50 protein-coding genes, 1 pseudogene and 1 riboswitch are annotated in these 43,181 nt (G+C 70.4%); of the genes and pseudogenes, 47 read left to right on the top strand and 4 right to left on the bottom strand.

What is annotated here, in order from left to right; all coding sequences use genetic code 11:
• Positions 1-665 precede the first annotated feature (665 nt).
• From rpsL to truA, 37 genes are all read left to right on the top strand, one after another.
• On the top strand, positions 666-1,040 hold the full coding sequence (rpsL, locus tag EAD98_RS06410) for a 30S ribosomal protein S12 (RefSeq protein WP_014440718.1): 375 nt from the start codon (positions 666-668) through the stop codon (positions 1,038-1,040).
• A gap of 1 nt (position 1,041) precedes the next feature.
• On the top strand, positions 1,042-1,512 hold the full coding sequence (gene rpsG / locus EAD98_RS06405; RefSeq protein ID WP_007465317.1) for a 30S ribosomal protein S7: 471 nt from the start codon (positions 1,042-1,044) through the stop codon (positions 1,510-1,512).
• Between the two features lie 74 nt (positions 1,513-1,586).
• Positions 1,587-3,683: an elongation factor G gene (fusA, locus tag EAD98_RS06400; protein ID WP_121653129.1), complete on the top strand. Its 2,097-nt coding sequence runs from the start codon at positions 1,587-1,589 to the stop codon at positions 3,681-3,683.
• A 213-nt stretch (positions 3,684-3,896) separates the two neighbouring features.
• The gene (tuf, locus tag EAD98_RS06395; RefSeq protein WP_121653128.1) at positions 3,897-5,090 is read left to right on the top strand and encodes an elongation factor Tu; all 1,194 of its coding nucleotides are present in this window, start codon (positions 3,897-3,899) and stop codon (positions 5,088-5,090) included.
• Between the two features lie 351 nt (positions 5,091-5,441).
• The gene (gene rpsJ, locus EAD98_RS06390; RefSeq protein ID WP_007073037.1) at positions 5,442-5,750 is read left to right on the top strand and encodes a 30S ribosomal protein S10; all 309 of its coding nucleotides are present in this window, start codon (positions 5,442-5,444) and stop codon (positions 5,748-5,750) included.
• 11 nt (positions 5,751-5,761) lie between these two features.
• Positions 5,762-6,427, top strand: a complete 666-nt coding sequence (rplC, locus tag EAD98_RS06385; protein WP_121653127.1) for a 50S ribosomal protein L3 — start codon at positions 5,762-5,764, stop codon at positions 6,425-6,427.
• Positions 6,424-7,074 carry a 50S ribosomal protein L4 gene (gene rplD, locus EAD98_RS06380; protein WP_053653946.1) on the top strand — a complete coding sequence of 217 codons (651 nt, stop codon included), beginning with the start codon at positions 6,424-6,426 and terminating at the stop codon, positions 7,072-7,074. Before rplC ends, rplD begins: the two co-directional genes overlap by 4 nt.
• Positions 7,071-7,373, top strand: coding sequence for a 50S ribosomal protein L23 (gene rplW / locus EAD98_RS06375; protein ID WP_007465304.1), 303 nt, complete (start codon positions 7,071-7,073; stop codon positions 7,371-7,373). Before rplD ends, rplW begins: the two co-directional genes overlap by 4 nt.
• 12 nt (positions 7,374-7,385) lie before the next feature.
• Positions 7,386-8,225 (top strand): 50S ribosomal protein L2, encoded by an 840-nt coding sequence (gene rplB, locus EAD98_RS06370; RefSeq protein WP_053653944.1) that lies wholly within the window; start codon positions 7,386-7,388, stop codon positions 8,223-8,225.
• Between the two features lie 12 nt (positions 8,226-8,237).
• Positions 8,238-8,519: a 30S ribosomal protein S19 gene (rpsS, locus tag EAD98_RS06365; RefSeq protein ID WP_007465299.1), complete on the top strand. Its 282-nt coding sequence runs from the start codon at positions 8,238-8,240 to the stop codon at positions 8,517-8,519.
• A gap of 41 nt (positions 8,520-8,560) precedes the next feature.
• Positions 8,561-9,019 carry a 50S ribosomal protein L22 gene (gene rplV / locus EAD98_RS06360; protein ID WP_089018943.1) on the top strand — a complete coding sequence of 153 codons (459 nt, stop codon included), beginning with the start codon at positions 8,561-8,563 and terminating at the stop codon, positions 9,017-9,019.
• Positions 9,019-9,888 (top strand): 30S ribosomal protein S3, encoded by an 870-nt coding sequence (rpsC, locus tag EAD98_RS06355; RefSeq protein ID WP_007465294.1) that lies wholly within the window; start codon positions 9,019-9,021, stop codon positions 9,886-9,888. The genes rplV and rpsC overlap by 1 nt, the downstream gene beginning before the upstream one ends.
• Before the next feature lie 3 nt (positions 9,889-9,891).
• On the top strand, positions 9,892-10,317 hold the full coding sequence (gene rplP, locus EAD98_RS06350; protein WP_121653126.1) for a 50S ribosomal protein L16: 426 nt from the start codon (positions 9,892-9,894) through the stop codon (positions 10,315-10,317).
• Complete coding sequence (gene rpmC, locus EAD98_RS06345; protein WP_007465283.1) at positions 10,317-10,553, top strand: 50S ribosomal protein L29; 237 nt, start codon at positions 10,317-10,319, stop codon at positions 10,551-10,553. The genes rplP and rpmC overlap by 1 nt, the downstream gene beginning before the upstream one ends.
• Positions 10,550-10,828, top strand: a complete 279-nt coding sequence (rpsQ, locus tag EAD98_RS06340; protein WP_089018945.1) for a 30S ribosomal protein S17 — start codon at positions 10,550-10,552, stop codon at positions 10,826-10,828. The genes rpmC and rpsQ overlap by 4 nt, the downstream gene beginning before the upstream one ends.
• A 98-nt stretch (positions 10,829-10,926) precedes the next feature.
• Positions 10,927-11,295, top strand: coding sequence for a 50S ribosomal protein L14 (gene rplN, locus EAD98_RS06335; protein WP_015619002.1), 369 nt, complete (start codon positions 10,927-10,929; stop codon positions 11,293-11,295).
• A complete protein-coding gene (gene rplX, locus EAD98_RS06330; RefSeq protein ID WP_007465276.1) occupies positions 11,292-11,612 on the top strand; it encodes a 50S ribosomal protein L24 in 321 nt (106 codons plus the stop codon). Before rplN ends, rplX begins: the two co-directional genes overlap by 4 nt.
• A complete protein-coding gene (rplE, locus tag EAD98_RS06325) occupies positions 11,612-12,178 on the top strand; it encodes a 50S ribosomal protein L5 (protein ID WP_074314595.1) in 567 nt (188 codons plus the stop codon). The genes rplX and rplE overlap by 1 nt, the downstream gene beginning before the upstream one ends.
• Before the next feature lies 1 nt (position 12,179).
• Entirely contained in the window at positions 12,180-12,365 is a 186-nt protein-coding gene (locus tag EAD98_RS06320) for a type Z 30S ribosomal protein S14 (RefSeq protein ID WP_007465272.1), read from the top strand.
• 116 nt (positions 12,366-12,481) lie between these two features.
• Complete coding sequence (rpsH, locus tag EAD98_RS06315) at positions 12,482-12,889, top strand: 30S ribosomal protein S8 (protein WP_007465270.1); 408 nt, start codon at positions 12,482-12,484, stop codon at positions 12,887-12,889.
• A gap of 16 nt (positions 12,890-12,905) precedes the next feature.
• Positions 12,906-13,448: a 50S ribosomal protein L6 gene (gene rplF / locus EAD98_RS06310; protein ID WP_074314591.1), complete on the top strand. Its 543-nt coding sequence runs from the start codon at positions 12,906-12,908 to the stop codon at positions 13,446-13,448.
• Complete coding sequence (gene rplR / locus EAD98_RS06305; protein WP_030329901.1) at positions 13,445-13,834, top strand: 50S ribosomal protein L18; 390 nt, start codon at positions 13,445-13,447, stop codon at positions 13,832-13,834. Before rplF ends, rplR begins: the two co-directional genes overlap by 4 nt.
• A gap of 33 nt (positions 13,835-13,867) precedes the next feature.
• Complete coding sequence (gene rpsE / locus EAD98_RS06300; protein ID WP_074314587.1) at positions 13,868-14,482, top strand: 30S ribosomal protein S5; 615 nt, start codon at positions 13,868-13,870, stop codon at positions 14,480-14,482.
• Positions 14,482-14,664: a 50S ribosomal protein L30 gene (gene rpmD / locus EAD98_RS06295; protein WP_074314584.1), complete on the top strand. Its 183-nt coding sequence runs from the start codon at positions 14,482-14,484 to the stop codon at positions 14,662-14,664. The genes rpsE and rpmD overlap by 1 nt, the downstream gene beginning before the upstream one ends.
• Positions 14,664-15,107, top strand: a complete 444-nt coding sequence (gene rplO / locus EAD98_RS06290; RefSeq protein WP_030329906.1) for a 50S ribosomal protein L15 — start codon at positions 14,664-14,666, stop codon at positions 15,105-15,107. Before rpmD ends, rplO begins: the two co-directional genes overlap by 1 nt.
• Before the next feature lie 233 nt (positions 15,108-15,340).
• The gene (gene secY / locus EAD98_RS06285) at positions 15,341-16,669 is read left to right on the top strand and encodes a preprotein translocase subunit SecY (protein WP_121653125.1); all 1,329 of its coding nucleotides are present in this window, start codon (positions 15,341-15,343) and stop codon (positions 16,667-16,669) included.
• Positions 16,670-17,323, top strand: coding sequence for an adenylate kinase (locus EAD98_RS06280; RefSeq protein ID WP_007465256.1), 654 nt, complete (start codon positions 16,670-16,672; stop codon positions 17,321-17,323).
• An 87-nt stretch (positions 17,324-17,410) separates the two neighbouring features.
• Positions 17,411-18,262, top strand: a complete 852-nt coding sequence (map, locus tag EAD98_RS06275) for a type I methionyl aminopeptidase (protein WP_121653124.1) — start codon at positions 17,411-17,413, stop codon at positions 18,260-18,262.
• 341 nt (positions 18,263-18,603) lie between these two features.
• A complete protein-coding gene (locus EAD98_RS06270) occupies positions 18,604-19,194 on the top strand; it encodes a DUF1707 domain-containing protein (RefSeq protein ID WP_121653123.1) in 591 nt (196 codons plus the stop codon).
• A gap of 276 nt (positions 19,195-19,470) precedes the next feature.
• On the top strand, positions 19,471-19,692 hold the full coding sequence (gene infA, locus EAD98_RS06265) for a translation initiation factor IF-1 (RefSeq protein ID WP_007073013.1): 222 nt from the start codon (positions 19,471-19,473) through the stop codon (positions 19,690-19,692).
• Between the two features lie 91 nt (positions 19,693-19,783).
• Entirely contained in the window at positions 19,784-19,897 is a 114-nt protein-coding gene (gene rpmJ, locus EAD98_RS06260; protein WP_012184307.1) for a 50S ribosomal protein L36, read from the top strand.
• A 263-nt stretch (positions 19,898-20,160) separates the two neighbouring features.
• Positions 20,161-20,541 carry a 30S ribosomal protein S13 gene (gene rpsM, locus EAD98_RS06255; protein WP_007465236.1) on the top strand — a complete coding sequence of 127 codons (381 nt, stop codon included), beginning with the start codon at positions 20,161-20,163 and terminating at the stop codon, positions 20,539-20,541.
• Positions 20,542-20,658: 117 nt separating this feature from the next.
• Entirely contained in the window at positions 20,659-21,066 is a 408-nt protein-coding gene (gene rpsK / locus EAD98_RS06250) for a 30S ribosomal protein S11 (RefSeq protein WP_007073011.1), read from the top strand.
• 13 nt (positions 21,067-21,079) lie between these two features.
• Positions 21,080-21,706 (top strand): 30S ribosomal protein S4, encoded by a 627-nt coding sequence (gene rpsD / locus EAD98_RS06245; protein WP_121653122.1) that lies wholly within the window; start codon positions 21,080-21,082, stop codon positions 21,704-21,706.
• 99 nt (positions 21,707-21,805) lie between these two features.
• Positions 21,806-22,828, top strand: coding sequence for a DNA-directed RNA polymerase subunit alpha (locus EAD98_RS06240; RefSeq protein ID WP_074314574.1), 1,023 nt, complete (start codon positions 21,806-21,808; stop codon positions 22,826-22,828).
• A 34-nt stretch (positions 22,829-22,862) separates the two neighbouring features.
• Positions 22,863-23,423: a 50S ribosomal protein L17 gene (gene rplQ / locus EAD98_RS06235; protein WP_121653121.1), complete on the top strand. Its 561-nt coding sequence runs from the start codon at positions 22,863-22,865 to the stop codon at positions 23,421-23,423.
• Between the two features lie 68 nt (positions 23,424-23,491).
• On the top strand, positions 23,492-24,322 hold the full coding sequence (gene truA, locus EAD98_RS06230; RefSeq protein WP_121653120.1) for a tRNA pseudouridine(38-40) synthase TruA: 831 nt from the start codon (positions 23,492-23,494) through the stop codon (positions 24,320-24,322).
• Positions 24,323-24,374: 52 nt separating this feature from the next.
• Here the strand turns inward: truA and EAD98_RS06225 are convergent, their stop codons facing one another.
• Positions 24,375-25,448, bottom strand: a complete 1,074-nt coding sequence (locus EAD98_RS06225) for a hypothetical protein (RefSeq protein ID WP_233583731.1) — start codon at positions 25,446-25,448, stop codon at positions 24,375-24,377.
• Between the two features lie 102 nt (positions 25,449-25,550).
• Between EAD98_RS06225 and EAD98_RS06220 the strand changes: the two genes are divergently transcribed.
• From EAD98_RS06220 to EAD98_RS06210, 3 genes are read left to right on the top strand one after another with little or no spacing between them, the layout of a single operon-like run.
• Entirely contained in the window at positions 25,551-26,156 is a 606-nt protein-coding gene (locus EAD98_RS06220; protein ID WP_121653118.1) for a class I SAM-dependent methyltransferase, read from the top strand.
• Between the two features lie 41 nt (positions 26,157-26,197).
• Positions 26,198-27,877, top strand: a complete 1,680-nt coding sequence (locus tag EAD98_RS06215) for an ABC-F family ATP-binding cassette domain-containing protein (protein WP_121653117.1) — start codon at positions 26,198-26,200, stop codon at positions 27,875-27,877.
• A 38-nt stretch (positions 27,878-27,915) separates the two neighbouring features.
• Positions 27,916-28,878, top strand: coding sequence for an aldo/keto reductase (locus tag EAD98_RS06210; RefSeq protein ID WP_199723309.1), 963 nt, complete (start codon positions 27,916-27,918; stop codon positions 28,876-28,878).
• Positions 28,879-29,443: 565 nt separating this feature from the next.
• Here EAD98_RS06210 and EAD98_RS06205 read toward each other — a convergent pair.
• Positions 29,444-29,974, bottom strand: a complete 531-nt coding sequence (locus tag EAD98_RS06205; RefSeq protein ID WP_121653130.1) for a hypothetical protein — start codon at positions 29,972-29,974, stop codon at positions 29,444-29,446.
• A 71-nt stretch (positions 29,975-30,045) separates the two neighbouring features.
• On the bottom strand, positions 30,046-35,886 hold the full coding sequence (locus tag EAD98_RS06200) for a ThuA domain-containing protein (RefSeq protein WP_121653115.1): 5,841 nt from the start codon (positions 35,884-35,886) through the stop codon (positions 30,046-30,048).
• A 291-nt stretch (positions 35,887-36,177) separates the two neighbouring features.
• Positions 36,178-36,287, top strand: a riboswitch (TPP riboswitch).
• Between EAD98_RS06200 and thiE the strand changes: the two genes are divergently transcribed.
• From thiE to thiC, 7 genes are all read left to right on the top strand, one after another.
• Entirely contained in the window at positions 36,282-36,908 is a 627-nt protein-coding gene (gene thiE, locus EAD98_RS06195; RefSeq protein ID WP_121653114.1) for a thiamine phosphate synthase, read from the top strand. Its footprint overlaps the riboswitch before it by 6 nt.
• Positions 36,905-38,110: a glycine oxidase ThiO gene (gene thiO / locus EAD98_RS06190; RefSeq protein ID WP_233583732.1), complete on the top strand. Its 1,206-nt coding sequence runs from the start codon at positions 36,905-36,907 to the stop codon at positions 38,108-38,110. The genes thiE and thiO overlap by 4 nt, the downstream gene beginning before the upstream one ends.
• Positions 38,101-38,301: a sulfur carrier protein ThiS gene (gene thiS / locus EAD98_RS06185; RefSeq protein ID WP_121653112.1), complete on the top strand. Its 201-nt coding sequence runs from the start codon at positions 38,101-38,103 to the stop codon at positions 38,299-38,301. Before thiO ends, thiS begins: the two co-directional genes overlap by 10 nt.
• Positions 38,298-39,077: a thiazole synthase gene (locus tag EAD98_RS06180; RefSeq protein WP_121653111.1), complete on the top strand. Its 780-nt coding sequence runs from the start codon at positions 38,298-38,300 to the stop codon at positions 39,075-39,077. Before thiS ends, EAD98_RS06180 begins: the two co-directional genes overlap by 4 nt.
• A complete protein-coding gene (locus tag EAD98_RS06175; RefSeq protein WP_121653110.1) occupies positions 39,074-39,814 on the top strand; it encodes a thiamine phosphate synthase in 741 nt (246 codons plus the stop codon). Before EAD98_RS06180 ends, EAD98_RS06175 begins: the two co-directional genes overlap by 4 nt.
• Positions 39,811-40,596 carry a bifunctional hydroxymethylpyrimidine kinase/phosphomethylpyrimidine kinase gene (gene thiD, locus EAD98_RS06170; RefSeq protein WP_121653109.1) on the top strand — a complete coding sequence of 262 codons (786 nt, stop codon included), beginning with the start codon at positions 39,811-39,813 and terminating at the stop codon, positions 40,594-40,596. The genes EAD98_RS06175 and thiD overlap by 4 nt, the downstream gene beginning before the upstream one ends.
• 17 nt (positions 40,597-40,613) lie before the next feature.
• A complete protein-coding gene (gene thiC / locus EAD98_RS06165; RefSeq protein ID WP_121653108.1) occupies positions 40,614-42,206 on the top strand; it encodes a phosphomethylpyrimidine synthase ThiC in 1,593 nt (530 codons plus the stop codon).
• A gap of 60 nt (positions 42,207-42,266) precedes the next feature.
• On the opposite strand, the pseudogene EAD98_RS30875 reads toward thiC, so the two are convergent.
• Positions 42,267-43,181 (bottom strand): annotated as a pseudogene (locus EAD98_RS30875) (hypothetical protein); the annotation flags it as partial.

The following is a 43,181-nucleotide window of genomic DNA, read 5'->3' as shown; positions in this document are numbered from 1 at the left end:
GTGAAGCGGACCGCGGCCGGCCCAGCCGCCCGCGGTCCGCTTCACCGGCCGGGGCCTGGCGATCGCGGGGATCAGCTGTGGGGCGGCGGGTGCGGTGCTGAGCCTGCTGGGTCTGGGCCTGGCGCTGGTGATCTCCCTGGCGTGAGGCCGGTCACGTCCCGTCGGGCGTCCGCCCCGGTCGACGCGGGGCGCGCGCGGGGCGGTCAGCCCTCGCCCCGGGGGCGACGGGTGGTCTTCCGGAGAAGCCGGTACACTTGTATCCGTAGGTGCCCATCGCGGGCGACGGGGCGGGACGAGATCCGGCCGGCGGGTGTGAGACGTTCGCCGGGCCATTCCGTTTTGACCTGGGCGGCTGTGGTAGGTACTCTTTCCCCTTGTGCCCGGGCATGCCCGGGCAACTCGTGCGTGCGCTGGATCCGGAGTACGGACGGCGGCACGACAAGCCAAAGATCCGGGGCGGGGCGACCCGCGTGCCGGTGACAGAACCCCGGTACGTCCGCGCAAGCGTCCGCACCGGGACCGTGAGTTGGGCGACACGCCCGACCGCGGGTGCCGGGACCTCCGCAAGGTGGCCCTGGTCGGAATGTAGGAGAGCCGGTCATCAGGCCGGCTAACGAGCAGACGGCGCGGCCGCAGGATGCGGCCGAAGGGAGCGGAGAAACCCGGTGCCCACGATCCAGCAGCTGGTCCGAAAGGGCCGTCAGGCTAAGACGAGCAAGACGAAGACCCCGGCGCTGAAGGGTTCCCCTCAGCGGCGCGGCGTGTGCACCCGCGTGTACACCACCACCCCGAAGAAGCCGAACTCGGCGCTGCGCAAGGTCGCTCGTGTGAAGCTCAGCAGCCAGATCGAGGTGACCGCCTACATCCCCGGCGTCGGTCACAACCTGCAGGAGCACTCGATCGTGCTCGTTCGCGGCGGCCGGGTGAAGGACCTCCCCGGCGTGCGTTACAAGATCGTCCGCGGCTCGCTGGACACCCAGGGTGTCCGCAACCGCAAGCAGGCGCGCAGCCGTTACGGCGCGAAGAAGGAGAAGAGCTGACATGCCGCGTAAGGGACCCGCTCCGCGGCGGCCGCTGGTCGCTGACCCGGTGTACAACTCGCCGCTGGTCACCCAGCTGGTGAACAAGATCCTGCTCCGCGGCAAGCGTCAGCTCGCCGAGTCCATCGTGTACGCGGCCCTCGAGGGCTGCCGCGAGAAGTCCGGCACCGACCCGGTCGTCACCCTCAAGCGGGCGATGGACAACGTCAAGCCGACCCTCGAGGTGCGTAGCCGTCGTGTCGGTGGCGCCACCTACCAGGTCCCGGTCGAGGTTCGCCCCACCCGGGCGACCACCCTGGGTCTGCGCTGGCTGGTCACGTACTCCCGCGCCCGGCGCGAGAAGACCATGGTCGAGCGGCTGATGAACGAGCTGCTGGACGCGAGCAACGGCCTCGGTGCCGCCGTCAAGCGGCGCGAGGACACGCACAAGATGGCCGAGTCCAACAAGGCCTTCGCGCACTACCGCTGGTAACACCCTGGTTCCGGCGCCCTCGGGCGCCGGAACCGCCACCAGTTGAGTCGAGACGACGATAAGTAGGGATTGAAGTGGCCGCCGCAGACGCGCTCGCCAACGTACGCAACATCGGCATCATGGCGCACATCGATGCCGGTAAGACCACGACCACCGAGCGGATCCTGTTCTACACCGGCATCACGTACAAGATCGGTGAGGTCCACGAGGGCGCTGCCGTCATGGACTGGATGGAGCAGGAGCAGGAGCGTGGTATCACCATCACCTCCGCTGCCACCAAGTGTGAGTGGAAGGGCCACACGATCCAGATCATCGACACGCCTGGCCACGTCGACTTCACGGTCGAGGTCGAGCGGTCGCTGCGGGTGCTGGATGGTGCGGTCGCGGTCTACGACGGTGTCGCCGGCGTGGAGCCGCAGACGGAGAACGTCTGGCGGCAGGCCGACAAGTACAACGTCCCGCGGATGTGCTTCGTCAACAAGCTCGACCGGACCGGCGCCGACTTCTTCCGCTGCGTGCAGATGATGATCGACCGGCTCAACGCCACCCCGCTGGTGCTCCAGATCCCGATCGGGCTCGAGGGTGACCACATCGGTGTCGTCGACCTGATCGGCATGCGCGCCCTCACCTGGCGCGGGGAAACCCAGAAGGGTGAGGACTACGCGATCGAGGAGATCCCGGCCGAGCTGGCCGACTCCGCGGCCGAGTGGCGCGAGAAGCTGATGGAGACCCTGGCCGACGTCGACGACGCGGTGATGGAGAAGTACCTGGAAGGCGACGAGGTCTCCCAGGAGGAGATCAAGGCCGCCATCCGGCGCGCCACCATCGCGGGCAAGGCGAACCCGGTGCTCTGCGGCTCGGCGTTCAAGAACAAGGGCGTCCAGCCGATGCTCGACGCCGTGGTCGACTTCCTGCCGTCGCCGCTGGACGTTCCGGCGATCGAGGGCACGGCCACCGACGGCGAGACGCCGCTGCTGCGCAAGCCCTCCAAGTCGGAGCCCTTCTCGGGCCTGGCGTTCAAGATCCAGACCGACAAGCACCTTGGCAAGCTGACCTACGTCCGGGTCTACTCCGGCGTGGTCGAGACCGGCACCCAGGTGGTCAACTCCACCAAGGACCGCAAGGAGCGGATCGGCAAGATCTACCAGATGCACGCCAACAAGCGGGAAGAGCGCGGCTCGGCCCAGGCTGGCGACATCATCGCGGTGCAGGGTCTCAAGCAGACCACCACCGGTGACACCCTGTCCGACCCGGCGAACCCGGTCATCCTCGAGTCGATGACCTTCCCCGAGCCGGTCATCGAGGTGGCCATCGAGCCGAAGACCAAGGCCGACCAGGAGAAGCTCAGCACCGCCATCCAGCGGCTGGCCGAGGAGGACCCGACCTTCCGCGTCAAGCTGGACGAGGAGACCGGTCAGACGGTCATCTCCGGCATGGGCGAGCTGCACCTGGACATCCTGGTCGACCGGATGCGCCGCGAGTTCAACGTCGAGGCCAACATCGGCAAGCCGCAGGTGGCGTACCGCGAGACCATCCGTCGCAAGGTGGACAAGGTCGAGTACACCCACAAGAAGCAGACCGGTGGTTCCGGCCAGTACGCCCGCGTCATCGTGAGCGTCGAGCCGCTGCCGCTGGACAACGACTCGCCGACCTACGAGTTCGCCAACGCCGTCAGCGGTGGCCGCATCCCCCGGGAGTTCATCCCGTCGGTGGACGCGGGCGCCCAGGACGCGATGCAGTACGGCATTCTCGCCGGCTTCCCGCTGGTCGGTGTCAAGCTGACCCTGCTGGACGGCCAGTACCACGAGGTCGACTCGTCGGAAATGGCATTCAAGATCGCCGGCTCGATGGTGATGAAGGACGCGGCCCGCAAGGCCGACCCGGCGTTGCTCGAGCCGATGATGGCCGTTGAGGTCACCACTCCTGAGGAGAACATGGGTGACGTCATCGGCGACCTCAACTCCCGCCGCGGCCTGATCCAGGCGATGGAGGAGCGCAGTGGCGCCCGCATCGTCAAGGCTCTGGTGCCGTTGTCGGAGATGTTCGGCTACGTCGGCGACCTGCGGTCGAAGACCCAGGGCCGGGCTAGCTACAGCATGCAGTTCGACTCCTACGCCGAGGTTCCGCAGAGCGTCGCGAAGGAGATCATCGCCAAGGCAACGGGCGAGTAACGTCCCCGAGCAGGTGATTCGTGGTCGGTCGCGGGAGGGTTCACCCGCCCGCGGCCACCACGATCGGGTTGCGTGAGACCGGGCCTGTAGGCTTCATCGCCGCAGAACCCACAAAAGCTCTCCGGCCGTCAGGCCGGAAAGGCTGTCGACAGAGTCCTAAGCGCCGACCGGCGCGCCGGGCGTACGAACCAAGAAGTCCACAGGAGGACACCAGTGGCGAAGGCGAAGTTCGAGCGGACTAAGCCGCACGTCAACATCGGCACCATTGGTCACATCGACCACGGTAAGACGACGCTGACGGCGGCCATCACCAAGGTCCTGCACGACCAGTACCCGGACCTGAACCCTTACACGCCGTTCGACGAGATCGACAAGGCGCCGGAGGAGAAGGCCCGCGGCATCACGATCTCGATCGCGCACGTCGAGTACCAGACCGAGGCGCGGCACTACGCGCACGTCGACTGCCCCGGCCACGCGGACTACATCAAGAACATGATCACCGGTGCCGCGCAGATGGACGGCGCGATCCTGGTGGTCGCGGCGACCGACGGCCCGATGCCGCAGACCCGCGAGCACGTGCTGCTGGCCCGTCAGGTCGGTGTGCCGTACATCGTCGTGGCGCTCAACAAGAGCGACATGGTCGACGACGAGGAGCTCCTGGAGCTCGTCGAGCTCGAGGTCCGCGAGCTGCTCTCCTCGCAGGAGTACCCGGGTGACGACCTGCCGGTCGTGCGGGTTTCGGCGCTGAAGGCCCTCGAGGGTGACCCCGAGTGGACCGGCAAGCTCCTGGACCTGATGACCGCGGTCGACACCGCGATCCCGCAGCCGGAGCGCGAGACCGAGAAGCCGTTCCTCATGCCGATCGAGGACGTCTTCACGATCACCGGTCGTGGCACCGTCGTCACCGGTCGCGCCGAGCGCGGCATCCTCAAGCCGAACGAGGAGGTGGAGATCGTCGGTATCCGCGAGAAGTCGCAGAAGACGGTCTGCACCGGCATCGAGATGTTCCGCAAGCTGCTCGACGAGGCCCGCGCGGGCGAGAACGTCGGTCTGCTGCTGCGTGGCATCAAGCGCGAGGACGTCGAGCGCGGCATGGTGGTCGTCAAGCCGGGCACCACGACCCCGCACACGGAGTTCGAGGCGACGGTCTACATCCTCTCCAAGGAGGAGGGCGGCCGGCACACCCCGTTCTTCCAGAACTACCGTCCGCAGTTCTACTTCCGGACCACGGACGTCACCGGTGTCGTCACCCTCCCCGAGGGCACCGAGATGGTCATGCCGGGTGACAACACCACCATGACGGTGAAGCTGATCCAGCCCATCGCCATGGAGGAGAACCTCAAGTTCGCGATCCGCGAGGGTGGCCGCACCGTCGGCGCCGGGTTCGTCACCAAGATCATCAAGTGAGCTAGGTAACCCCGATTAGACCCGCCGCCGGTCGTGCGGCATACTAGTCAGGTTGCGTAACGACAGTTCGTCGCCTGTGTTCGGCTTTCGCTGAACCTCCGGGTGACGGGACAGTCGAGCGTAGGGTGGTTGGCGGCCTCGCCGCCAACCACCCTCGCACGGCGTTCAGGTCGCGGTAATTGCGATCGGCGCCTTGACCCACCGCGCGGTCAGGACCGTTCTGGAGTCCCAGGGCGGAGCCCGGCCCGAGGGCGCGACACGCCCGACCGCGGGGGTCGGCGAAGTGGGCCTGTGCCAGCCGGTACAGGCGCCCGCAACACAGCGGCATCGAGAGAAGGAACAGAAGCCACCATGGCGGGACAGAAGATCCGCATCCGGCTCAAGGCCTATGACCACGAGGTCGTCGACTCCTCGGCTCGGAAGATCGTCGAGACGGTGACGCGCACCGGGGCGCAGGTCGCGGGCCCGGTGCCGCTGCCCACGGAGATCAACCGTTTCTGCGTTATCCGCTCGCCGCACAAGTACAAGGACTCGCGCGAGCACTTCGAGATGCGCACGCACAAGCGGCTGATCGACATCATCGACCCGACCCCGAAGACGGTCGACTCGCTCATGCGCCTCGACCTGCCGGCTGGCGTCGACATCGAGATCAAGCTGTAGGGACCGGACAAATGGACAGGCAAGTCAAGGGGATCCTGGGCGCCAAGCTCGGCATGACCCAGGTCTGGGACAACAACCGTGTTGTTCCCGTGACCGTGGTCGAGGCCGGCCCGTGCGTCATCAGCCAGGTTCGTAGCGCCGAGAAGGACGGTTACTCCGCGGTCCAGCTGGCGTACGGCACCATCGACCCGCGCAAGGTCAAGAAGCCGATCAGCGGGCACTACGCGAAGGCGGACGTGGCGCCGCGCCGGCACATCGTCGAGCTGCGCACCACGGACGCGGGGGAGTACTCGCTCGGCCAGGAGGTCACGGTCGAGGAGTTCCCGCCCGGCGTCTCGATCGACGTCACTGGCAAGACCAAGGGCAAGGGTTACGCCGGCCCGATGAAGCGGCACGGCTTCCACGGTCTGCGCGCCAGCCACGGTGTCGAGCGCAAGCACCGCTCGCCCGGTTCCATCGGCGCCTGCGCCACTCCGGGTCGTGTCTTCAAGGGCACCCGGATGGCCGGCCGGATGGGTGGCGTGCGGTACACCGTGCAGAACCTCACCGTCCAGGCGGTCGACACCGAGAACAACCTGCTGCTCGTCCGGGGTGCCATTCCTGGTCCCAAGGGCGCGCTCGTTCTGGTCCGTACCGCGGCCAAGAGCAAGGTGAAGAAGGGCGGTGCGGCCAAGTGACCACCGTTGACGTGCGCACCGTCGAAGGCAGCACCAGCGGCTCCGTCGAGCTGCCGGCTGACATCTTCGACGTGCAGGCCAACGTCGCGCTGATGCACCAGGTCGTGGTGGCCCAGCTCGCGGCGGCCCGACAGGGCACGCACAAGACCAAGACCCGCGGCGAGGTCGCCGGCGGCGGCAAGAAGCCGTACAAGCAGAAGGGCACCGGTCGCGCCCGGCAGGGCTCGATCCGCGCGCCGCAGTTCGCCGGCGGTGGCGTGGTGCACGGTCCCGTGCCGCGCGACTACAGCCAGCGGACCCCGAAGAAGATGAAGGCCGCCGCGCTGCGGGGTGCCCTCTCCGACCGGGCCCGCGCCGGGCAGGTGCACGTCGTCGAGGCTTTCGTCTCGGGCGAGAAGCCGTCGACCAAGGCGGCCCTGGCCACGCTGACCAAGCTCACCGAGGCCCGTCGGGTCCTGGTCGTGCTGAGCAGCACCGACGAGCTGAACTGGGTGTCGCTGCGCAACGAGCCGCGGGTGCACCTGATCGAGTCCGGCCAGCTCAACACGTATGACGTGCTGGTGGCCGACGACGTGGTCTTCACCAAGGACGCGCTGGACGAGTTCCTGGGCGTTCCGGCCGAGACCACCGAGGAGGGTGGCAAGTGAGCACGATCGCCGACCCGCGCGACATCATCGTGGCGCCGGTCGTCTCGGAGAAGAGCTACAGCGAGCTGAACCGGAACTGGTACACCTTCCTGGTGCACCCGGACGCGAACAAGACCGAGATCAAGATCGCTATCCAGCAGATCTTCAACGTCCGCGTCCTGACGGTCAACACGCTCAACCGCCAGGGCAAGCGCAAGCGCACCAAGACCGGCTTCGGTCAGCGCAAGGCGACCAAGCGGGCGATCGTGAAGCTGGCTGACGGTGACCGCATCGAGGCCTTCGGCGGCCCGGTCAGCTGAGGGGTGTAGACAATGGCTATCCGTAAGTACAAGCCGACGACGCCGGGCCGACGTGGCTCCAGTGTCGCCGACTTCGCCGAGATCACCCGGTCCACGCCGGAGAAGTCGCTGCTGGCTCCGCTGCCGAAGAAGGGCGGGCGTAACGCCCACGGCCGGATCACCACGCGGCACCACGGTGGCGGTCACAAGCGCCAGTACCGTCTGATCGACTTCAAGCGGGTCGACAAGGACGGCGTGCCGGCGAAGGTCGCTCACATCGAGTACGACCCGAACCGCACGGCGCGCATCGCGCTGCTGCACTACGCCGACGGCGAGAAGCGGTACATCCTCGCGCCGAAGGACATGAAGCAGGGCGACCGCGTCGAGTCCGGCCCGGGCGCCGACATCAAGCCGGGTAACAACCTGCCGCTGCGCAACATCCCGGTCGGTACCACGATCCACAACGTGGAGCTGCGTCCGGGTGGCGGGGCCAAGCTGGCCCGTTCCGCCGGCGTCGGCATCCAGCTGCTCGGCCGTGAGGGCGCGTACGCGACCCTGCGTATGCCGTCCGGCGAGATCCGGCGGGTCGACGTGCGCTGCCGCGCCAGCGTCGGCGAGATCGGCAACGCCGATCAGTCGAACATCAACTGGGGTAAGGCCGGCCGTATGCGGTGGAAGGGCAAGCGCCCGACCGTCCGTGGTGTCGCCATGAACCCGGTCGACCACCCGCACGGTGGTGGTGAGGGTAAGACCTCCGGTGGTCGCCACCCGGTCAACCCGCAGGGTAAGCCCGAGGGCCGCACCCGCCGTAAGGGCCAGCCGAGTGACCGGCTGATCGTCCGCCGTCGCTACGCCACGCGTAAGCGCGGCTGAGGGAGATAAGACATGCCTCGCAGCCTGAAGAAGGGCCCGTTCGTAGACGACCACCTGCTCAAGAAGGTGGAAGTTCAGAACGACAAGGGCTCCAAGAACGTGATCAAGACCTGGTCGCGGCGCTCGACGATCATCCCCGAGATGCTGGGGCACACGATCGCCGTGCACGACGGACGCAAGCACGTCCCGGTGTTCGTGACCGAGGCGATGGTCGGGCACAAGCTCGGCGAGTTCGCGCTGACCCGCACGTTCAAGGGTCACGAGAAGGACGACCGGAAGAGCCGTCGGCGCTGACGCCGCGGGCATACGGATAGAGGGAACAAGGGGTTACAGCGATGCCAGGAAAGGGCGACGCTCCGGTGCTTCCGGGCGCGCGGGCGGTTGCGCGGCACGTGCGCATCTCGCCGATGAAGGCGCGCCGGGTGGTCAACCTCGTCCGCGGCCTGCCCGCGAAGGAGGCTCTCACGGTGCTGCAGTTCGCGCCGCAGGCTGCGAGCGAGCAGGTGTACAAGGTGCTCGCCAGCGCGATCGCCAACGCGGAGAACAACGAGCGGCTGGACCCCGACGCGCTGCTCGTGAGCGAGGCGTTCGTGGATGAGGGCCCGACGATGAAGCGGTTCCAGCCGCGGGCGCAGGGCCGGGCGTACCGGATCCGCAAGCGCACCTGCCACATCACCGTGGCGGTCGAGGCGGTCGCGCCGGCAGCGCCGAGGAAGGCCGCGGCGAAGAAGGCCGCCCCGGCCACGCAGGCCGCACCGGCCGAAGCGCAGAGCAAGACGGAGGACGCCGAGTAATGGGTCAGAAGGTTCACCCCACTGGGTTCCGGCTCGGCATCTCGACCGACTGGAAGTCCCGCTGGTTCGCGGACAAGCTCTACAAGGACTACATCGGCGAGGATGTCAAGATCCGCCGCATGATGTCCAAGGGCCTCGAGCGCGCCGGCATCTCCAAGGTCGACATCGAGCGCACCCGCGACCGGGTCCGCGTCGACATCCACACCGCCCGGCCGGGCATCGTCATCGGCCGTAAGGGTGCGGAGGCCGACCGGATCCGCGGCGAGCTCGAGAAGCTCACCGGCAAGCAGGTGCAGCTGAACATCATCGAGGTGAAGAACCCCGAGTCGGACGCACAGCTCGTCGCGCAGGGCGTGGCCGAGCAGCTGTCCAGCCGGGTCAGCTTCCGTCGGGCGATGCGCAAGGCCATGCAGTCGGCGATGAAGAACCCGGTCTGCAAGGGCATCCGCGTGCAGGTCTCGGGTCGTCTCGGCGGCGCCGAGATGAGCCGTACCGAGTTCTACCGTGAGGGCCGGGTTCCGCTGCACACGCTGCGGGCCAACATCGAGTACGGCTTCTTCGAGGCGCGTACCACGTTCGGTCGGATCGGCGTGAAGGTCTGGATCTACAAGGGCGACGCCGTCCCGGGCCGGGAGGCTCCGGCCGAGGCCGGTCCGTCCCGTCCGCGTCGTGGTGAGCGTGGCGACCGTCCCGAGCGTCCGCGCCGTGGCCGGTCGGGTTCGTCCGGCACGACGGCTGGTGGCACCGAGGCTGGCCGTGCTGCTGCGACCACCATCGCGCAGCAGGCCGAGACGCCGAGCGGCGAGCCGGTGGACAGCGCAGCTGTCGCCGCCGCGGCTGCTCCGGCAGAAACGCAGCAGGAGGGCTGACAGATGCTGATGCCGCGCAAGCCCCCGAAGGGCTTCCGCAAGCCGCACCACCCGGACCGCAGTGGCGCGTCCAAGGGTGGTAACCGGGTGGTGTTCGGCGAGTTCGGGATCCAGGCTCTCGAGCCGGCGTACGTGACCAACCGCCAGATCGAGTCGGCGCGTATCGCGATGACCCGGCACATCAAGCGTGGTGGCAAGGTCTGGATCACGATCTTCCCGGACCAGGCCCTCACCAAGAAGCCGGCCGAAACGCGGATGGGTTCCGGTAAGGGCTCGCCCGAGTGGTGGGTCTCCAACGTCAAGCCGGGGCGGATTCTCTTCGAGATGTCCTTCCCCAACGAGCAGATCGCGCGAGAGGCGATGCGTCGCGCGATCCACAAGCTCCCGATGAAGTGCCGCATTGTTACGCGCGAAGTGGGTGAATCCTGATGGCAGCGGGCGTTAAGGCGACCGAGCTGCGTGAGCTCTCCGAAGAGGAGCTGGTCACGAAGCTGCGGGAGGCCAAGGCGGAGCTGTTCAACCTCCGCGTGCAGGCCGCAACCGGGCAGCTGGACAACAACCGGCGGCTGCAGGTCATCCGTCGGGAGATCGCCCGGATCTACACGATCATGCGTGAGCGTGAGCTGGGGCTCTCGGCCGCGCCGACTGAGGTGACTGCATCATGACCGACGAGAACACGACCGCCACCGTGCGGGCTCGCCGCAAGGTCCGTGAGGGCCTCGTGGTCAGCGACAAGATGGACAAGACCGTCGTGGTCGAGGTCGAGGACCGGGTTCGGCACGCGCTGTACGGCAAGATCATGCGTCGTACGAGCAAGCTGAAGGTGCACGACGAGCAGAACGCCGCTGGCACCGGCGACCGGGTCCTGATCATGGAGACCCGGCCGTTGAGCGCCACCAAGCGTTGGCGGATCGTGGAGATCCTGGAAAAGGCCAAGTAGCGAAGGCTCGAGCTCGCCCGGCGTTGCGTCGGGCGTTGGTTCCGCCAGGCTCCGGCCGTCCTCGGCGGCCGGAGAACCGGCAGACATAGGAGATAGACGTGATTCAGCAGGAGTCGCGACTGCGCGTCGCCGACAACACGGGTGCTCGGGAGATCCTGTGCATCCGGGTTCTCGGTGGCTCCGGTCGGCGCTACGCGAGCATCGGCGACGTCATCGTGGCCACCGTCAAGGACGCGATCCCGGGTGCCGGTGTCAAGAAGGGCGACGTCGTCAAGGCGGTCATCGTCCGCACCGCCAAGGAGAAGCGGCGGCCGGACGGCTCATACATCCGCTTCGACGAGAACGCCGCCGTCATCATCAAGGACGGTGGGGACCCGCGCGGTACCCGCATCTTCGGCCCGGTGGGCCGGGAGCTGCGGGACAAGCGGTTCATGAAGATTATTTCCCTCGCGCCGGAGGTGTTGTGACCGTGAAGGTCAAGAAGGGCGACACGGTCGTCGTCATCGCCGGCAAGGACAAGGGTGCCAAGGGCAAGGTCATCGCGGCCTACCCGCGGCAGGACAAGGTCCTGGTCGAGGGCGTGAACCGGGTCAAGAAGCACACCCGCATCAGCACCACCCAGCGTGGCGCCAAGACCGGCGGCATCGTCACCCAGGAGGCCCCGATCCACGTCTCGAACGTGCAGGTCCTGGACTCCGACGGCAAGCCGACGCGCGTCGGTTACCGGATCGACGACAACGGCCAGAAGGTCCGCATCGCGCGTAGCACCGGTAAGGACCTGTGATGACCACGGCTACCGAAAAGACCATGCCGCGCCTCAAGGAGCGGTACCGCAACGAGATCGTGGCCCAGCTGCGTGAGCAGCACAGCTACGGCAACCCCATGCAGGTGCCGCGGCTGGTCAAGATCGTCGTCAACATGGGTGTCGGCGAGGCTGCTCGCGACGCCAAGCTGATCGACGGCGCGGTCCGCGACCTCGCCACGATCACCGGCCAGAAGCCGCAGGTGCGGCGGGCGACCAAGTCCATCGCGCAGTTCAAGCTCCGCGAGGGCATGCCGATCGGCGCGAAGGTCACCCTTCGCGGCGACCGGATGTGGGAGTTCCTGGACCGGCTGCTGTCCATCGCGCTGCCGCGTATCCGCGACTTCCGCGGTCTCGACGGGCGCAAGCTCGACGGGCACGGCAACTACACGTTCGGTCTGACCGAACAGTCGGTGTTCCACGAGATCGACCAGGACCGGATCGATCGCCAGCGGGGCATGGACATCACGGTGGTCACGACCGCCACGACCGACGACGAGGGCCGGGCGCTGCTCAAGCTCCTGGGCTTCCCGTTCAAGGAGAACTGAGATGGCCAAGAAGGCGCTGATCATCAAGGCGGCCGCGAAGCCGAAGTTCTCGGTTCGCGCGTACACCCGCTGCCAGCGGTGCGGGCGCCCGAAGGCGGTCTACCGCAAGTTCGGGCTCTGCCGGGTGTGCATCCGGGAGATGGCCCACCGCGGTGAGCTGCCGGGTGTGTCCAAGGCTTCCTGGTAAGGGCGACCGCGTCCCGGCTGTCGGCCGGGAACTCCTGCACCGATTAGGTATTGCTCTTCGCCGTAGGCCCGGGGCCGATGCCCCGGGAACCCCGGCGAGAAAGGCTGACGAAATCCATGACGATGACCGACCCGATCGCAGACATGCTCACGCGTCTGCGTAACGCCAACCAGGCGTACCACGATCAGGTGAAGATGCCCTACTCCAAGATCAAGGCGAACATCGCCGAGGTCCTGAAGGCCGAGGGTTACATCGCCACCTGGTCGGTCGAGGAGCCCGAGGAGGGTGCCGTCGGCAAGCGACTGGTCGTCGAGCTGAAGTACGGCCAGAACCGCGAGCGGAGCCTGGCCGGCATCAAGCGCGTGTCCAAGCCCGGTCTCCGGGTGTACGCCAAGTCGGACGGGCTCCCCCGGGTGCTCGGTGGGCTGGGCGTGGCGATCATTTCGACGTCCCAGGGGCTGCTCACCGACCGGCAGGCCCGCAAGCGGAGTGTTGGCGGGGAAGTCCTCGCCTTCGTCTGGTAACGGGAGACAGGTAGAAATGTCGCGAATTGGACGTAAGTCGATCCCGGTACCAGCCGGCGTCGACATCACGATCGACGGGCAGACCGTCAAGGTCAAGGGCCCGAAGGGCCAGCTCCAGCACACCCTCGCCGAGCCGATCACGATCGAGCGGGCCGAGGACGGGCAGCTGAGCGTCAACCGCCCGAACGACGAGCGCAAGGCCAAGGAACTGCACGGCCTGAGCCGTACGCTGGTAGCCAACATGATCGTTGGCGTGACCGAGGGCTACCGCAAGAGCCTGGAGATCGCCGGCACCGGTTACCGGGTCACCGCCAAGGGCACGGACCTCGAGTTCGCGCTCGGGTTCTCGCACCCGGTGCTGGTTCCCGCGCCGGCGGGCATCACCTTCACGGTGGAGCGGCCGACCCTCTTCCACGTGGCTGGCATCGACAAGCAGCAGGTCGGTGAGGTTGCCGCCAACATTCGGAAGATCCGCCCGCCGGAGCCCTACAAGGGCAAGGGTGTCAAGTACCAGGGCGAGGTCATCCGCCGCAAGGCCGGAAAGGCAGGTAAGAAGTGAGCGCCACGCTGCTCAAGCGCCGCCGCGGCGTCGCCGCCAAGCGCGCCGTTGGGCGTGCGCGTCGGCACTTCCGCGTCCGCAAGAACGTCAGCGGTACGGCCGAGCGTCCGCGCCTGGTCGTCACCCGTTCGCTGCGGCACATGGTCGCCCAGATCGTCGACGACACCAAGGGTCACACCCTGGCGTCGGCGTCGACCCTGGACGCCTCGCTGCGCGGTGCGGAGGGCGACAAGAGCGCCCTCGCCGGCAAGGTGGGCGCGCTGCTCGCCGAGCGGGCCAAGGCCGCCGGCGTCTCCAAGGTCGTCTTCGACCGCGGCGGTAACCGGTACGCGGGGCGAGTCGCCGCGCTTGCCGACGCCGCCCGCGAAGCCGGGCTCGAGTTCTAACAACCCCGTCACGAGAGATAAGGAAGGCTGCTGATGCCAGGTCAACAGCGCCGTGGCGGCGGGTCCGGTGGCAACGAGGGTGGTCGCCGCGACAACCGCCGTGAGGGCGGCCGCGGAAACGCGCCCGTCGAGAAGACCCCGCACCTCGAGCGGGTCGTCGCGATCAACCGCGTCGCCAAGGTCGTGAAGGGTGGTCGTCGCTTCAGCTTCACCGCCCTGGTGATCGTTGGTGACGGCGACGGCACGGTCGGCGTGGGCTACGGAAAGGCCAAGGAGGTGCCCGCGGCGATCGCCAAGGGTGTCGAGGAGGCCAAGAAGCACTTCTTCAAGGTCCCGCGGATCGGCCAGTCGATCCCGCACCCGGTGACGGGTGAGGACGCCGCTGGTGTGGTGCTGCTCAAGCCGGCCTCCGCCGGTACGGGTGTCATCGCCGGTGGTCCGGTGCGCGCCGTGCTGGAGTGCGCCGGTATCCACGACGTGCTCTCCAAGAGCCTCGGCTCGTCGAACCCGATCAACATCGTGCACGCCACCGTGGCGGCCCTGAAGGGGCTTGAGTCCCCCGAGCAGGTCGCGGCGCGTCGTGGTCTGCCGGTGGAGGACGTCGCGCCGGCCGCCATGCTGGCGTCGCGTGCGGGGGTGGCGCACTGATGGCACGTCTGAAGGTCACCCAGGTCCGATCCGGCATCGGGACCAAGCAGAACCAGCGTGATTCGCTGCGTTCGCTCGGTCTCAAGCGGATCAACGACGTGGTGGTCAAGGAGGACCGGCCCGAGATCCGCGGCATGATCTTCACTGTGAACCACCTCGTGAAGGTCGAGGAGGTCGAGTAATGACGATCAAGGTGCACCACCTGCGCCCGGCGCCCGGTTCCAAGACCGCGAAGACCCGTGTGGGTCGCGGTGAGGGTTCCAAGGGCAAGACCGCTGGTCGCGGTACCAAGGGTTCCAAGGCCCGCAAGAACATCTCGGCGGCGTTCGAGGGTGGGCAGATGCCCATCCACATGCGCCTGCCGAAGATGAAGGGCTTCAAGAACAAGTTCAAGGTGGTCTTCCAGGTGGTCAACCTGGACCGACTCGCCGAGCTGTTCCCGAACGGCGGCCAGGTCGGCCCGCTGGAGCTGGTCGAGTCCGGCGCGGTCCGCAAGGGTCACCCGGTCAAGGTCCTCGGCACCGGGGATCTCGGCGGGGTGGCGCTCCAGGTGTCGGCGCACGCGTTCAGTGCGTCGGCCAAGGAGAAGATCGCCGCCGCCGGTGGCTCCGTCACCGAGCTGTAAGGCGTACGACCCATGGCGCCCGTCCAGTTGTGACCAACTGGCGGGCGCCATGGTCTGCCTGGGGCGTATGCGCCCGGTAATATCGGAATCGGTTTATGTAGCCGGGCGCATCTGCCCGGACCGGGATGGGGCTGTTAGAGTCCCATCCCAGCCATGGATTCCGGGCGCTCGCCCGGGATCCACCCCGACCCGCCAGGGATCACCGGCGGCCCGCCTCGCGCAGGAGGAAGAAGTTGCTGTCCGCCTTTCTCAGTGCGTTTCGTACGCCTGACCTGCGCAAGAAGCTGCTGTTCACAGTAGGCATCATCGCGGTCTACCGGCTGGGTGCCACGCTCCCCAGCCCGGGCGTCTCGTACGGCAACGTGCAGAAGTGCCTCGACACCATCCAGGGTGACACCACCGGGGTGGTGAACCTTCTCAACCTCTTCTCCGGCGGAGCGCTGCTACAGCTCTCGGTCTTCGCGCTGGGCATCATGCCCTACATCACCGCGTCGATCATCCTGCAGCTGCTGACCGTCGTGATCCCGCGGCTGGAGCAGCTCCGCAAGGAGGGCCAGGCCGGCCAGGCGAAGATCACCCAGTACACCCGCTATCTGACCCTCGGTCTCGGTGTGCTCCAGGCTTCGGCGTTCGTGGCGCTGGCCCGCTCGGGCCAGCTCTTCCAGAACCGCTGCGACCAGTTCCCGATCATCCCCACCGGCACCGGCATCCCGGACTGGCTGACCCTGACCATCCTGGTGATGACCATGACCGCCGGCACCGGCATGGTCATGTGGCTCGGTGAGCTGATCACCGACCGGGGCGTCGGCAACGGCATGTCCGTCCTGATCTTCACCTCGATCGCTGCGCGGCTGCCCAGCGAGGGCTGGCAGATCAAGACCAGCAAGGGCTGGGACATGTTCGCCCTGGTCATCGCGCTGGTCCTGGTGGTCATCACCGCGGTCACCTTCATCGAGCAGGCGCAGCGCCGCATCCCGGTGCAGTACGCCAAGCGGATGATCGGCCGGCGGATGTACGGCGGCACGTCGACCTACATCCCGCTCAAGGTCAACCAGGCCGGTGTGATCCCGGTCATCTTCGGCTCGTCGCTGCTCTACCTGCCGCAGCTGGCGCTGCAGTTCTTCGACCAGACCGACCCGGGCAAGACCCAGGCCTGGATCCAGAACAACCTGGTCAACCCGAGCAGCCCGATCTACATCGCGGTCTACTTCCTGCTGATCATCTTCTTCACGTACTTCTACGTCTCGATCACGTTCAACCCGACCGAGGTCGCGGACAACATGAAGAAGTACGGCGGGTTCGTGCCGGGTATCCGCCCGGGCAAGCCGACGGCCGACTACCTGGACTTCATCCTCAGCCGGATCACCCTGCCGGGCGCGCTCTACCTCGGCGTGATCTCGATCCTGCCGAACTTCTTCTTCATCTGGCTGGACAACCAGCAGTACCAGAACTTCCCGTTCGGCGGCACCGCTGTGCTCATCATGGTCGGCGTCGGTCTGGAGACCGTGAAGCAGATCGAGAGCCAACTCATGCAGCGGAACTACGAAGGGTTCCTGCGGTAGATGAGACTCGTTCTGGTTGGCCCGCCGGGCGCGGGCAAGGGCACGCAGGCCGAGTTCGTCGCCGCGCACCTGTCGGTGCCCAAGATTTCGACCGGGGACATCTTCCGGTCGAACGTCACCCAGGGCACGCCGTTGGGTGTCGAGGCGAAGCGGTACATGGACGCCGGCGAGCTGGTCCCGGACGAGGTCACCATCAACATGGTCCGGGACCGGCTGGCGGAGCCCGACGCCAGCGAGGGGTTCCTGCTCGACGGCTTCCCGCGGACCACTCCGCAGGCCGCCGCACTGGACAAGCTCCTTGCCGACCTGGGCACCGCTCTGGATCTGGTCCTGGAGCTGGTGGTCGACGACGACGAGGTGATCCGGCGGCTCTCCGGCCGGCGCACCTGCCGCGGCTGCGGCAAGATCTGGCACGTCGAGTTCGACGCCACCACCCGGCCCGGCATCTGTGACCGGTGTGGCGCCGAGCTGTTCCAGCGCGACGACGACAAGCCGGAGACCATCGCCACGCGGCTGCGCGAATACAGCGAGAAGACCGCTCCACTGGTCGACTACTACGGCGCCCAGGGCAAGCTGGTCGGGATCGACGCGACCGGCCCGGTGGAGGACGTCACCACCCGGGCCATAGACGCGCTGCGGTCGTACGGCGGCTGAGGTCCGGCCGGGCCACGGCGGATAGAGTGCGGTCAGCGGGGTACGTCCGACGTGCCCCGCTGATCGGCAACGAAAGGTAATCGCTCCATGCGTCGTCCCCAGCTGGACATCCAGCTGAAGACCCCTGACCAGATCGAGAAGATGCGGGCCGCCGGGCTGGTGGTGGCCGAAGCGCTGCGCCGGATGCGCGAAGCGGTGGCGCCCGGTGTGAGCACCGCCGACCTGGATGCCATCGCCGAGTCGACCATCCGCGAGGCGGGTGGCGTCCCGTCGTTCAAGGGTTACCACGGCTTTCCCGCGTCGATCTGCTCCTCGGTGAACGAGCAGATCGTGCACGCCATCCCCTCGCCAAAGCAGGTGCTGCGGGACGGCGATCTGATCTCCATCGACTGCGGTGCGGTGCTGAACGGGTGGCATGGCGACTCCGCGATCACCGTCGGGGTGGGTGACGTCGACCCGGCGCTGCTCAAGATGGCCGAGGTCGCCGAGGACGCGATGTGGGCCGGCATCGCCGCCGCCGCGCGTGGCTCGGCCAGCGGCAAGGGCCGGCTCACCGACATCTCGCACGCCGTGGAGAGCGCGGTCCGCAAGGGCGGCCGGTACGGCATCGTCGACGGCTACGGCGGGCACGGCATCGGCACGGAGATGCACCAGGACCCGCACGTGCTCAACCACGGCCGGCCCGGCAAGGGCCCCCGGCTGGTCCCCGGCATGGCGCTGGCCATCGAGCCGATGATCACGATGGCGTCGCCGCGTACGGTCGAGCTGGCCGACGGCTGGACGGTCGTCACCCGGGACGGGTCGGTGGCGGCGCACGTCGAGCATTCGATGGCGCTGTTGCCGGACGGCGTCTGGGTGCTCACCGCGTTCGACGGCGGCCGGGCCCGACTCGGCGATCTGGTCACCGCGCGGCAGCCGGCCGCCTCGACCGCGTCCTGACCGCCCCGAGCGCATAACCCGGCGGCCTGGTCCTGGCGGTCCGGCCGGGAGCGCGGCGGGCCCGGCGGCCCGGTTCCGGCGGACCGGCCGGGAGCGCGGCGGGCCCGGCGGCCTGGTCTCGGGCGGTCCCGCCGGGGGCGCGGCGGCACCGGTCGACCCATCCCGGATGTGATTCCAGCCACCCGGATGGGAGCGCGCGGGAGGACCGGTCGACCGCGGCGGGCGATGTCCCGGCTCGGACGGGGGAGCGCCGGCGGGCCGCGACCACAGCGGGCCGACCCGGGTGGATCAAGGGGCGATCGGTCCGACGCCACTGGCGTGACGGTGGCATGCTTGCCGGCATGAACGGGCGCGACGGGATGCGAGCCGCGGACTCGGACCGTGAGGCGGTTGCCGATCGGCTGCGGGTGGCCCTCGGCGAGGGCCGACTGGACCTGCACGAGTACGACGAGCGGTTGCAGCGGGCCTACGCCGCGCGCACCTACGCCGAGCTGGACGCCCTGCTGACCGATCTGCCACCGGTAGCGCCCCCGGAGCACTCGACGCTGGCGCCGGTCACCGCGCCGGCCGCCGGGCCGCTGGACGGCGCTGTGGCCGGCCGTCCCGTCGCGGCGGCCGGTGGGGTCACGGCGCGCTGGCTGGCCGAGGTGTGGCTGCCGTACCTGCAGGTGATCGCCATCGTGGTGACCATCTGGGCGGTGACCTCGCTGCTCAGCCGGGACCTGCTCTACTTCTGGCCGGCCTGGGTGGCCGGTCCGTGGGGCGCGGTGCTGGTGGTCCGCACGGTCACCGGGCTGGCCGGGGGAGAGCCCCGGCGCCAGGCGATCGAGCGGCAACGCCGGCGGGAGCGCAAGCGGGCGAAGCGGGAACGGCGGCGGGAGTTGCGCGCCGGTGAACCAGACGAACGGGACGAGCCGCGCCCGGCGGGCTGACCCGCGGGCGGGCGAGCCGGCGTCGACGGAGATCATCGGGAGCCCGGCCCGGGGGAGCGGCACCCGACACAGCGTGCGGTGGGTGGCCGGTTTGGCGACCACGCGCAGGCCGGCGTACACTTTCTGATCGGCGCACAGCGTCCACTCCGGCATGCCCACCCTGCGCTTCGGTGGGAGCTGGAGCCGCGGCTGGCGCGGGCTTTCTGATCTTGGTCAGTTACCCGTGTAAGGCGTTGTGGGCCGCCCGGAGCAATCGACGTCAGGACAGCGGAGGACATGCCGAAAAAAGACGGAGCCATTGAGATCGAGGGTCGGGTCATCGAGCCCCTGCCGAACGCCATGTTCCGGGTGGAGCTCGCGAACGGCCACAAGGTGCTGGCTCACATCAGCGGCAAGATGCGGCAGCACTACATCCGCATCCTGCCGGAGGACCGGGTCGTCGTCGAACTCTCGCCGTACGACCTGACCCGCGGGCGCATCGTCTACCGCTACAAGTAGTCCTGACGACGGCCGGGAAGTCCCGTGTCCGTCTTCGACGTCCGGTCTCGCGCTTCGCGCGTCCCCGGGCCAGATGGGAAGTAAGGCAACCGTGAAGGTCAAGCCGAGCGTCAAGAGGATCTGCAACAAGTGCCGGGTGATCCGCCGGCACGGCCGGGTCATGGTCATCTGCACCGACCCGCGCCACAAGCAGCGCCAGGGCTGATTCAGCCCATCCGGCCGAACGCGGCCGGATGGTGTTGGCCCGGGCAGATCCCCAGCGACACACAACACACATGCTCGTCCCAGCCACGAGCGGTACGCGAGACGTACTCCTGCGTGGCTGACCCCCGGTCGGAGGCCGGGGCCCGCTTGGGCAGCGACCGATCCCGGTCGCCGGCGCTGACAGCGTCGGAAAGACGGGACGGCCGGTAGCGGGGTGGGACGGGTCCACACCTCCGCCACACATCACGAGGAGTACGCCCGCACATGGCACGTCTAGTCGGCGTGGACCTCCCCCGCGAGAAGCGGATGGAGATCGCGCTCACCTACATCTTCGGGGTCGGTCGTACCCGCGCCCTGGAGACACTCGCCGCCACCGGCATCTCGCCGGACAAGCGCGCTCGGGACCTCACGGACGAGGAGCTCGTGCAGCTCCGCGACCACATCGAGGGCAACTACAAGGTTGAAGGCGACCTGCGCCGCGAGGTCGCCGCTGACATCCGCCGCAAGGTTGAGATCGGCTGCTACGCCGGCATCCGGCACCGCCGGGGCCTGCCCGTGCGTGGCCAGCGGACCAAGACCAACGCCCGGACCCGGAAGGGCCCGAAGCGGACCGTCGCCGGCAAGAAGAAGCCCGGCAAGAAGTAATTCTTAAACCGGAATTCTGGTCGCTCTCCGCCGATGTAGGCCGGGCTCCAACCGGAACCGGTGTCTACGTAATCAACGGGGCGACAAGCCAGAACCCATTCAGGAGCGCACAGACTTATGCCACCGAAGGCTCGTGCCGGAGCCGCTGTAAAGAAGGTCCGGCGCAAGGAACGCAAGAACGTCGCCCACGGGCAGGCGCACATCAAGAGCACGTTCAACAACACCATCGTGTCCATCACGGACCCGACCGGTGCGGTCATCTCCTGGGCCTCCGCTGGCCAGGTGGGCTTCAAGGGCTCCCGCAAGTCGACTCCGTTCGCCGCGCAGCTGGCCGCCGAGGCCGCCGCGCGTCGGGCCATGGAGCACGGCATGCGCAAGGTCGACGTGTTTGTCAAGGGCCCCGGCTCCGGCCGGGAGACCGCCATCCGTTCGCTGCAGGCCGTGGGCCTCGAGGTCGGGCAGATCTCCGACGTCACCCCGCAGCCGCACAACGGATGCCGTCCGCCGAAGCGTCGCCGGGTCTGAGAGGTAGAGAGAGATGGCTCGTTACACCGGTGCTGACTGCCGCCGTTGCCGGCGGGAGAAGATGAAGCTGTTCCTCAAGGGCAGCAAGTGCGATGGTCCGAAGTGCCCGTTCGAGTCCCGGCCGTTCCCGCCCGGGCAGCACGGCCGCGGCCGCACCAAGGAGACGGAGTACCTGCTCCAGCTCCGTGAGAAGCAGAAGGCCCGCCGCGTCTACGGCGTGCTGGAGAAGCAGTTCCGCGGTTACTACGAGGAAGCCGTTGGCAAGCAGGCCAAGACCGGTGAGGTCCTCCTGCAGATCCTCGAGTCGCGGCTTGACAACGTCGTTTACCGGGCCGGCTACGCCCACTCGCGGGACATGGCCCGCCAGCTGGTGAAGCACGGTCACTTCACGGTGAACGGCAAGAAGGTCGACATCCCGTCGTACCGCGTCAAGGAGCACGACATCATCGAGGTCCGGGGCAAGAGCAAGGAGCTCACCCCGTTCGTCGTGGCGCAGGCTCAGGCGGGCTCGCGCGCGGTCCCGGCCTGGCTCGAGGCCATCCCCAGCCAGATGAAGATCCTGGTGCACTCGCTCCCGGCCCGGCAGGTCATCGACACGCAGGTCCAGGAGCAGCTGATCGTCGAGCTCTACTCCAAGTAGTCAGAGCTCGTTGCGGTGGCCCGCCCTCCAGGGCGGGCCACCGGAACAGTTTGTGTCGTGGGCGTCAAATAGCGGGCGCCCCGGAAGAGAAGAGAAGACATGCTCATCAGCCAGCGACCGTCCCTCTCTGAGGAGTCGATCAGCGAGACCCGCTCCCGGTTCGCCATCGAGCCGCTCGAGCCGGGCTTCGGCTACACCCTGGGCAACTCGCTGCGGCGCACGCTGCTGTCGTCGATCCCGGGCGCGGCGGTGACGTCGATCAAGATCGACGGCGTGCTGCACGAGTTCACCACGATCCCCGGTGTCAAGGAGGACGTGGTCGAGCTCGTCATGAACATCAAGGAGCTCACGGTCAGCTCCGAGCACGACGAGCCGGTCAGCATGTACCTGCGCAAGCAGGGCCCGGGCGACGTGACCGCGGGTGACATCCAGCCCCCGGCCGGCGTCTCGGTGCACAACCCGGATCTGAAGCTCGCCACCCTCAACGGCAAGGGTCGGCTCGACATGGAGCTGACCGTCGAGCGGGGCCGGGGTTACGTGACGGCGGCGCAGAACAAGCAGTCCGGCGCCGAGATCGGCCGTATCCCGGTCGACTCGATCTACTCGCCGGTGCTGAAGGTGACCTACCGCGTCGAGGCGACCCGCGTCGAGCAGCGGACCGACTTCGACCGGCTGATCATCGACGTCGAGACCAAGCCGTCGATGGGCCCGCGTACCGCGCTGGCCTCCGCCGGTTCGACGCTGGTGGAGCTGTTCGGTCTGGCCCGGGAGCTGGACGAGACCGCCGAGGGTATCGACATCGGGCCGTCCCCGCAGGACGCCCAGCTGGCGGCGGACCTCGCCCTGCCGATCGAGGAGCTGGACCTCACCGTTCGCTCCTACAACTGCCTCAAGCGCGAGGGCATCAACACCGTTGGTGAGCTCATCGGGCGTACCGAGGCCGACCTCCTCGACATCCGCAACTTCGGTCAGAAGTCGATCGACGAGGTCAAGATGAAGCTCGCCGGGATGGGTCTCGGGCTGAAGGACTCGGCCCCGAACTTCGACCCGGCGCACGTCGTGGACACCTTCGGCGAGGCCGACTACGACACCGACGACTACCGCGAGACCGAGCAGCTCTAGTCCGCGCTGCCGCCACAACTGAGGAGCACCAAGCATGCCCACGCCCACCAAGGGCCCCCGCCTCGGCGGCAGCCCCGCGCACGAGCGGCTGATGCTGGCCAACCTGGCCACCGCGCTGTTCCAGCACGGCAAGATCAAGACCACCGAGACGAAGGCCCGGCGGCTACGTCCGCTGGCCGAGCAGCTCATCACCAAGGCCAAGCGCGGTGACCTGGCCGCACGGCGGCGGGTGCTGGGCGTGGTCAAGGACAAGGACGTTGTCTACGCCCTGTTCGACCAGATCGCGCCCCGGTACGCCAACCGCCCCGGCGGTTACACCCGGATCGTGAAGACCGGTCCGCGCAAGGGTGACAACGCGCCGATGGTGGTCATCGAGCTGGTGGAGGAGCTTCAGGTCGCCGAGCCGAAGGCGAACAAGAAGACCGCCGCCCGCAAGGCCGCGCAGCAGGACAAGGTCGAGGCGCTCGCCCCGGCGGAGGAGGCCCCGCGGTCGGAGAACTCCGACCAGGATGCGGAGCCGCCGGTCTCGGCGTCCGGCGACACCGCCGAGTCGCGCGAGGACAGCGACCTCGCCACCGAGGAGAACAAGGCCTGATCTCGGGCATCGTTCGGGCCCGGCACCCCATCGGGGTGCCGGGCCCGACCCGTAACAGGAGGTACGAGGTGGACGAGCGGATCCGGCTGCGGCTGGATGTCTCGTACGACGGCACCGGCTTCTCCGGCTGGGCCGCCCAACCGACCCGGCGCACCGTCGCCGGGGTGCTCGTCGAGACCCTGGACCTGGTCCTCGGCGCCGGCACGGCCACCGGGTTGACCGTGGCCGGGCGGACTGACGCGGGGGTCCACGCCACCGGGCAGGTCTGCCACCTCGACCTGCCCGCCGAGGTGTGGCGGCAGCACGAGGGTCGACTACTGCGACGGCTGGCGCGGCTGCTCCCCACCGACGTCCGGGTGCGGGAGATGACCGAGGTGCCGGCCGACTTCGACGCCCGGTTCTCGGCCACCTTCCGCCGCTACGAGTACCGGGTCACCGACGCCCGGTACGGCGCGGAGCCGCTGCGCCGGCACGAGGTGCTGGCCTGGCCGAGGCCCCTGGACCTGGCGGCGCTGAACGCCGCGGCGGCCGGCCTGGTGGGGGAGCACGACTTCGCCGCGTACTGCCGGCGCAAGGAGAACGCGACGACGCTGCGCGAGGTGACCCGGCTGGACTGGCGCCGCGACCCGGACGGGATCCTGGTCGCCACCGTGCAGGCGGACGCGTTCTGCCAGGCGATGGTGCGCAGCCTGGTGGGCGCGATGCTGGTGGCCGGGGACGGCCGCCGCCCGGTGGAGTGGCCGGGCACCCTGCTGACCCGTCGGGAGCGGTCCAGCGAGGTGACCGTGGCCCCGGCGCACGGGCTGACCCTGGTCGAGGTCGGCTACCCGGCCGATCCGGCCGAGTACGCCCGCCGCGCCGACCTCACCCGCCGGCTGCGGGTCCCCGTCGAGGGCTGACCGCGCCGAGCGGGACGTCCCGTCGCCGTGACCGCGGACGGCGGGGGTGCGGTCAGTCGCCCGGTAGCTCGTCGTCGCCGGTGCTGCCGCTCTGGCTGCCGCTGCTCCCGCTCGGCGCCACCGTCGGTTGCGCGGCGGTGCCGCCGTCGGCCCGCCGTTGCAGCACACCCCGGCTGAGGTGCAGCTCGATCATGTCGAACAGGATCTCCCGGATCGTGGTGTCGCCGGACTTGACGGCGACGCCGTCCGTGCGGACCACCAGCGCGTACGCCAGGTAGTGGCCGCGGACCTGCCAACCGACCCGGGCCGGGGCGGTGGCCACCACCTCGGTGCCGTCGCCTTCCTTGCCGACCAGCCCCCGGAACCGGCCCTGCCGCTCGTCGAGCAGTTGCCGGATCCGGTCCCGGGCCCGTTCCGCGCTCACCTTGTCGGTGAGGTTGAACAACCCGGTGGTGACCAGATGGTCGCCGCCGGGTGCCCGCAGCGTGGCCCGGACCACCTGGTTGCAGCCGAGCCGGACCAGTAGGTCGGCGACCTCGCCGGTGGCGGCGACGGCGCAACTGCCGCTCGAGTGTTTCGTGATCACCTGGTAGCCCGGCTGGCCGTCGGTGACCTTCAGCTCCTTGGCGGGGAAGAGTTCCTTGGCGGTGAGCGGTGCCTGGTCGGTGTCCCGGGAGTCGAGGTCCTGCCGTTCCTCCGTGGGGGCGGACGCGGCGGCGTTCGGCTGGTACGTCGGGGTGGCCTGCGGCTGTGGGTCGCGCTCCACCAGCAGCGCGGCGGCGCCCAGGCCGCAGAGTGCGAGGAGGACCAGCACGGCCGCGCCGCCGATCAGCACCTGCCAGAGTCGGCCGCCGCCCCGGCGGGAGGACGGCTCGATCGGCTCTGCCGAGCTGTAGACCTGGTCGCGTGGCGCGGCGGGCGGCGCGGCGGGCGGAATCTCGGCACGGGCCGGCGGCGGAGGGGACGACGGCAGCGCGATCTGGTTCGTCCGGCGCAGCGACGGGGTCGGGAAGCGCGACGGCGAGGGCCCGGCCGGCGGAGGCGGACCGCCGGGCACGGACAGGTCGGACCCGTCATCCGGGTACTCCGCGAAAGCGTCCTCATCGGACTCGTACCGATACACCATGTCGCCCAGAGTAGGAGGCATTGTCCCTTTAGGGGGTAATAACGGGAAATGTAGGTGTGGGCCGTGTCGGAGCGTGCCTCGACCGATGCGAGAATTGCCGGCGTGACCGGCGACCACTACTTCACCGCTCAGCCCGCCAGCGACGCCCCGCCGCGCGAGGTCGAGTTCTCCGTCGCCGACCGCGACTACCGCCTCGCCTCGGCCGGTGGCGTCTTCTCCGCCAGCCGTCTCGACCCGGGCACCGCAGTGCTCCTGCGCAAGGCCGAGCTGCCCACCGTGGCCACCACCGGCGACCTGCTCGACCTCGGCTGCGGGTTCGGCCCGATCACCTGCGTGCTGGCCGACCTGGCCCCGGCGAGCACCGTCTGGGCGGTCGACGTCAACGCCCGCGCCCGCGACCTGACCGCGGCCAACGCGGCCCGGGTCGGCGCCGGCGACCGGGTCCGGGTCCGCGCACCGGACGACGTGCCGGCAGAGCTTCGTTTCGCCCAGCTCTGGTCCAACCCGCCGATCCGGATCGGCAAGGACGGGTTGCACGACCTGCTGCTGCGCTGGCTGCCCCGCCTCGCCCCGGACGGCGTCGGCTGGCTGGTGGTCGCCCGGCACCTCGGTGGCGACTCGCTGCACCGCTGGCTCACCGACCAGAGCTGGCAGGTCGAGCGGCACGCCAGCCAGAAGGGCTTCCGGGTGCTGCGGGTCACCCGGTAATTGGATGTACCGGCCGGCCCCTGCTGGGGCAGGATCCCGGCGTGGGATACGTGGACGTGGCAGCGGTCGGGCACATCCTGCCCGACGGTCGGGAACTCTTCGCCGACGTGTCGTTCCGGGTCGGGGAGGGCGGCAAGATCGCCCTGGTCGGGCCGAACGGCGCGGGTAAGACGACACTGCTGCGGATGGTCGCCGGTGACCTGCCGGTGCGTACCGGCGCCGTCGCGCGAGCCGGTGGGCTGGGCGTGATGCGCCAGTTCATCGGCATGATCGGCGACGAGTCGACACTCGCCGACCTGGCGCTGTCGCTGGCCCCGCCGCCGTTGCGCGAGGCCGGCAGGCGGCTCGGCGAGACCGAGGCGGCCATGCGGGCGGCCGAGGTCCGCGGCAAGTACAGCACCGCGGCCGGCAAGGCCCAGCTGGCGTACGCCGACGCGCTGGGCGCCTGGGGCGAGGCCGGCGGGTACGACGCCGAGGTGCTCTTCGACACCGTCGCCACCATCGTGCTCGACCAGCCCTGGGACGCCGTCCGGGAGCGACCGGTGCGCACCCTCTCCGGCGGGCAGCAGAAGCGCTTCGCGCTGGAGCTGCTGCTGCGCGGCCCGGACGAGGTGCTGCTGCTCGACGAGCCGGACAACTTCCTCGACGTGCCCGGCAAGCGCTGGCTGGAGGCGCGGCTGCGCGAGTCGACGAAGTCCGTGCTCTACGTCTCGCACGACCGTGAGCTGCTGGCACAGACCGCCGACCGGGTGGTCGCCGTGGAAGGCGGCAGCGCCTGGGTGCACCCGGGCGGCTTCGCCAGCTGGCACGAGGCGCGGGTGGCCCGGCACGCCCGCCTCGACGAGCTGCGTCGGCGCTGGGACGAGGAGCACCAGAAGCTGCGCGAGCTGATGCTGATGTACAAGCAGAAGGCGGCGTACAACGACGGGCTCGCCTCGCGGTACCAGGCCGCGCAGACCCGGCTGCGCAAGTTCGAGGAGGCCGGGCCGCCGCCCGTACCCCCGAAGGACCAGGACATCCGGATGCGGCTGACCGGCGGGCGGACCGGCAAGCGCGCGGTGGTCTGCGAGCAGCTGGAGTTGGACGGCCTGACCTACCCCTTCGACCTGGAGATCTGGTACGGCGACCGCGTGGCGGTGCTCGGGGCCAACGGCACCGGCAAGTCGCACTTCCTGCGGCTGCTGGCCCGAGGCGGCAGCGACCCCGACCCGGCCAACGGGCCGGTCGACGGCGCGGCCGCGCTCGCCCCGGTGGCGCACGACGGCACGGCCCGGCTCGGCGCCCGGGTGCGGCCGGGGCACTTCTCCCAGACCCACGACCGGCCCGAGCTGATGTCGAAGACGCTCGTCGAGATCCTCTGGCGGGGCGACGAGCACCGGACCGGAATGGACCGGCACGCGGCGATGGGAGTGCTCAGCCGCTACGAGCTGGCCGGGCAGGGCGACCAGCGCTTCGGCACCCTCTCCGGCGGGCAGCAGGCCCGGTTCCTGGTGCTGCTGCTGGAGCTGTCCGGGGCGACCCTGCTGCTGCTCGACGAGCCCACCGACAACCTCGACCTGGCCAGCGCCGAGGCGTTGGAGGCGGGCCTGAACGCGTTCGAGGGGACCGTGATCGCGGTCACCCACGACCGCTGGTTCACCCGCTCCTTCGACCGGTTCGTGCTGTTCCGCGGGGACAGCGAGGTGGTGGAGACCCCGGAGCCGGTCTGGGACGTGGGCTGATCGGTCCCCGGGGTGTCGATACGTCCGGCCGGCATAGGGTGGATCTCGTGACTGAGATGACCTATCGCCGGCTGGGCGACTCCGGGCTCGTGGTGTCCGTGGTCGGCATCGGCTGCAACAACTTTGGCCGCAAGCTCGACCTCGACGGCACCCGCGCGGTGGTGGACGCCGCCCTGGACGCCGGGATCACCCTGTTCGACACCGCCGACATCTACGGCGAACCGCAGGGCAGCTCCGAGGAGCTGCTCGGGCAGGCGCTCAAGGGACGCCGGGACGACGTGGTGGTGGCCACCAAGTTCGGCATGGACATGAACGGCCTCAACGGGCCGGACTTCGGTGCCCGGGGGGCGCGGCGCTACATCGCCCGCGCGGTCGAGGCGTCGCTGCGCCGGCTCGGCACCGACCACATCGACCTGTACCAGATGCACGAGCCCGACCCGGGCACGCCGATTGACGAGACGCTCGCCGCCCTGGACGACCTGGTCCGCGACGGCAAGGTGCGCTACCTGGGCAACTCGAACTTCACCGGCTGGCAGATCGCCGACGCGGACTGGGTCGCCTCGTCCAACGGCCGGGCCCGCTTCATCAGCGCGCAGAACCACTACAGCCTGGTGGAGCGGTCCGTGGAGACCGAGGTGATCCCGGCCTGCGAACGGTTCGGCCTGGGCATGCTGCCGTTCTTCCCGCTCGCCAACGGCCTGCTCACCGGCAAGTACAAGCGTTCCGGTCCGCCGCCGGCCGGCAGCCGGCTCTCCGGCGGTGGCCGGTACGCGGAGCGACTCGCCGCGGCCGACTGGGACACCATCGAGGCGATCGAGGCGTACGCGGCCGAGCGAGGGCTGACCATGCTCCAGGTGGCGATCGGCGGGCTGGCCGCCCAGCCCGCGGTGACCTCGGTGATCGCCGGCGCCACCACGCCCGAGCAGGTGCACGCCAACGCCGCCGCCGGCACGTGGGAGCCCACCGACGAGGACCTGGCCGCGCTGCGCGCCGTCCTCTGATCCCCGCCGGGCGCGCTGCGCGGGGTGCGCGCCGCGTGGGTGCGCGCCGCGCGGGTGTGCGCCGCGTGGGTGTGCGCCGCGTGGGTGTGCGCCGCGTGGGTGTGCGCCGCGTGGGTGTGCGCCGCGTGGGTGTGCGCCGCGTGGGTGTGCGCCGCGTGGGTGCGCGCCGCGTGGGTGCGCGCCGCGTGGGTGCGCGCCGCGTGGGTGCGCGCCGCGCGCTTGATCCACTCGCGTTCCTTGAAATCGGGGTGTCCCGCGGTCCGTAAGGCCCCGATTTCAGGGATGTCGAGTCGATCACGCGCCGATCAGACAGCACCGGGCCGGACCGCGACGAGCGGCCCGGCCCGGTCGTCCGACGGGCGCCGGAGCGCCGGTCGGTCACTCGGAGCGCCGGTTGGTCGGCCGGCGCGTTGGTCGGTCAGTCGGAGCGCCGGTTGGGGCCGGCGCGTTGGTCGGACCGCCGGTTTGGTCGGCCGGCGGTCGGTCACTCTGAGCGCCGGTTTGGTCGGCCGGCGGGCCGGTCGGTCACTCGGAGCGCCGGTTGGTCGGCCTGCGCGTTGGTCGGTCAGTCGGTGGTGCGGCGGCGGCCGAACAGCATGGCCACCCCCATCGCGGCGGCGACGAGCACCAGGCCGGCCGCCGCGAACGGCCACCACCTGGCAGCCGCCCCGCCCGCTCCGTCCGCCGGCCTGGTCACCGCGACCGGCGCGGGCGCCGGCGGTGTCTGTGCCGCCCGGGCCTGCACCGTGGCGGTGGCCTCGCTGCGCAGCGGAGCGAGGGAGTTCACCGTCACCTTCCACGTGCCGGCGGAGAGCACCGGACCGCTGCTGTAGAAGCCGTGCCCCTCGGGCTGCGGATCCAGCTGCACCGGCCCGATCTTCCGCCCGTCCGGTCCACTGGCGGTGAGGACCAACCGCACCACCTGCTCCAGCCGGCGGCCATCGGCGTAGCTGGCCTGGATGGTGACTCCCTCGGCGCCGTCGCCGGCCACCGTCAGCTTGAGTTTGTCGGCCCGGGCGGCCGCCGGGGTGGCGGAGAGCAGGGTCAGCGCCAGCCCGACGAGAACGGCGGCCAGCACCTTGCGGATACCCGTCACGGACATCTCCTCACTACCGATGAGGGAGGCCCCTCCCCGACGCCGGAGCGTCGGGGAGGGGCCCGGTCGGATCAGAGCTGGCGACCGGGGGCGAGCCGAATGGCGTCGCCACCGAGCCGTCCGGCGCCCTTGACCGGTTCGCCGTCGTTGGCCCGTACCCCGGCCTTGCTGGCCGTGCCGCCGAGCCGGACAATCATGGCGTCGGCGTCCCGGACCAGTACGTCCCGGATCTCCCCCTCGCCCACCAGGGCGGAGTCGGCGGCGAGCGTCCGGAACTCGGTCAGCTGCTTGACCGCCTTCGTGTCGTTGCCGGCCGCCTCGGCCTTGCGGGCCGCGTCGAGCTTCGCCGTCAACTGCTTGTGCGCCTTGGCCGAGAGCCGCCCCGTCGCCTTGAACCGGTCCAGCAGGTTCTGCATGTCCCGGAACGAGGTGGTGACGAAGAACCGGACCGTCGAGGTGGTCTCGTTGCCCGCCTTGTCGGTCGCGGTGACGACCAGCTCGTGCAGGCCGAGCGGCAGCTCGTACATGGCCTGCAGGGTGCCGCTGGCGTACGCCCGGCCGTTCAACCGACCGACCACGGTCGCGATGCCCGAGGTGGGGTCGACGGCCTGCCAGGACACCCGGACGTCCTGGCTGTCTCCGTAGAGCTGGCCGTCGGCGATCCCGGAGACCAGCAGCGTCGGCTTGGTGCCGTCGATCCGCAGCACCGCCGACTTGAGCGTCTCGGCGTTGCCCGCCTTGTCGGTGGACCGGAACAGCAGCTCGTGCTGCCCGTCGCCGGTCACCTCGACCGGCGTCGAGTACGGCGTCCACGCGCCACCGTCCAGCGACCACTCCACCGTCTTCACACCGGAACCGGCGTCGGTCGAGGTCAGCACCACCGGGATGGTCCCGTCGTGCCAGCCGGCGTCGTTCGCCGGAGCGAACGTCGCCGAGGTGACCGGCGCGCTGGCGTCAATCTTGACCGTGACGGTCTTCGTCGACTCCACGTTGCCCGCCTCGTCGGTCGAGCGGAACCGCAGCTCGTGCTCGCCGTCGCCGCTGACCGCCACCGGAGCGGTGTAGTCCGTCCAGGTGGTGGCCCCGTCCAGCTGGTACGCCGTGCCGGCCAACCCGCTGCCGCCGGCCTCGTCGGCGGCGGTGAGGGTCACCGTCACCGGCCCGGTGTACCACCCGTCGGTCGGGGTGCCGGAGACCGCCGCCGTGGTGACCGGTGCGGTCTCGTCGGCGACCTCCGTGCTCAACCGGAAGTAGTCGAACGCGGCGGTCTTCGAGGCGGTCTGGTTGGCGCCGAGGGTGAACAGCCCGACCTTCGGGGTGGCGCCGACCGCGCTGTTGGTGAGGGTCGTCAACGCGGTCCAGGTCGTCCCGTCCGCCGAGTACGACGCGGTGAAGGTGTTGCCGCTGCGGGCGAGCCGCAGGTGCCACACCGCACCGGTCAGGTTGGCCGCCTCCGGCTGCGGGTTCTGGACCGCCCCGCCGATCTCGCTGCGGAACTCGATCCGCCGCGTCACCGGCTGGCCGGCCTGGTTGTCCGCGATGTAGTCGAACTTCAGGTAGTTGTCGTCGTCCGCCTGCACGATGAGGCCGGCCTGCTGGTACTGCTCGTTCAGCAGGCTGCCGTCGACCTTCGTCTCCAGGGTCCAGTCGCCCGACGGCGCGGTCTGGAGGATGAAGTTCTTCGGCCCGGTGTTGTCGCCGCCGTAGATGTCACCGTTGGGCACGTCGATGCGCAGCGCGCCACCGGTGACCCGGTAGCCGTTCGGGTCCTCGCGCAGGATCGCGTTCCACCGGCACTTGTCGAGCGTGTCGCCGGTGAACTCGTCCGACGGCACGACCGGCCCGGCCGGGGCGTCCGGCGTGATCTGGAACCAGTCGAAGCTGGCGTCCACCACCGGCGCCTCGGTGCCGCCGTTGAGCGCGAAGAGCCCGATCCGCGGGTTGGTGATGCCGTCGAGCGCGGCCGACCGGCCGGCCGGGGTGAAGGTCTGCCCGTCGGCCGAGACGGCCGCCGTCAGGTTCGTCCCGTCGCTGGTGATCCGCAGGTGCACGGTGTCACCCGCCGGTGCGGCGGTGCTGTCCGCGGCCTCGTTGCGCGGCGTGCCGGCCGTCTCCCGGATGAACTCCACCCGCCGGCTGCCGTTGTACAGCAGGTCCAGCTTGGCGTAGTTGTCGTCGTCGCCGTACACCATGATGCCGGCCTGCTGGTAGTTGGCCGTCACCGGCAGGGTGACCTTGGTGGTCACCTGCCAGGCCCCGGTCGGTGCCGGCTGGAGCACCAGGTTGGTGGCGTCGTTACGGGCGCCGTAGAGGTCGCCCACCGCGGTGGGCAGCCGCAGCGCGCCGCCGGAGACCGAGTAGAGCTGGTTCTCCCGGACCACGCTGCTCCACCGGCCCTTGTCGAGGCTGGCGCCGTTGAAGTCGTCCGAGCGCGCCCCCAGGCAGGACGTGTTCGGCGCGTCCACCCGCACCGGCACCGTGGCGTACGACTTCGCGCCCACGCTGTCGGTCACCGTCAGAGTGGCGGTGAAGGTGCCCGGGCTGGTGTAGGTGTGGCTGGCGTCCAGGGTGGTCGCCGTGCCGCCGTCACCGAAGTCCCAGGCGTACGTCAGCGGGGTGTTCCCCTCGGCGTCGGTGGCCGTGCCGTCGAAGGCGACGGTGACCGGCGCGGTGCCGGTGGCCGGGGTGGCGGTGGCGCTGACCACCGGCGGCGCGTTCTCGGTGACGCCGCGGCCGAGGAAGTCCATCCAGTTGACGTTGAACAGCGACCCGGCGCCGCCGTTCGGGTCCCGGGCGACGAAGTACAGCGTGCCGCTCGCGGCGCCGGTCACCGGCGCGGTCACGTCCGTGTACGTCTGCCACCCGCCGGTGCCCGGCACGGTGGCCGTGGCGACCACCGGTCCGTCGACGGCGCCGGCGCGGACCTCGACCCGGCCTCCGGCGCCGGCCGAGGCGGCCCGGAAGCGGATGTCGGTGACGTTGGTCAGGTTCGCCGGGGCGAGCGACCACCAGTCGCCGTCCTCGATGAAGCCGATGTTCTGGCCGCCGCCGGCGGTGTCGCCGCCGGTCTCCCGCTGCACGCCGGCGTCGCCGCCGCCCGTGCTCACCGGCGCCCGCCCGGTGGCGGTGAAGTACTCGGCCTGCTTGCGCTTGGGCTGCAACTGCTCGATCGCCCGGCCGGTGAGCGGGCCGGCCCCGCCGGCGCCGCCCTCGTCCGTGTAGGTGGCCTCGAAGACCGCGAAGACGTTCGCCTCGGCGCCGTGCCCGGAGGCGAGCGACGTCTGGACGATGCCGGTGCAGCCGGTGTGCTGCTCCAGCGGGTGGGCGTGCTCGTCGTGACCGAGCAGCACCTGGAGCCGCACCCGGTCGCAGTCGATCTGCCCGTCCTCCGGGTCGGTCACCTTGACGGTGTAGCGGACCTGGTCACCCCAGTCGAAGAAGCCGCCGTCGGGCGGGAACTCGATGGTCACCGTCGGCGCGGTGTTGCCCACGGTGACCGGCACGTTGGCCACCGCGGTACGGCCCTTCGGGTTGGTGACGGTGAGCTGGGCGGTGAAGCTGCCCGCCGTGGCGTACGTGTGCGTCGGGTTGGCCTCGGTGGAGGTCTGCCCGTCGCCGAAGGCCCAGGCGTAGGTCAGCGTGCCACCGTCCGGGTCCCGTGAGCCGGCGCTGGAGAAGGTGACCGTCAGCGGTGCGGGCCCCGACGTCGGGGTGGCCGCGGCCACCGCGATCGGCGCGCGTTCACCGGCGATGTAGTCGATCCGGTAGATGCCGGAGTTGTCGTTGTTGCCGCCGAAGCCGCTGCCCCACTCGATCAGGTAGAGCGCGCCGTCCGGGCCGAACTCGAAGTCCATCGGCCGGATCATGCTCATCCCGGTGAGCAACTGGTTGATGTCCACCAACGACTTGCCGTCGGCGGTCACCTGCATGGTGTACATCTTCGACTGGTTCCACTCGCCGAGCAGCGCCTTGCCGTCGTAGTACGCCGGCCACTTCCGGTCGGAGTCGAGGTCGGCGTCGTACCGGTAGACCGGGCCGCCCATCGGGGCGCCGCCGCCGCCGATCTCCGGATACCGCGCGTCACCGGCGTACCCGTAGTCGACGGTCGCCGGGACGACCGGCGGGAGGTTGGTCAGGCCGGTGTTGTTGGGCGAGTTGTTCACCGGAGCCGCGCAGTCGAACTTCGCCCCACTCGGGCCGGACGGGAACGTGTAGTCGTTGTACGCCTCGTTCGTCCCGGTGCAGTACGGCCAGCCGTAGTTGCCGGGGGTGACGATGTTCCACTCGACCAGACCCCGGGGGCCCCGGTTCGGGTTGTCCGCGTTGGCGTCCGGCCCGTAGTCCGCGACGTAGAGGGTGTTGGTGCCCGGGTCGGTGCCGATCCGGAACGGGTTGCGGAAGCCCATCGCGTAGATCTCGGGCCGGGTCTTGTCGGTGCCCGGCGCGAAGAGGTTGCCCGCCGGGACGGTGTACGTCCCGTCGTCCTCCGGGTGGATCCGGATCACCTTGCCGCGTAGGTCGTTGGTGTTGCCGGAGGTGCGCTGCGCGTCGAAGTCCTGGCGGCCCGGCCGTTCGTCGATCGGCGTGTACGCGCTCGACTCGAACGGGTTGGTGTTGTCACCGGTGGCCAGGTAGAGGTTGCCGTCGCCGTCGAAGGCCATGCTGCCGCCCGCGTGGCAGCAGGTGTTGCGCTGGGTGTCGACCCGCAGCACCTGCTTCTCGCTGGCCGGGTCGATGGTGTCGCCGGTCACCGTGAACCGGGACAGCAGGTTGCGCGCGATGCCGTCGTTCGGGGCGTAGTAGAGGTACACCCACTTGTTGGTGGCGAAGTCCGGGTCGAGCCGGATGCCGATCAGGCCGTCCTCGTTGCCGGTGAAGACGTCCAGGTCGACGGCGGTGACGGTGCTGCCGGTGTCCGGCTTGACGATCTGCACCCGGCCGTCACGCTCGACGTAGAAGACCCGCCCGTCCGGGGCGATGTCCAGCTCCATCGGGTTGCTGGTGTTGCTGTCCAGGGCGACCTTCTCGAAGCTCGCGGTCTTCGAGGCGCCGCAGTCGGCGTCGACCACGCCGGCCGCCGTCTGGATGCCACCGAGCAGATGCTTGAGGAACTCGGGCTCGGCGTACGACTCCCGGGTGTGCCCGCCCCCGGTGTACCAGGACCGGCCGCCGTCGAAGTCCTGGCACCAGGCGATCGGGTGGTCGGCGCCCATCGCGCCCGCGCCCGGGGTGTAGCTCTTCTCGTCCAGGCTGGCCAGCACGTGCACGTCCGGCCGGGGGTTGGTCTGGTAGTTGTACCACTCGTCGAAGCGGGACCAGCGGTCCGGAAGCTCGGCGGTGGACGGGTGGGCGTGGTCCTCGACCTTGACCGTGGCCTGCTGGTTCGCCGGGTGGTTGGCGAAGTACGCGCCGACCAGGTCGCCGTACCAGGCCCAGCTGTACTCGGTGTCCGAGGCGGCGTGGATGCCGACGTAACCGCCGCCGGCCCGCACGTAACGCTCGAACGCGGCCTGCTGCTCGGCGTCCAGGACGTCGCCGGTGGTGGAGAGCCAGATCACCGCCTTGTACTTCGCCAGATTGGCGTCGGTGAACGCGCCACCGTCCTCGGAACTGTCCACGGTGAATCCGTTGGCCGTACCGAGTTGCTGGATGGCGGCGAGTCCGGTGGGAATGGAGTCGTGCCGGAAGCCGGCCGTCTTGGAGAACACCAGGACGGAGAAGGGATCGGCCGCGGCCTTTGGCGCCTTCGGCGCCACCTGGCTGACCGGGGCCGCGGCTCGCGCGTCCCGCGGGGGGACCTGGGCGGCGGCCGGAGCCGCCTGCGCGGGGAGGCCGAACAGGGTCGTCGAGGCCAGGGCCAGGGAGATCAGGGTCGCGGTGATGGGTACGCGGGCACGACGAGAATGGGGCACGCCGCCTCCTATGTCGCGGTGGACAGGATCGCGGGGGCCGGCTCGCCGAAGACCGTCCCGGATGGAGCCGGTGCGGGTGCCGTGCCAGGGCGCCCACGCCGGCATTTTTGTCGAATCGCTGAACAAATTAATTCGGTTGGATCAATGTCCGGCAAGATGTCGACGGGTAACGGTTCTGCAACGGTGGGCGACATTCCGAACAGGACCGTATGAAGCGCCCAGCGAATCCGGTCCGTCGCGGCCCGCCGACCCCGCCTTGGCAGCCCGACGGATCTGTCGTACGGTGACACGCAAGTAACCCACGGGAGCCCGGTGTACCGGGCTGAGAGGGGGGCTGACAGCCCCCGACCGTCGAACCTGATCCGGGTAATGCCGGCGCAGGGAGGAGCGTTGCCATGCCGTCCCTTGGGCGACTGCATCTGATCACCGATACCCGACCCGGGCGGGACCCGCTCACCGTGGTCCGGGCCGCCCTCACCGCGGCCCGCGCCGACCTGGTGGTGCAGGTCCGGGTCGAGGACTCCGCCACCGACCGCGAGGCGTACGACCTGGCCCGCCGGGTGCTCGCGCTCTGCGCCGCGTACGGGGCGACCTGCCTGGTCAACGACCGGTTGCACGTGGCGCTGGCGGTGGGCGCCGCCGGCGGGCACGTCGGGGCCGACGACCTGCCGGTCGCCGCCGCCCGCCGGGCGCTCGGCCCCACCGGCGTGCTGGGGGCCACCGCCCGGGCCCCGGAGACGGCGATCGAGGCCGTCGCCGCGGGGGCCAGCTACCTGGGCGTCGGGCCGTGCCACGCCACCAGCACCAAGTCCGGGTTGCCGGACCCGATCGGCCCGGAGGGGGTACGCGCGGTCACCGGCGCGGTCGACGTTCCGGTCATCGCGATCGGTGGGGTGACCGCCGCCCGCGTGCCGGCGCTGCGAGCCGCCGGGGCGTACGGGGTGGCCGTGGTCGGCGCGGTCTCCACCGCCGTCGACCCGGCCTGGGCCACCGCCGAGCTGCTCGGAGCCCTGACGTGCTGACCGGCCGGTCCCCGTCGACGCCGTTCGACGACCGGGCACGGCTGGACGTCGCGGTGGTGGGGGCGGGACCGATCGGGTTGGCGATCGCCTGGCGGTGCGCCGCCCGTGGGCTCCGGGTGGTGGTGCACGATCCGGCTCCCGGCTCGGGGGCGTCGGCGGTGGCCGCCGGCATGCTCTCCCCGGTGGCCGAGGCGTACTTCGGTGAGCGGGAGCTGACCGGGTTGCTGCTGGCGTCCGCCGCCCGCTGGCCGGCGTTCGCCGACGAGCTGACCGAGGCGAGCGGCGCCGAGCTGGGCTACCGGACCGAGGGCACCCTGATCGTCGGGTCGACCGGCGACGACCTGGCCGAGGCGCGTCGGCTCTGGGCGTACCAGCAGGGATTGGGCCTGCCGGTCACCCCGTTGCGCCCCACCGAGCTGCGCGACCGCGAGCCGGCGCTCGCGCCCCGGGTGCGCGGCGGGGCGCTCGCGCCCACCGACCACCAGGTCGACCCGCGGTTGCTGGTGCCGGCGCTGCGCACGGCCGCGCAGCGGGCCGGCGCGGTGCTCGTCCCGCAGGCGGTCCGTGCTCTGTCCGAGGTGGACGCCCGGGTCACCGTGGTCGCCGCCGGCTGCGGCGCCGCCGCCCTCACCGGCCTGCCCGTGCGGCCGGTGAAGGGCCAGATCCTCCGGCTGCGCGCGCCCGGCGGCGCCACGCCGGGCTTCCGGCACGTGATCCGCGGGTACGCCGACGGCGAGCAGGTCTATCTGGTGCCCCGCGCCGACGGCGAGGTGGTGCTCGGCGCGACGGTCGAGGAGCGGTCGGACACCACGGTCACCGCCGGCGCGGTGCTGCGCCTGCTCCGTGCCGGCGTCGACCTGCTCCCCGAGCTGGCCGAGTACGACCTGGTCGAGACGGTCGCCGGGCTGCGCCCGGGCACCCCGGACAACGCGCCGATCCTCGGGCCGCTCCCCGGGCGGCCGGACGTGCTGGCCGCCACCGGGCACCACCGACACGGCATCGTGCTCACCCCGGTCACCGCGGACCTGATCGCCGACCTGGTCACCAGCGGCGTGGCCGATCCGCTGCTCACGCCCTTTCATCCCGGCCGGTTCGTCGCTGCGGGCCCGGAATCCGGCAACGCGGCCGGTCCCGGCGCCGGGCCTGGTGCTGCCGAGGTCGGCGGACCTGATCGGACGACGGAGGAGGACCGGTGGAGTTGACGGTGAACGGAAGCGGACGCAGCGTCCTGGGTGGCGCGTCGGTGGCCGACCTGGTCAGCGACGTCGCCCCGCAGCAGCGCGGGGTGGCGGTCGCGGTCAACGGCGAGGTGGTGCCCCGGGCCGGTTGGTCGACGACGGTGCTGCGCGACGGTGACCGGGTCGAGGTGCTCACCGCCGCGCAGGGCGGGTGAGGGGCATGCCGTTCGAGCTGGGCGGGGCGACCTTCACCTCGCGGCTGATCCTCGGCACCGGCGGCGCCGCGAACCTGCACGTGCTGGAGCAGGCGATCCGGGCGTCCGGCACCGAGCTGGTCACTCTGGCGCTGCGCCGGGTGGACACCGCTCCGGGCTCCGCCGGTGGGCTGCTGGAGCTGCTCGACCGGTGCGGGGTGCGGCTGCTGCCGAACACCGCCGGCTGCCACACCGCGACCGAGGCGGTGAAGGTGGCCCGGCTGGCCAGGGACGCGTTCGACACCGACTGGATCAAGCTGGAGGTGATCGGTGACGAGCGGACCCTGCTGCCCGACGGGGTCGAGCTGCTCCGCGCCGCCGAGGAGCTTGTCGCCGACGGGTTCACCGTGCTGCCGTACACCAGCGACGACCCGGTGCTCGCCCGCCGGCTGGCCGACGTGGGCTGCGCCGCGGTGATGCCGGCCGGCGCGCCGATCGGCTCGGGGCTCGGCATCGGTAACCCGCACCACATCCGGCTGATCCGGCAGGGCGTGGACGTACCGGTGATCCTGGACGCCGGCATCGGCACCGCGTCCGACGCGGCGCTGGCGATGGAGCTGGGCTGCGATGCGGTGCTGCTGGCCAGCGCGGTCACCCGGGCCGCCGACCCGGTGGCGATGGCGACTGCGATGCGGTACGCGGTCGAGGCCGGCCGGTTGGCCGCCGGCGCCGGCCGGATCGCGCGTCGCTTCCACGCCCTGCCGTCCACCCCCGACGAGGGGCGACCCGACCTGTGACCCCGCCGTCCGGTGTCGTCCTGCTGACCGATCGGCTCGTCGCGCGCGGCGGGCTCGACCGGGTGGTGGCGGGCGCCGTCGCCGGGGGAGTGCGGTGGGTGGTGCTGCGGGAGAAGGACCTGCCCCGCGCCGAGCGCGCCGCCCTCGCCGCCGACCTGAGGGCGATCCTCGCCGACGTCGGCGGAACCCTCATGGTGGCGGGCCCCGACCCGCTCGACGGCGACGCCGTGCACCTGCCCGCCGCCGGCCCCTACCCGCCACCGACCCACCGGCTCGTCGGCCGCTCCTGCCACAACCAGTCCGAGCTGCACCGCCTCACCACCGAGCACTACGCAACCGTCTCCCCGGTCTGGCCCACGAAGACGAAGCCCGGTTACGGCCCGCCCCTAGGACCGGACGGCCTGCGGAAGCTGGTCGAGGCCAGCCCCGTGCCGCTGCTGGCCCTAGGCGGAGTGGAAACCCCAGAACACGTAACCGCCTGCATCCAAGCGGGAGCCGCCGGCATAGCCGTACTGGGCGCACTGATGCGAGCCCAAGACCCCGCCGAAACAGCCGCCACCCTCACCAGCGCCTATGCCGAGGCGGTCACCCCTGAGCTTTTTCAAGCCGGCGCGGAGGCACCCAGGTCCCCACGACGGGGGCTGCGGCCGACCGTGCCCACGCAGGGATCAAGCCTGACCGCCCGGAGTGGGCACGGTCGGCCGCAGCCCTCAAGAGCGACCAACGAGGAGACATGACCCCGCGCACAATCCTCACCATCGCCGGCTCCGACTCCGGCGGCGGCGCCGGCATCCAGGCAGACCTGAAGGTCTTCGCGGCGCTCGGCGCGTACGGCACCAGCGTCCTCACCGCGATCACCGCGCAGAACACCCGGGGCGTCGACGCCGTCCTGCCGTTACCCCCGCGCACGGTCAGCGAACAGCTGGACAGCGTGCTCGCCGACTTCACGGTCTGCGCGGTCAAGACCGGGATGCTCGGCAATCCGGCCGTCGCCGACGCCGTGGCCGAAGCCGCCCGGGACGGCCGGTTGCCCCAGCTCGTCGTCGACCCGGTGCTCGTCGCCACCAGCGGCCACCGGCTCGGCGTGGTGAGCGCGGTCGAGCGGCTCCTGCCGTACGCCCGGGTGGCGACGCCGAACTGCGCGGAGGCCGCCGCCATCACCGGGCGCCCGGTGGACGACGTGGCCGGGATGGTCGCGGCCGCCGAGGCCCTCGCGGCCGGCGGCCCGGAGTACGTGGTGGTCACCGGCGGCGACCTGGACGGGGTCGAGGCGGTCGACGTCCTGCACGGGAACGGCGGCAGCACCGTGTTGCGGGCACCTCGGGTGGACACCCGGCACACCCACGGCACCGGGTGTTCGTTCTCGGCGGCGATCGCCGTGCGGCTGGCGTTGGGCGATCCGGTGCCGGCGGCGGTCGGGGTCGCCAAGGAGTACGTGCTCCGCGCTCTGACCGGGGCGCGGGGTTGGGAACTGGGCGCGGGCCGCGGGCCGCTGGATCACTTCGGCTGGTCCGCTTGATCACCAGGGAGACTGTCATGCAGGCACGAGGCAAGGTGTACGTCGAGGGTTCGCGGCCGGATGTCCGGGTGCCGTTCGCCGAGGTGGCGCTGACCGGCGACCATCCTCCGGTGCGGCTCTACGACACGTCCGGCCCCGGTTCCGACCCGGAGGTGGGGTTGCCGCCGCTGCGCGGGCCGTGGATCGCCGAGCGGGGTGACGTCGCCCCGGTGCGGGGCGCGGGTACGCCGTTGGCCGGGGTGGACGGGCGACGGCCGACCCAGCTCGCGTACGCGCGGGCCGGTGTGGTGACGCCGGAGATGGAGTTCGTGGCGATCCGCGAGAACGTCGACCCGGAGCTCGTCCGGGCCGAGATCGCCGCCGGTCGGGCGGTGCTGCCGCTCAACGTCAACCACCCGGAGTGCGAGCCGGCGATCATCGGCAAGGCGTTCCTGGTGAAGGTGAACGCCAACATCGGCACCTCGGCGGTCAGCTCGTCCGTCGCCGAGGAGGTGGAGAAGCTGACCTGGGCCACCCGCTGGGGTGCGGACACGGTGATGGACCTGTCCACCGGCAAGCGGATCCACGAGACCCGCGAGGCCATCGTGCGGAACTCGCCGGTGCCGATCGGCACGGTGCCGATCTACCAGGCGCTGGAGAAGGTCGGCGGCGACCCGGTGAAGCTGAGCTGGGAGGTGTTCCGGGACACCGTGATCGAGCAGGCCGAGCAGGGCGTGGACTACATGACGGTGCACGCCGGGGTGCTGCTGCCGTACGTGCCGCTGGCGGTGGACCGGGTGACCGGGATCGTCTCCCGAGGTGGCTCGATCATGGCGGCCTGGTGCCTGGCGCACCACGAGGAGAACTTCCTCTACACCAACTTCGCTGAGCTGTGTTCGCTGCTCGCGAAGTACGACGTGACGTTCTCCCTCGGCGACGGGCTGCGCCCCGGCTCGATCGCCGACGCCAACGACGAGGCGCAGTTCGCCGAGCTGCGCACCCTCGGCGAGCTGACGAAGGTCGCCTGGGAGCACGACGTCCAGGTGATGATCGAGGGCCCGGGTCACGTGCCGATGCACAAGATCAAGGAGAACGTGGACCTCCAGCAGGAGTGGTGCCACGAGGCGCCCTTCTACACGCTCGGCCCGCTGACCACCGACATCGCGCCCGCGTACGACCACATCACCTCGGCGATCGGCGCCGCGATGATCGGCATGTTCGGCACCGCGATGCTCTGCTACGTCACCCCGAAGGAGCACCTCGGCCTGCCGGACCGCGACGACGTCAAGGCGGGCGTGATCGCGTACAAGATCGCGGCCCACGCGGCGGATCTGGCCAAGGGGCACCCCGGCGCGCAGGCGTGGGACGACGCGCTGTCCAAGGCGCGGTTCGAGTTCCGCTGGGAGGACCAGTTCAACCTGTCTCTGGACCCGGAGACGGCACGCTCGTACCACGACGCCACGCTGCCCGCCGAACCGGCGAAGACGGCGCACTTCTGCTCGATGTGCGGCCCGAAGTTCTGCTCCATGAAGATCACCCAGGAGCTCAAGGAGTACGCGGCCCGCGGCATGAAGGACAAGTCGGCGGAGTTCGTCTCCGGCGGCGGAAAGGTCTACCTGCCGCTGGCCTGATCCGCCTGCCCTGCGCTGGCCTGCCCCACTCACGGGGCGAGCCAGCGCGGGGCTGCGGGGTCAGTCGCGGTGGTGCCGCCCGGTGGAGCGCAGCGAGCGGCGGCCGTTCTCCTGCTCCGGCTCGTTGTCCGCCACCGGCTTGCCCAGGCCCGCGACCCAGTCGACGAACTCCTCGTCCTGTGCCGGTAGCGGCTCAGTCGCATCCGGCACGGGCTCGCTCTCCTCTTCGGCGCGGGACCGGTTGCGGCGGAACAGCCCGCCGAGCCGTCCCCGACGGGAGGACTGCTCGGCGTCGTTCCCGGCAGCCGGTGTGGCCGGTCGGGCGTCGGCGCTCGCCGGACCGCCAGCCTCGGTGCCGACGCCGGTCTGCTCCGGCGGAGCGACCGAGGTCGGGGTGGCTTGTCCCGCCGGGTCGGACGGCGCAGCCTCGGCGGCCACGTCCGGTGTGCGGGCAGACCGTCGCCATCGGGAGGCCACCCGGTCAGACGCGCCGCGCGGGCCGGCGGGTGTTGCCGGGCCGGTCGGGCTCGACGATCCGGTGGGAGATGCCGGGTCGCTGGCCGTGGGCGAGCCGGTCGACGCCGGTGAGGTGGTGCTTGTCGACAACGGGTCTGCCGCCCCCTCGCGGCGGGCGGTGGCGAAGGCGTCCCAGGTGCTGGCCCTGCTCAGGTCCGGCAGGGGTGCTCGGTGCCGGGGGCGCGGCGTCCGCCCGGCCGGTTCCTCCGGATCGTCCGATGCGGCCGGTTCCGGTGCGCCGGCCTGTGCGGGCGCGGTCCATGCCGGGGTGACCGGCCAGGCCGGCGCGGCCGGGGTCCAGCGATCCGGCTCCGGGCCGGCGGCTGCCGCCACCCCGAACAGCGGCCCGGCGGAACCAGCCGCGGTCGCGGACCGCTCGGTGTCGGTGGCCTGGTCGGTCCGGGGCGCGACGGCGGCTGCGGAATCGGCGGCCGGCTCGGCCGCCGCCCGGCCGGTGGT

The organism is Micromonospora sp. CV4 (genome assembly GCF_003667455.1).
Taxonomy (GTDB): domain Bacteria; phylum Actinomycetota; class Actinomycetes; order Mycobacteriales; family Micromonosporaceae; genus Micromonospora.
Note: the sequence above shows the minus strand (reverse complement) of the source record. Positions and strands in the feature narration are given on the sequence as shown.

What these genes read in the sequence shown, in the direction of transcription:
- rpsG (WP_007465317.1), top strand. Translation starts at nt 1,042, where the DNA reads ATGCCGCGTAAGGGACCCGCTCCGCGGCGGCCGCTGGTCGCTGACCCG.
- rpsJ (WP_007073037.1), top strand. Translation starts at nt 5,442, where the DNA reads ATGGCGGGACAGAAGATCCGCATCCGGCTCAAGGCCTATGACCACGAG.
- rplC (WP_121653127.1), top strand. Translation starts at nt 5,762, where the DNA reads ATGGACAGGCAAGTCAAGGGGATCCTGGGCGCCAAGCTCGGCATGACC.
- rplB (WP_053653944.1), top strand. Translation starts at nt 7,386, where the DNA reads ATGGCTATCCGTAAGTACAAGCCGACGACGCCGGGCCGACGTGGCTCC.
- rpsS (WP_007465299.1), top strand. Translation starts at nt 8,238, where the DNA reads ATGCCTCGCAGCCTGAAGAAGGGCCCGTTCGTAGACGACCACCTGCTC.
- rplV (WP_089018943.1), top strand. Translation starts at nt 8,561, where the DNA reads ATGCCAGGAAAGGGCGACGCTCCGGTGCTTCCGGGCGCGCGGGCGGTT.
- rpsC (WP_007465294.1), top strand. Translation starts at nt 9,019, where the DNA reads ATGGGTCAGAAGGTTCACCCCACTGGGTTCCGGCTCGGCATCTCGACC.
- rplP (WP_121653126.1), top strand. Translation starts at nt 9,892, where the DNA reads ATGCTGATGCCGCGCAAGCCCCCGAAGGGCTTCCGCAAGCCGCACCAC.
- rpmC (WP_007465283.1), top strand. Translation starts at nt 10,317, where the DNA reads ATGGCAGCGGGCGTTAAGGCGACCGAGCTGCGTGAGCTCTCCGAAGAG.
- rpsQ (WP_089018945.1), top strand. Translation starts at nt 10,550, where the DNA reads ATGACCGACGAGAACACGACCGCCACCGTGCGGGCTCGCCGCAAGGTC.
- rplE (WP_074314595.1), top strand. Translation starts at nt 11,612, where the DNA reads ATGACCACGGCTACCGAAAAGACCATGCCGCGCCTCAAGGAGCGGTAC.
- EAD98_RS06320 (WP_007465272.1), top strand. Translation starts at nt 12,180, where the DNA reads ATGGCCAAGAAGGCGCTGATCATCAAGGCGGCCGCGAAGCCGAAGTTC.
- rpsH (WP_007465270.1), top strand. Translation starts at nt 12,482, where the DNA reads ATGACGATGACCGACCCGATCGCAGACATGCTCACGCGTCTGCGTAAC.
- rplF (WP_074314591.1), top strand. Translation starts at nt 12,906, where the DNA reads ATGTCGCGAATTGGACGTAAGTCGATCCCGGTACCAGCCGGCGTCGAC.
- rpsE (WP_074314587.1), top strand. Translation starts at nt 13,868, where the DNA reads ATGCCAGGTCAACAGCGCCGTGGCGGCGGGTCCGGTGGCAACGAGGGT.
- rpmD (WP_074314584.1), top strand. Translation starts at nt 14,482, where the DNA reads ATGGCACGTCTGAAGGTCACCCAGGTCCGATCCGGCATCGGGACCAAG.
- rplO (WP_030329906.1), top strand. Translation starts at nt 14,664, where the DNA reads ATGACGATCAAGGTGCACCACCTGCGCCCGGCGCCCGGTTCCAAGACC.
- EAD98_RS06280 (WP_007465256.1), top strand. Translation starts at nt 16,670, where the DNA reads ATGAGACTCGTTCTGGTTGGCCCGCCGGGCGCGGGCAAGGGCACGCAG.
- map (WP_121653124.1), top strand. Translation starts at nt 17,411, where the DNA reads ATGCGTCGTCCCCAGCTGGACATCCAGCTGAAGACCCCTGACCAGATC.
- EAD98_RS06270 (WP_121653123.1), top strand. Translation starts at nt 18,604, where the DNA reads ATGAACGGGCGCGACGGGATGCGAGCCGCGGACTCGGACCGTGAGGCG.
- infA (WP_007073013.1), top strand. Translation starts at nt 19,471, where the DNA reads ATGCCGAAAAAAGACGGAGCCATTGAGATCGAGGGTCGGGTCATCGAG.
- rpsM (WP_007465236.1), top strand. Translation starts at nt 20,161, where the DNA reads ATGGCACGTCTAGTCGGCGTGGACCTCCCCCGCGAGAAGCGGATGGAG.
- rpsK (WP_007073011.1), top strand. Translation starts at nt 20,659, where the DNA reads ATGCCACCGAAGGCTCGTGCCGGAGCCGCTGTAAAGAAGGTCCGGCGC.
- rpsD (WP_121653122.1), top strand. Translation starts at nt 21,080, where the DNA reads ATGGCTCGTTACACCGGTGCTGACTGCCGCCGTTGCCGGCGGGAGAAG.
- EAD98_RS06240 (WP_074314574.1), top strand. Translation starts at nt 21,806, where the DNA reads ATGCTCATCAGCCAGCGACCGTCCCTCTCTGAGGAGTCGATCAGCGAG.
- rplQ (WP_121653121.1), top strand. Translation starts at nt 22,863, where the DNA reads ATGCCCACGCCCACCAAGGGCCCCCGCCTCGGCGGCAGCCCCGCGCAC.
- EAD98_RS06225 (WP_233583731.1), bottom strand. Translation starts at nt 25,448, where the DNA reads ATGGTGTATCGGTACGAGTCCGATGAGGACGCTTTCGCGGAGTACCCG.
- thiE (WP_121653114.1), top strand. Translation starts at nt 36,282, where the DNA reads ATGCCGTCCCTTGGGCGACTGCATCTGATCACCGATACCCGACCCGGG.
- thiD (WP_121653109.1), top strand. Translation starts at nt 39,811, where the DNA reads ATGACCCCGCGCACAATCCTCACCATCGCCGGCTCCGACTCCGGCGGC.
- thiC (WP_121653108.1), top strand. Translation starts at nt 40,614, where the DNA reads ATGCAGGCACGAGGCAAGGTGTACGTCGAGGGTTCGCGGCCGGATGTC.